The sequence below is a fragment of the Amphritea sp. 1_MG-2023 genome (assembly GCF_030547545.1).
Classification (GTDB): domain Bacteria; phylum Pseudomonadota; class Gammaproteobacteria; order Pseudomonadales; family Balneatricaceae; genus Amphritea.
In genome coordinates, this window is record NZ_JAUOQE010000010.1 from 56,595 (window position 1) to 111,235 (window position 54,641).

Annotated in this window: 49 protein-coding genes and 1 tRNA gene (1 of these 50 only partly in view); 43 read left to right on the top strand and 7 right to left on the bottom strand. The window is 48.5% G+C overall.

Going from position 1 to position 54,641, the window contains the following annotated elements:
- From thrC to rpsA, 13 genes are all read left to right on the top strand, one after another.
- Window positions 1-636, top strand: partial view of a threonine synthase gene (thrC, locus tag Q4488_RS07635; protein ID WP_303579881.1) — the 3' portion only. Its footprint begins 759 nt before the window's first position; the window shows 636 of its 1,395 coding nt (coding positions 760-1,395); its start codon lies beyond the left edge, outside the window; its stop codon occupies window positions 634-636.
- Between the two features lie 72 nt (window positions 637-708).
- Window positions 709-1,515, top strand: coding sequence for a YdcF family protein (locus tag Q4488_RS07640; protein WP_303579882.1), 807 nt, complete (start codon window positions 709-711; stop codon window positions 1,513-1,515).
- On the top strand, window positions 1,508-3,241 hold the full coding sequence (gene recJ / locus Q4488_RS07645) for a single-stranded-DNA-specific exonuclease RecJ (protein ID WP_303579883.1): 1,734 nt from the start codon (window positions 1,508-1,510) through the stop codon (window positions 3,239-3,241). Before Q4488_RS07640 ends, recJ begins: the two co-directional genes overlap by 8 nt.
- A 26-nt stretch (window positions 3,242-3,267) precedes the next feature.
- Window positions 3,268-3,453 carry a hypothetical protein gene (locus tag Q4488_RS07650; RefSeq protein ID WP_303579884.1) on the top strand — a complete coding sequence of 62 codons (186 nt, stop codon included), beginning with the start codon at window positions 3,268-3,270 and terminating at the stop codon, window positions 3,451-3,453.
- Window positions 3,454-3,561: 108 nt separating this feature from the next.
- Entirely contained in the window at window positions 3,562-4,410 is an 849-nt protein-coding gene (gene nfo, locus Q4488_RS07655; protein ID WP_303579885.1) for a deoxyribonuclease IV, read from the top strand.
- A 145-nt stretch (window positions 4,411-4,555) separates the two neighbouring features.
- Entirely contained in the window at window positions 4,556-6,322 is a 1,767-nt protein-coding gene (locus Q4488_RS07660; protein WP_303579886.1) for a bifunctional diguanylate cyclase/phosphodiesterase, read from the top strand.
- 419 nt (window positions 6,323-6,741) lie between these two features.
- Window positions 6,742-7,368, top strand: coding sequence for an NUDIX domain-containing protein (locus Q4488_RS07665; RefSeq protein WP_303579887.1), 627 nt, complete (start codon window positions 6,742-6,744; stop codon window positions 7,366-7,368).
- A gap of 86 nt (window positions 7,369-7,454) precedes the next feature.
- A complete protein-coding gene (locus Q4488_RS07670) occupies window positions 7,455-7,895 on the top strand; it encodes a DUF1249 domain-containing protein (RefSeq protein WP_303579888.1) in 441 nt (146 codons plus the stop codon).
- Window positions 7,892-8,656, top strand: coding sequence for a metallophosphoesterase (locus tag Q4488_RS07675; protein WP_303579889.1), 765 nt, complete (start codon window positions 7,892-7,894; stop codon window positions 8,654-8,656). Before Q4488_RS07670 ends, Q4488_RS07675 begins: the two co-directional genes overlap by 4 nt.
- Window positions 8,657-8,744: 88 nt before the next feature.
- Window positions 8,745-9,374 carry a YqiA/YcfP family alpha/beta fold hydrolase gene (locus Q4488_RS07680; protein WP_303579890.1) on the top strand — a complete coding sequence of 210 codons (630 nt, stop codon included), beginning with the start codon at window positions 8,745-8,747 and terminating at the stop codon, window positions 9,372-9,374.
- An 8-nt stretch (window positions 9,375-9,382) separates the two neighbouring features.
- Window positions 9,383-11,275, top strand: a complete 1,893-nt coding sequence (gene parE, locus Q4488_RS07685) for a DNA topoisomerase IV subunit B (RefSeq protein WP_303579891.1) — start codon at window positions 9,383-9,385, stop codon at window positions 11,273-11,275.
- 81 nt (window positions 11,276-11,356) lie between these two features.
- Window positions 11,357-13,630 carry a DNA topoisomerase IV subunit A gene (gene parC, locus Q4488_RS07690; RefSeq protein WP_303579892.1) on the top strand — a complete coding sequence of 758 codons (2,274 nt, stop codon included), beginning with the start codon at window positions 11,357-11,359 and terminating at the stop codon, window positions 13,628-13,630.
- Between the two features lie 310 nt (window positions 13,631-13,940).
- A complete protein-coding gene (gene rpsA, locus Q4488_RS07695; RefSeq protein ID WP_303579893.1) occupies window positions 13,941-15,620 on the top strand; it encodes a 30S ribosomal protein S1 in 1,680 nt (559 codons plus the stop codon).
- Between the two features lie 574 nt (window positions 15,621-16,194).
- On the opposite strand, the gene Q4488_RS07700 is transcribed toward rpsA, so the two are convergent.
- Entirely contained in the window at window positions 16,195-16,983 is a 789-nt protein-coding gene (locus tag Q4488_RS07700) for a sulfite exporter TauE/SafE family protein (RefSeq protein ID WP_303579894.1), read from the bottom strand.
- A gap of 133 nt (window positions 16,984-17,116) precedes the next feature.
- Entirely contained in the window at window positions 17,117-18,562 is a 1,446-nt protein-coding gene (locus tag Q4488_RS07705; RefSeq protein WP_303579895.1) for a hypothetical protein, read from the bottom strand.
- Between the two features lie 155 nt (window positions 18,563-18,717).
- On the opposite strand from Q4488_RS07705, the gene Q4488_RS07710 reads away from it, so the two are divergent.
- The 18 genes from Q4488_RS07710 to Q4488_RS07795 all read left to right on the top strand — a co-directional run bounded on the left by Q4488_RS07710 (window position 18,718) and on the right by Q4488_RS07795 (window position 35,858).
- Complete coding sequence (locus tag Q4488_RS07710; protein WP_303579896.1) at window positions 18,718-19,974, top strand: glutamate-5-semialdehyde dehydrogenase; 1,257 nt, start codon at window positions 18,718-18,720, stop codon at window positions 19,972-19,974.
- 3 nt (window positions 19,975-19,977) lie between these two features.
- A complete protein-coding gene (gene nadD / locus Q4488_RS07715) occupies window positions 19,978-20,643 on the top strand; it encodes a nicotinate-nucleotide adenylyltransferase (RefSeq protein WP_303579897.1) in 666 nt (221 codons plus the stop codon).
- Between the two features lie 6 nt (window positions 20,644-20,649).
- Window positions 20,650-21,000, top strand: coding sequence for a ribosome silencing factor (gene rsfS, locus Q4488_RS07720; protein WP_303579898.1), 351 nt, complete (start codon window positions 20,650-20,652; stop codon window positions 20,998-21,000).
- 94 nt (window positions 21,001-21,094) lie between these two features.
- Window positions 21,095-21,562, top strand: a complete 468-nt coding sequence (gene rlmH, locus Q4488_RS07725) for a 23S rRNA (pseudouridine(1915)-N(3))-methyltransferase RlmH (RefSeq protein WP_303579899.1) — start codon at window positions 21,095-21,097, stop codon at window positions 21,560-21,562.
- Between the two features lie 58 nt (window positions 21,563-21,620).
- Complete coding sequence (gene mrdA / locus Q4488_RS07730) at window positions 21,621-23,555, top strand: penicillin-binding protein 2 (RefSeq protein WP_303579900.1); 1,935 nt, start codon at window positions 21,621-21,623, stop codon at window positions 23,553-23,555.
- A gap of 13 nt (window positions 23,556-23,568) precedes the next feature.
- Window positions 23,569-24,684 (top strand): rod shape-determining protein RodA, encoded by a 1,116-nt coding sequence (gene rodA / locus Q4488_RS07735; RefSeq protein WP_303579928.1) that lies wholly within the window; start codon window positions 23,569-23,571, stop codon window positions 24,682-24,684.
- Between the two features lie 149 nt (window positions 24,685-24,833).
- Window positions 24,834-25,841: a lytic murein transglycosylase B gene (gene mltB, locus Q4488_RS07740; RefSeq protein WP_303579901.1), complete on the top strand. Its 1,008-nt coding sequence runs from the start codon at window positions 24,834-24,836 to the stop codon at window positions 25,839-25,841.
- Between the two features lie 5 nt (window positions 25,842-25,846).
- Window positions 25,847-26,680 (top strand): septal ring lytic transglycosylase RlpA family protein, encoded by an 834-nt coding sequence (locus tag Q4488_RS07745; protein WP_303579902.1) that lies wholly within the window; start codon window positions 25,847-25,849, stop codon window positions 26,678-26,680.
- A gap of 118 nt (window positions 26,681-26,798) precedes the next feature.
- Entirely contained in the window at window positions 26,799-27,968 is a 1,170-nt protein-coding gene (locus Q4488_RS07750; RefSeq protein WP_303579903.1) for a D-alanyl-D-alanine carboxypeptidase family protein, read from the top strand.
- Window positions 27,969-28,035: 67 nt separating this feature from the next.
- Window positions 28,036-28,887, top strand: a complete 852-nt coding sequence (locus Q4488_RS07755) for an aminotransferase class IV (RefSeq protein WP_303579904.1) — start codon at window positions 28,036-28,038, stop codon at window positions 28,885-28,887.
- A 17-nt stretch (window positions 28,888-28,904) separates the two neighbouring features.
- Window positions 28,905-29,186, top strand: a complete 282-nt coding sequence (locus Q4488_RS07760; protein ID WP_303579905.1) for a YbeD family protein — start codon at window positions 28,905-28,907, stop codon at window positions 29,184-29,186.
- Complete coding sequence (lipB, locus tag Q4488_RS07765) at window positions 29,186-29,848, top strand: lipoyl(octanoyl) transferase LipB (protein WP_303579929.1); 663 nt, start codon at window positions 29,186-29,188, stop codon at window positions 29,846-29,848. The genes Q4488_RS07760 and lipB overlap by 1 nt, the downstream gene beginning before the upstream one ends.
- Window positions 29,841-30,845, top strand: a complete 1,005-nt coding sequence (gene lipA, locus Q4488_RS07770) for a lipoyl synthase (RefSeq protein WP_303579906.1) — start codon at window positions 29,841-29,843, stop codon at window positions 30,843-30,845. The genes lipB and lipA overlap by 8 nt, the downstream gene beginning before the upstream one ends.
- A 14-nt stretch (window positions 30,846-30,859) precedes the next feature.
- On the top strand, window positions 30,860-31,780 hold the full coding sequence (locus Q4488_RS07775) for a lysylphosphatidylglycerol synthase domain-containing protein (RefSeq protein ID WP_303579907.1): 921 nt from the start codon (window positions 30,860-30,862) through the stop codon (window positions 31,778-31,780).
- A 93-nt stretch (window positions 31,781-31,873) separates the two neighbouring features.
- Window positions 31,874-32,905 carry a glycosyltransferase family 2 protein gene (locus Q4488_RS07780; RefSeq protein WP_303579908.1) on the top strand — a complete coding sequence of 344 codons (1,032 nt, stop codon included), beginning with the start codon at window positions 31,874-31,876 and terminating at the stop codon, window positions 32,903-32,905.
- Window positions 32,820-34,466, top strand: a complete 1,647-nt coding sequence (locus Q4488_RS07785; protein ID WP_303579909.1) for a glycosyltransferase family 39 protein — start codon at window positions 32,820-32,822, stop codon at window positions 34,464-34,466. The genes Q4488_RS07780 and Q4488_RS07785 overlap by 86 nt, the downstream gene beginning before the upstream one ends.
- A complete protein-coding gene (locus Q4488_RS07790; RefSeq protein ID WP_303579910.1) occupies window positions 34,441-35,304 on the top strand; it encodes a phosphatase PAP2 family protein in 864 nt (287 codons plus the stop codon). The genes Q4488_RS07785 and Q4488_RS07790 overlap by 26 nt, the downstream gene beginning before the upstream one ends.
- A 116-nt stretch (window positions 35,305-35,420) precedes the next feature.
- Entirely contained in the window at window positions 35,421-35,858 is a 438-nt protein-coding gene (locus Q4488_RS07795) for an OsmC family protein (protein WP_303579911.1), read from the top strand.
- Between the two features lie 99 nt (window positions 35,859-35,957).
- Here the strand turns inward: Q4488_RS07795 and Q4488_RS07800 are convergent, their stop codons facing one another.
- Complete coding sequence (locus tag Q4488_RS07800; RefSeq protein WP_303579912.1) at window positions 35,958-36,857, bottom strand: DMT family transporter; 900 nt, start codon at window positions 36,855-36,857, stop codon at window positions 35,958-35,960.
- A gap of 159 nt (window positions 36,858-37,016) precedes the next feature.
- Between Q4488_RS07800 and Q4488_RS07805 the strand changes: the two genes are divergently transcribed.
- Entirely contained in the window at window positions 37,017-37,910 is an 894-nt protein-coding gene (locus Q4488_RS07805) for a LysR family transcriptional regulator (protein WP_303579913.1), read from the top strand.
- A gap of 39 nt (window positions 37,911-37,949) precedes the next feature.
- On the opposite strand, the gene Q4488_RS07810 is transcribed toward Q4488_RS07805, so the two are convergent.
- Both Q4488_RS07810 and Q4488_RS07815 read right to left on the bottom strand, forming a co-directional pair.
- Window positions 37,950-40,865 (bottom strand): DEAD/DEAH box helicase family protein, encoded by a 2,916-nt coding sequence (locus Q4488_RS07810; protein WP_303579914.1) that lies wholly within the window; start codon window positions 40,863-40,865, stop codon window positions 37,950-37,952.
- The gene (locus Q4488_RS07815) at window positions 40,862-41,482 is read right to left on the bottom strand and encodes a bifunctional 2-polyprenyl-6-hydroxyphenol methylase/3-demethylubiquinol 3-O-methyltransferase UbiG (protein ID WP_303579915.1); all 621 of its coding nucleotides are present in this window, start codon (window positions 41,480-41,482) and stop codon (window positions 40,862-40,864) included. The genes Q4488_RS07810 and Q4488_RS07815 overlap by 4 nt, the downstream gene beginning before the upstream one ends.
- Before the next feature lie 209 nt (window positions 41,483-41,691).
- Between Q4488_RS07815 and Q4488_RS07820 the strand changes: the two genes are divergently transcribed.
- The 8 genes from Q4488_RS07820 (at window position 41,692) to Q4488_RS07855 (ending at window position 50,292) form a co-directional block, all read left to right on the top strand.
- Entirely contained in the window at window positions 41,692-42,690 is a 999-nt protein-coding gene (locus Q4488_RS07820) for a YecA family protein (RefSeq protein WP_303579916.1), read from the top strand.
- Between the two features lie 841 nt (window positions 42,691-43,531).
- Complete coding sequence (locus Q4488_RS07825) at window positions 43,532-43,837, top strand: helix-turn-helix domain-containing protein (protein WP_071178140.1); 306 nt, start codon at window positions 43,532-43,534, stop codon at window positions 43,835-43,837.
- Complete coding sequence (locus tag Q4488_RS07830; RefSeq protein ID WP_303579917.1) at window positions 43,834-45,084, top strand: type II toxin-antitoxin system HipA family toxin; 1,251 nt, start codon at window positions 43,834-43,836, stop codon at window positions 45,082-45,084. Before Q4488_RS07825 ends, Q4488_RS07830 begins: the two co-directional genes overlap by 4 nt.
- Window positions 45,085-45,366: 282 nt before the next feature.
- Entirely contained in the window at window positions 45,367-48,507 is a 3,141-nt protein-coding gene (locus Q4488_RS07835; protein ID WP_303579918.1) for a DUF3427 domain-containing protein, read from the top strand.
- 5 nt (window positions 48,508-48,512) lie between these two features.
- Complete coding sequence (locus Q4488_RS07840; protein ID WP_303579919.1) at window positions 48,513-48,818, top strand: hypothetical protein; 306 nt, start codon at window positions 48,513-48,515, stop codon at window positions 48,816-48,818.
- A 39-nt stretch (window positions 48,819-48,857) separates the two neighbouring features.
- Entirely contained in the window at window positions 48,858-49,301 is a 444-nt protein-coding gene (locus Q4488_RS07845) for a hypothetical protein (protein WP_303579920.1), read from the top strand.
- 9 nt (window positions 49,302-49,310) lie between these two features.
- Complete coding sequence (locus tag Q4488_RS07850; RefSeq protein ID WP_303579921.1) at window positions 49,311-49,838, top strand: type II toxin-antitoxin system MqsA family antitoxin; 528 nt, start codon at window positions 49,311-49,313, stop codon at window positions 49,836-49,838.
- Complete coding sequence (locus tag Q4488_RS07855; protein ID WP_303579922.1) at window positions 49,831-50,292, top strand: hypothetical protein; 462 nt, start codon at window positions 49,831-49,833, stop codon at window positions 50,290-50,292. The genes Q4488_RS07850 and Q4488_RS07855 overlap by 8 nt, the downstream gene beginning before the upstream one ends.
- A 399-nt stretch (window positions 50,293-50,691) precedes the next feature.
- Here the strand turns inward: Q4488_RS07855 and Q4488_RS07860 are convergent, their stop codons facing one another.
- The gene (locus Q4488_RS07860; RefSeq protein WP_303579923.1) at window positions 50,692-51,555 is read right to left on the bottom strand and encodes a YicC/YloC family endoribonuclease; all 864 of its coding nucleotides are present in this window, start codon (window positions 51,553-51,555) and stop codon (window positions 50,692-50,694) included.
- 138 nt (window positions 51,556-51,693) lie between these two features.
- On the opposite strand from Q4488_RS07860, the gene rph reads away from it, so the two are divergent.
- On the top strand, window positions 51,694-52,461 hold the full coding sequence (gene rph / locus Q4488_RS07865; protein WP_303579924.1) for a ribonuclease PH: 768 nt from the start codon (window positions 51,694-51,696) through the stop codon (window positions 52,459-52,461).
- Window positions 52,462-52,541: 80 nt separating this feature from the next.
- Here the strand turns inward: rph and Q4488_RS07870 are convergent, their stop codons facing one another.
- Window positions 52,542-53,309, bottom strand: coding sequence for an exodeoxyribonuclease III (locus tag Q4488_RS07870; RefSeq protein WP_303579925.1), 768 nt, complete (start codon window positions 53,307-53,309; stop codon window positions 52,542-52,544).
- Window positions 53,310-53,506: 197 nt separating this feature from the next.
- On the opposite strand from Q4488_RS07870, the gene pyrE reads away from it, so the two are divergent.
- Together pyrE and Q4488_RS07880 are read left to right on the top strand one after the other, a co-directional pair.
- Window positions 53,507-54,148 carry an orotate phosphoribosyltransferase gene (gene pyrE, locus Q4488_RS07875; RefSeq protein ID WP_303579926.1) on the top strand — a complete coding sequence of 214 codons (642 nt, stop codon included), beginning with the start codon at window positions 53,507-53,509 and terminating at the stop codon, window positions 54,146-54,148.
- Between the two features lie 98 nt (window positions 54,149-54,246).
- Window positions 54,247-54,322, top strand: a tRNA-Phe gene (locus Q4488_RS07880).
- The last annotated feature ends 319 nt before the right edge of the window (window positions 54,323-54,641 follow it).

Consider the following 54,641-nt stretch of genomic DNA (forward strand, 5'->3'; position numbering starts at 1 on the left):
ACCGGTAATTTCGGTGATATTTTCGCCGGTTACTTGGCGAAACAGATGGGCTTGCCGATCAGTCAGCTGGTGGTGGCAACCAACAAAAACGATATCCTGCATCGAGTGATTTCCGGTAATGATATGAGCAAGGGTGAGCTTGTGCATACCCTGTCGCCATCAATGGATATCATGGTGTCATCTAACTTCGAGCGCTTATTGTTTGATGTCTATGGTCGTGATGGTCAGGCGATTAGCGAGCTGATGGCTAAGTTTAAAACTCAGCCAGTACAGCTTGATCAAGCGCGTTGGGAAAGTGTTCGTGAGCTGTTTGATAGCTTTGCTTGTGACGATGAAACAACCTGCAACATGATCGCCACAGTAGCCGACGAAACCGGTTATCTGCTCGATCCACATACGGCTATCGGTGTGGTTGCCGCGCGTCAATGTAAGCGTGATGCGAGTGTGCCAATGATTGTGCTGGCAACCGCTCATCCGGTTAAATTCCCCGAAGCGGTGTTGAAGGCGGGGCTTGAATCACCTCAATTGCCAGCGCATATGGCCGATCTATTTGAACGCGAAGAACAGTTCACGGTGTTGAACAATCAGCTGTCAACTGTGCAGCAGTTTGTCGCCGAGCATGTTCATAGCGACTAATTGACTTGATGCTTTGATAATAGCCCGTTAGAGTCTCTGACCTTAACGGGCTTTTTATTGGGGATAACACGCATGGACCTGTTTTTTCTATTATCGAAAGGTTTTTGGGTGTTAGCGAATCCGGGAAATCTGCTGGTCATATTATTACTGATCGGGTTATTGAAAGGCTGGCGTACGCTCAGCTCTCTGGTGGCGGTGTGTTTGTTGCTGATTACCTTGTATCCGGTTGGCGATGTGCTATTGCAGCCACTGGAAAAACGTTTTTCTCCGGCGACAATGCCGCAAGAGATTGCCGGTATTGTGGTGTTGGGGGGCGCTGAAGAGGCCGAGTTGAGCCATCTTTGGCAACAGCCACAGTTCAATATGGCCGCCGAGCGGGATATGGCTATGTTATCGTTATTGCAGCGTTATCCCGAGGCTCCGGTTATTCTCACGGGGGGCTCGGGTACCGTGCTGAAGCCGGAGTTTCGTGGTGCTGATGTGCAGCGTACTTGGCTTAAGTCACTGCAGCTCGAACAGCGAGTCATATTTGAGCGAGACTCACGCAATACCTTTGAAAACGCGATCTATAGTCAAGATGCGATCCCTACGGGGATCGATGCGGCGGACCCGCGCGGCTGGTTGCTGGTGACATCAGCGTTTCATATGCCGCGCTCCGTCGGCGTCTTTAGGCAGCAGGGATGGCATATTACGCCTTATCCCGTGGACTATTATTCTCGCGCTATCGCTTTGAGCAGTTGGCGAGCGGATTTAGGCCGTAATCTTTACGAACTCTCAATCGGCGTGCGTGAATGGATTGGCCTAGCGGCATACTACATGACGGATAAAACCGATACATTATTTCCAGCAGCCAATTTGGATATGAGCCAACATGAGTGATATCACCATTCGGCGCCGTGAGTCAGGTTCTCAAGGCAAAATTTTCAGTCAGGTTACACCATTATTGGCGCGTATTTATGCCAGCCGCGGACTCGATGATCTTGATGCTTTAGGGCGAAGCCTACAGCAGCTACAAACGGGTCGGGATATGTTGGGGCTGGCAGAGGCGGTTAAGCGTTTAATCGTGGCATTAGAGCAAGATCAACAGATTTTGATTGTCGGTGATTTTGATTGCGATGGCGCCACCAGTACGGCGGTTGGTATGCTCGGGCTGGGAATGATGGGCGCAAGCCGCGTGACGTATTTGGTGCCGAACCGGTTTGAGTATGGTTATGGGCTAAGCCCTGAGATTGTCGATGTGGCCGCTGCCTTGCAGCCCGACCTGATTATCACGGTCGATAATGGCATCTCCAGTGTTGCCGGGGTGGCTAGGGCGAATAGTCTGGGTATCGATGTCGTTGTCACCGATCATCACCTGCCCGGTGAGGCGTTGCCGGCAGCTTGTGCCATCGTCAATCCCAATCAGCCGGATTGTCCCTTTAGTGAAAAATCGACCTGCGGTGTGGGCGTTATTTTTTATGTGATGACCGCCCTGCGTCGTTCGCTGGAGGAGCAGAACTGGTTTGAGGCGCGGGGACTACCGAGGCCTAATTTGGCCGCGCTGTTGGATCTCGTGGCTCTAGGCACGGTCGCCGATGTGGTGCCGTTAGAACAGAATAACCGCACCTTGGTGTATCAAGGATTACAGCGGATTCGTTCGGGTAAGGCGCGACCAGGTTTGATCGCTTTGATCGATATTAGCGGTCGGCAACGCCGTCGCCTAACGGCAACCGATCTAGGATTTGCATTGGGTCCGCGATTGAATGCCGCCGGACGTTTAGATGATATGTCGATCGGCATTGAGTGCCTGCTCACCAATAATCCTGAGCGGGCACAGCAATTGGCCTTACAGCTCGATAGCTTGAATCAGGAGCGTCGGGGGATAGAGCAAGAGATGCAGCAGCAGGCAAATGCGCTGCTTGATGAGTTGGAGCTGGATGCCGAAGGTGAGTTACCGTTTGGTTTATGTCTCTATGATGGTGATTGGCATCAGGGCGTGATCGGTATTCTCGCCTCGCGTATTAAAGAGAAACTTAATCGTCCGGTGGTCGCGTTTGCTACCGGCGATAAAGGCGAACTGAAAGGCTCGGCGCGCTCGGTGAATGGCTTTCATATTCGGGATGGTTTGGACGCGGTGGCGGCCAAGCACCCGAGCTTGTTGAAAAAGTTCGGCGGCCATGCGATGGCCGCAGGCATGACGATTGCGGCTGAAAATCTGGGTTTATTTCAGCAAGCTTTTGATGCTGAAGTGCGCCGTCATCTGAGTGCCGAGCAACTGCAGCATGCGGTGTTGACCGATGGTGGCTTATCCTCGGCTGAACTCACCATGGAGATGGCCGAACAGTTGCGGGAGGCAGGGCCCTGGGGGCATCAGTTCCCAGAGCCTTTGTTTGATGGTGAATTTTCCCTGTTGCAGCAACGTATCGTAGGGCAGCGTCATCTAAAATTAGTGCTGATGGAACCAGAAAGTGGTATGGCGATCGATGCTATTCACTTTAATGCGGATCTGGATGTCTGGCCGAATGATAGCGTGCAACGAGTACATGCCGTTTATCGGTTGGATGTTAATGAGTTTCGCGGGCAGCGTAGCCTGCAATTAATGATTGATCACCTGCTACCACTGTGAGGTAGCTATTTTTTAATGAGAGCTAAATGATGAATGATTTTACCTTAGACGAATTGAACACGTTGGTGGCGGTATTTGAGCAAGCGGGTATTAGCGATGATGCTTCTGCTGAAGCACTCATGTTCAAACGTATTAAAACGGCACAGGCGGAACGTGCCGAGCTTGAAAGTATGGATTTTGATGATTGTCTCGGTGGTGGCTGTAAGTTGTAAGCAGCGCCTCGTTTGACGCGCAATCCAAACGTCCGATTGCGCGCCGCTTAACCTCTTCTTCAGTGTCTCTACTTCAGCCGTTTCTCGGACTCGTTAAGGTATTCACATATGTACTATGTTGGAGCGCACGTCAGCGCCAGTGGTGGGGTGGAAAATGCCCCGTTAAACGCCGCTAAACTGGGCGCGAATGCGTTCGCGTTATTCACTAAAAATCAGCGTCGCTGGGAAGCTAAGCCATTAACCCGAGGCAGCATTACTCAGTTTCGGAATAACTGCGAGCGATTGGGCTTTAAGCCGGAACAGATTTTACCGCATGATAGTTATCTGATTAATTTGGGGCATCCTGAGGCGGAGCCGTTGGCCAAGTCTCGGGCCGCGTTTATCGATGAATTACAGCGCTGTGAGCAGCTGGGGTTGTGCTATTTAAATTTTCATCCCGGTAGTCATCTGCGTAAAGTAGGTGAAGAAACCTGTCTGAATACCATTGCCGAGTCGATTAATCTGGCATTGGATCAAACCGAGGGGATCACCGCGGTGATTGAAAATACCGCAGGTCAGGGCAGTAATCTTGGTTGCCGTTTTGAACAACTTGCGCATATTATCGATCGGGTTGAAGATAAAAGTCGGGTGGGCGTTTGCCTTGATACCTGTCATACCTTTGCATCGGGTTATGACTTGCGCGATCAAGACGACTGTCACAACACCTTTGCGGCGTTCGAGCGTCTAGTTGGTTTTGAGTACCTCAAGGGTATGCATTTGAATGACTCAAAAGCGAGTTTCGATAGTCATAAAGATCGTCATCATAGCTTAGGTATGGGAGAGATCGGCTTAGAAGTGTTTCGTTTTATTATGACCGATGAACGCTTTAAAGGGATTCCTTTGATACTGGAAACCATCGATGACACTATCTGGAGTGAAGAGATTCAGATGCTACGCGGTTTTGCGCGAGGGGAGTAGAGGCGCTCTACTGTTCGTAGCGTGGTGCTATGTAATGTTAAGAGACTCGATCACTCGAATGGTTATGTTGATGTTGGCTGTCATTTATCTGTCATCTGCGAGTAATAAACTGGGTTAATTAGCAGTAATCGTCAGCAGACTTAACATGACCATGCCACAAACTATCCCCGATCGTTATGCACTACTTCATCAACTGATTGAAACAGAGCAGCTTTATCCGCATTTTCAGCCCATTGTCGATCTTCGACGGGGTGAAATTTTGGGCCATGAAGCGCTGATTCGAGGACCACAAGAAAGTGAGCTTTACTCTCCGCTGGCGCTGTTTAACACCGCCATGGAATGTGGCTTGGAACATCGTTTGGAGTTGCTCTGTCGTCGCCTTTCCTTGGAAGCTTATGCGCGCCTCTCATTGGCGGGTAAATTGTTTTTAAATGTCAGTGCGTCTCTACTCGGTACCCCCGAGCACCGCAAAGGCTTGACTGCTGAATGGCTTAAAACGCTGGATATTCCTCTCGATTCAATTGTTATCGAAATCTCTGAAAAGCATCCGTTCGATAATTACGGTTTGACCTTTGAGGCGATTAATCACTATAAGCAGATGGGCTTTAAAGTGGCGGTTGATGATCTAGGGACAGGCTATTCAGGATTGAAATTGTGGTCAGAGTTACAGCCAGATTATGTCAAAATTGATCGTCATTTTATCCATAATGTCGATCGTGAACCGATTAAGCGTCAGTTTGTGAAATCTATCTTTAGTATCGCTAACGGTGTCGGTTCTAAAGTGATTGTTGAGGGGGTGGAGACTCGCTCAGAACTGATTACGCTGAAAGAGCTTGGTGCGACTATTGGTCAGGGCTTTTATTTAGGCCGCCCCACGTTACAGCCAGAAATGAGATGTGACAGTGAGGAATGGTTACCACGCAAGCGTCGCGCCGGTAGTGAAAAGGATATGGCCGAGACCGCCGCGGTATTGATACATCCTGCGCCAGCGCTTAACTTTGATGATCAAATGGGGCCGACGGCTAAGCTGTTCAGTGAGAATTCGCTGTACGATATTCTCGCCGTGCTCGAAGAAGGACGACCGATTGGTACGATTCACCGTTCAGATCTGCTGGAGCTGTTTTCAACACAGTATGGTCGTGCCTTATATGAGCATCGTCCGGTGACCTGTATTCTGGATACGAAGGCGATCATGATTGAAGCGGATACCAGTTTAGAGCAAGTATCGCGACTGATTACCGAGCAGGATGCAGTGTATTTGCATCAGGGGTTAGTGATCACTAAAGAGGGGCATTACCAAGGCATCGGCAATGTTCGAGATCTACTCAAGAGCATTACCGAGCTTAAAATTCGTAATGCTCGTTACGCTAATCCCTTAACGCTACTGCCGGGCAATGTACCCATCAATCGGGAGATCGATGGCCTGCTGAAGCAGACTGAAAATTTCCGCGTGGCTTACTTCGATATCAATTTCTTTAAACCCTTTAATGATAGTTATGGCTATGTGAAGGGCGATCGTTTGATTCAGTTGTTGGGTGAACTTTTGACTCAGCATGCTCACGGTGACAGCTTTACCGGCCATATCGGTGGCGATGATTTTGTCGTCGTGTTTCGTACTGATGATTGGCAGTCCCGTTGTGAGCTTATTTTGACTCAGTTTGATCAGGCTGTGCGTGAGTTTTATAGTCCAGCAGATCTTCAGCAGGGCGGTACTTGGGCGATGAGTCGTAACGGCGAAGCGGTGTTTTATTCGATGCTAAGTCTCTCTTGTGGTGTTGTGCATCCAGACCCCTATCGGTGCGCGAGTTATCATGAAGTCGCCGAGTTGGCTGCCGAGGCAAAGAAACAAGCGAAGCAAAGGGAGGGGAGTCATCTGTTTGTCTCAACTCGCCGCGATATGCGTGTTAGTTAAGCATCGTGCCTGTGTTGGCGGATGTTAATCGGAACGCTTAAACGGCCTCGGCTTTATCTGAGCGTACATGATGCTCACGCCATCGCTCGCGTGTAGCATCCTTACCTTTGCTATCATGTTGTGCATGGCGGCTGGTTCAGCGCTGTGTGTCTCTGATTGAGGCTCAGGCTAGTGCTTAGGTTAGTGCTTAGGTTAATGCTCAGGTTAGCTTTGGGTTAGCGCGATCTATATCTTTTAATAGCATAAGCATAAGCATAAGCATATTCTTTATAATTATAGATTCCAGTCTGAGAGACCCATCAGTCGTGCTATATTGACGCACGATTGGTTGGGCTATGTGCCGTGCATGAAAATCACCCATGAATACCTCAACTCTTTCATTGTAGACTTTAATCCTAGACTCAATTCGGAATAGCGTTATGGCTCACTGGCAACCTACCTTTACCGCAGGGGATGCGGCAATAATTGCGCAGCAACGGACGTGTGATGGTTTTTTTAAAATTCGCCGCTTAACGATCCGTCATGCGCTGTTCAATGGGGGAGAGATTGAGGTTGTGCGTGAGCAGTGTCAGCGAGGCGATGCGGTGTGTGTCTTGTTGTTTGATCCCGCTAAAGACGCGTTGGTGCTGGTTGAACAGTTTCGAGTGGGCGCGCTAGGTAAATCGGAAAATCCTTGGTTACTCGAATTAGTAGCGGGCATTGTTGAGCCTGGCGAAACGCCGCACGACGTTGCTCTGCGAGAATCGGTCGAGGAAGCGGGAGCACAGATTGATGCGATCGTTCCGATCACGCGTTATCTGCCGAGTGCCGGCGGTAGTGATGAATATGTCGATCTCCTCTGTGCGCGAGTGGATAGCACCGTTGTCGGTGGTGTGCATGGCCTAGCTGCAGAAGGCGAGGATATTTTGGTACATGTGCTACCCTTTGCTGAGGTATGTGAGTTGGTGGCCAACGGTGTGATTGATAATGCGGCCACTATCATTGCGGTGCAGTGGTTACAATTAAATCGACAAACCTTACTGCAACGCTGGGACGAGCAGAACTAAGCCGCCAATATCCGCGTTGAGTGTGATCGCGACACTTGATGATCAAACTTACCTGTTAACGCTATCGATGTAGAGCTGTAGATACAATGAAAAAACGTTATGTTCCTGATTTGGTTAAGCAGATGGCTGATTGTGAAGCTAATTATCTGCGCTTGATGCGATTGATGCCGGATATCGAGCAGCGCGATGAACGTGGCTTCGAGATTCACTATCATCAACAGCAGAGCATCGTCCGTCTTCAGGTTGAAGAACGTTTCACCTATACCACCACGGTACGCGTGTCTCAAAGTTTTGATCAACATTGGCTAGAAGCCCCGAGTCTGATTGTTAGGCTGTATCATGATGCTCGCGCGGCAGAGGTGATCTGCCGTAAAAGTCGTCATCAGTTCCGTGGTGTATATCATTATCCTAATGATCAGATGCATCAAAAAGATGAGAAAGCGCAATTGAATCAGTACTTAGGCGAATGGCTTAGTCACTGTCTGTCACATGGTCAGGCGACAGAATCGGTGTATAGCTTTACATGAGACCGCTGATAGTTGCGCAGATTACTGATTGTCATCTGCAAAATAATCCTGCTGATGATTACCGCGGCCGAGATGTTGAACAGCATCTGAATGCCGTGATCGAAGATCTGCGTTGTCAAACGCCCGCTGCCGATCTTGTGCTTTGGACGGGAGACTTGGTGCATCATGGTGCCGCGTCAGGCTATAACCGTTTGCGCGACCGTTTAACGGCGTTACCGCTGCAAAGTTATTGGCTTCCCGGTAACCATGATGCTGCTGATCTGATGCTAGCGTTAGGTGGGCCGCTGAATCAGCGTACTATTGTCGATCAGCATTGGGTTATCCTACTGCTCGATAGCACCTCGCAACCGGATGGTATGGGTGGGGGCTATTTGGCATCGCAGGAGCTGAATTTTCTGGCACAGCAACTGCAAACGTATCGGGATTATCACTGCCTGATCGTGCTGCATCATAATCCTCTGCCGGTGGGCAGTGCATGGCAAGATCGTATCATGCTGGGTAATGCGGCGGCATTTTGGCAGTTACTGGCTCAATATCCACAAGTGAAAGGGGTGCTCAATGGTCATGTGCATCAGGCCGTTGAGCAGCAGCATCAAGGTATTAACGTCTTCATGACACCGGCCACCTCGGTGCAATTTAAGGCGGGATGTCAGCAGATGACGCTCGAAGATGCGTCGGCGTTAGCCTTACCGGCATATCGGGTGTTACAGCTCTATCCGGATGGTCAAATCAGGAGCGTGATCAAAAGAGTCGCGTGTTAAGGTTGCATCACTTGACGCTCTCCGGTAATTTACCGAAAACATGTATATATATACAGATAACGATCCTCGCAAAGAATAAAGGTTATTGATGGCTCAGCCACTGTTTATTTATATTCACGGCTTTAATAGTTCGCCGGACTCTTATAAGGCCCGCTTTTTTGTCGATTGGATGACCACTGTCGGGCGTGGTGATCAAGTATTGGTGCCGGCGTTACCTCACTGGCCTGCGACGGCCATGGTCTTACTTGAGCAACTTATCGAGACTCATCGAGAGCGTCACATCGTGCTGGTGGGAAGTTCCTTAGGTGGCTATTACAGCACTTGGCTGAGTGAAAAATATGGACTGCCAGCGGTGTTGATTAATCCCGCCGTCCGCCCGTTTGAGTTACTTGCCGCCATGTTGGGGGAGCAGGGTAACTATTATAGTGATGAACAATATGAGTTGACGGCTGAACATCTTCAGCAGTTGCTGGCGCTTAACTGTCGTCACCTGCAAGACCCCTCTCGTTATCTACTGTTAACCCAAACCGGCGATGAGACACTGGATTATCGTGAGGCAGTAGAAAAATTTAAGGATTCGCCGATGCTCATACAGCAGGGTGGAAACCATGGTTTTGATCAATTTGAATCTGTTATTCCGACGATTTTGGCGTTTGCCGAAGGCCGGATTGAGTTGCCTGCTGTCACTGAACTGACAAGCCCGGCGGATAAGGACTGAAACTTCCGATGAGTAAAACGTATAACTCCGATGCAATTGAGGTACTGAGCGGGCTTGACCCGGTGCGTCGTCGTCCTGGCATGTATACCGAGACCGACCGGCCCAATCATCTAGCGCAAGAAGTTATCGATAACAGCGTCGATGAAGCGCTGGCGGGTCATGCGACTCAGTTAGATGTGACGTTGCATAAAGATGGCGCGATGAGTGTCAAAGATAATGGCCGGGGTATGCCGGTGGATATTCATCCAGAAGAGGGTGTCAGTGGGGTTGAACTGATCCTGACTCGCTTGCATGCGGGGGGGAAATTTTCCAATGAAAACTACAACTACTCCGGCGGTTTGCATGGCGTAGGGGTATCGGTGGTGAACGCGCTATCGAAACTATTGGAAGTCACCATTCGTCGAGATGGCAATGTCTATCGTATGACCTATGCCGATGGCGAAAAAGTCTCTGATTTAGAGATTATTGATCGTTGTGGTCAGCGTAATACCGGTACCGAAGTGCGTTTCTTAGCCGATCCTCAATACTTTGATACGCCGAAATATCATCTGACCAAACTGCGGCATATGTTGCGCGCTAAAGCGGTGCTCTGTTCTGGCTTACGCGTGACCTTCACCGATGCGTCCGGCAGCACCAAAGAGAAGTCTGAGTGGTATTACGAAGATGGGCTGGTGGATTATCTGCAAGGTGCCACTCAGGTATTTGAAACCCTGCCGGAAGATCCGTTTACGGTGTCGTTTCAGGGCGAACGCGATGGTTTGGATGTCGCCTTGCAATGGCTGCCAGAAGGCGGTGAGCTAACCGGTGAGAGTTACGTTAACCTAATTCCGACGGCGCAGGGCGGCACTCATGTAAACGGTTTACGTACCGGGCTGCTAGAGGCGATGCGGGAATTCTGTGAATTTCGTAATCTGCTGCCCCGCGGCGTTAAGATTTCCGCCGAAGATATTTGGGAACGTTGTTGTTACATCCTCTCGGTGAAAATGCAGGATCCTCAATTTTCCGGTCAGACCAAAGAACGACTCTCATCGCGAGAAATCGCGGGGGTGGTGTCTGGGGCCGTGAAAGATGCTTTTAGTCTGTGGCTTAACCGCCATGTTGAAGAGGGTGAGAAAATTGCTGAACTGGTGATCAGCAATGCTCAGAAACGCCTCCGTTCGAATAAAAAAGTGGTTCGGAAAAAGGTGACATCGGGGCCGGCGTTACCGGGCAAACTCGCCGACTGTACCGGTAATGATGCGATGCAGGGTGAGCTGTTTCTCGTGGAAGGGGATTCGGCGGGAGGCTCTGCCAAACAAGCGCGGGATCGCGAATATCAGGCGGTGATGCCGTTGCGGGGTAAAATCCTCAATACCTGGGAAGTCGATCATCATGATGTGTTGGCCTCTCAGGAAGTGAATCATATCTCCATTGCGGTTGGGGTTGAGCCGGGCTCGGATAATTTTGATGGCTTACGATATGGCAAGATCTGTATTCTTGCCGATGCGGACTCCGATGGTTTGCACATTGCCACGTTGTTATGTGCTCTGTTTGTGCGTCACTTTAAGCCGCTCGTGGCTGCGGGTCATGTCTATGTGGCGATGCCGCCGCTATACCGTATTGATGTCGCTAAAGATGTCTTCTATGCGTTGGATGATAATGAAAAAGACAGCATTGTTGAGCGTATTAAAGGTGAGCGCAAAAACGCCAAGATCGGCGTGCAGCGCTTCAAGGGGTTGGGTGAGATGAATCCGCTGCAACTCCGTGAAACCACCATGTCCCGAGATACCCGTCGTTTGGTGCAGTTGACCATCGAACCGGGTGATGGCACTCAGGAAGTGATGGACATGCTGCTGGCAAAAAAACGCTCCCCAGACCGCAAGCAGTGGTTGGAGAGTAAGGGTAATTTGGCCGACGTATAATCTAATAGGCTGCACGCCTCGCGATTATATTGATGAGTACGCTGAAGCAAGAATTGAGTTTGATGAGCGCCGGGATAAAAGATGAGCGGAACAGTACATATTGATGAAGGCATTGAGCGCCTATCACTGAAAGAGTATACCGAGAAGGCGTATCTGGATTATTCCATGTATGTCATTCTTGACCGAGCGCTACCGAATATCGGTGACGGCCTGAAGCCGGTGCAGCGCCGCATTGTCTATGCGATGTCCGAACTGGGATTGAAATCGACCGCCAAGTATAAAAAGTCTGCCCGTACCGTGGGTGATGTACTGGGTAAATTCCATCCGCACGGAGATAGTGCTTGCTATGAAGCGATGGTGTTGATGGCGCAGCCGTTTTCCTATCGTTATCCACTGATCGATGGTCAAGGTAACTGGGGCTCGCCGGATGATCCTAAGTCTTTTGCCGCGATGCGTTATACCGAATCTAAATTGGCAAAATATGCTGAGGTGTTGCTGAAAGAAGTGGCACAGGGAACGGTTGAATGGGGGCCTAACTTTGATGGCACCATTGAGGAGCCATTAACGTTACCGGCGCGCTTACCGAATATTTTGCTCAACGGCACGACGGGGATTGCGGTGGGTATGGCGACGGATATTCCGCCTCATAATCTACGCGAAGTCACACAAGCCTGTATTAAGTTGCTGTCTAAGCCGAGTCTTAGTATTGAGGAGCTATGTGAGATTGTTCCTGGCCCCGATATGCCGACCGATGCGGAGTTAATCACTCCGCGTAAAGAGCTGCAAAAAATGTATGAGACCGGCAAGGGGAGCCTAAGAGCCCGCGCCGTCTATAGCCGTGAGCAGGGTGATATTGTCATTACCGCGCTGCCTTATCAGGTATCTGGGGCGAAAGTGCTGGAGCAGATCGCGCAGCAGATGCAGCAGAAGAAACTACCGATGGTGTCTGATTTGCGCGATGAATCGGATCATGAAAATCCGACTCGCTTGGTGATTGTGCCACGCTCTAATCGTATCGATGTCGAACAGTTGATGGCTCATCTGTTCGCCAGTACCGATCTCGAGCGGACCTACCGAGTCAATATGAACATGATCGGTATTGATGGTCGTCCGAAGGTGAAAAACCTGAAGGAGATCCTGTGTGAATGGCTAGAATATCGCACCGAGACCGTGCGTCGTCGGCTGCAATTTCGGCTAGACAAGGTGCTGGCGCGGTTACATATTCTCGAAGGCTTGATGGTCGCGTACCTTAATATCGATGAAGTGATTGAGATTATTCGCACCGAAGAGAAGCCTAAGCTCGTGATGGTCGAGCGTTTTGGTATCACGGTGATTCAGGCTGAGGCGATTCTTGAGATTCGATTGCGTCAGTTGGCCAAGCTGGAAGAGATAAAGATTCGCGGCGAGATCGATGAGCTCAGCGTCGAACGTGATTACCTAGAAGAGATTCTCGGGTCTGAAAAACTGATGCGTAAGCTGATTCGTGATGAATTGAAAGCCGATGCGAAAGAGTATGGTGATGAGCGTCGTTCACCGATCGTGGCCCGTGAAGAAGCCAAGGTGATGGATGAAAAGGCGTTGTTATCGGCGGACCCGATTACGGCGGTGATCTCCAAACAGGGTTGGATTCGTTCAGCAAAGGGGCATGATATCGATCCGCAAGGGTTGAATTATAAATCTGGTGACGGCTTTAAATTGGCCTGTTTGGGGCGAATGAATCAGCCGATTATCCTACTCGATAGCACCGGACGAGCCTACTCGTTGGAAGCGCATACGCTGCCATCGGCACGTGGGCAGGGCGAGCCGGTCACCGGTAAGTTAACGTTGCCGAAAGGCGCGACGATTGATGGCGCCATTGCCGGTAAGGATGATGATGCGGTGCTGTTGGCATCGGATGCGGGCTATGGTTTCGTCACAAAAATAGCCGATATGACCAGTAAAACACGCACCGGTAAAGCAACGCTGACATTGCCGAAAGGCGCGAAAGGAATGCCGCCGATGGCGTTATCTAATAAAGATAGCGACCTGTTAGTGGCCATCACCAATGAGGGGCGGATGTTGGTGTTTCCGGTGAAAGATTTGCCTGAGCTTAGCCGCGGTAAGGGGAATAAAATTATCAATATTCCATCTGCCAGAGCCATTGCTGGGGAGGAGTTACTGATCGCCATGGTAACCTTGACCGCAGAAGACACGCTGCAGGTTAATTCCGGCCGTCAGCATCTGAAGATGAAGCCGGCTGATCTAGAGCATTATCGTGGTGAACGTGGTCGTCGGGGGAATAAACTACCACGCGGCTATCAGCGCGTGGATTCACTCGAAGTGATTGCCAAAAAATCGACGCCGACAACGGAATAGCCGAGCTTAACTCCGAGCTTAATTCAGTGCTGACTAAGGCGAAAAAGAGTGTTCATCGATCACTCTTTTTTTATCGACAGAGCACTCAGGGTTGAGAGCTACAGGGTAAAAATACGCCATTAAGCCTTAATTGACTTTCTTCTTGACCAACTTATCTGTAAAATGCTGCCCCTACCTCTCTTGTTTGGTTGTTTTTTAGTCAGTCTGTACGGCCTCACAAGATAATTAAACTGCCCTGTATCAGCTGACAATACAGGTATGACCCCCTGCGAATCCGACGTTTTGATGGATTTGCTGTATAGGAAAAAGCATGACCGAAAGCTTTGCTGACTTATTTGAAGAATCCCTTGAACTCGTTGCTATGGTGCCAGGCACCCTCGTTATGGGTGAAGTTATCGACATCGATAGTGACTGGGTTACCGTAAATGCTGGCCTGAAATCTGAAGCTGTTATTGCTCGTAGCCAGTTCCTGAATGATGCCCAAGAACTTGAAGTTCAAGTGGGTGACATGGTTAAGGTAACACTGGAAAGTGTTGAAGATGGTTCCGGTGAAACACGTCTGTCTCGTGAAAAAGCTAAACGCGCTGAGTCTTGGGGCGTTCTGGAAACTGCATTCGAAGCTGAAGAAACGGTTAAAGGTTTCATCAGTGGTACTGTTAAAGGTGGCTTCACCGTTACCGTTAACAAGATCAACGGCTTCCTGCCAGGTTCTCTGGTAGATGTTCGTCCAGTTAAAAACGTTGACCACCTGATGGGTCAAGAGCTGGAATTTAAACTGATCAAGCTGGATCAGAAGCGCGACAACATCGTTGTATCTCGTCGTGCCGTTCTTCAAGAAGCTAACAGCGCTCAACGTGATGAGTTGCTGGCGACTCTGGAAGAAGGTCAGCAAGTTAAGGGCTACGTTAAGAACCTGACCAACTACGGTGCCTTCGTAGACTTGGGCGGTGTTGACGGCCTGCTGCACATCACTGACATGGCTTGGAAACGTATTTCTCACCCTAGCGATATGCTGACTCCAGGTGATGAGATTACTGTTCAAATCATCAAGTTTGATAAAGAAACTAACCGTCTGTCTCTGGGTCTGAAACAGCTGAACGAAGATCCTTGGTCTTCTATCCTGGCGCGTTTCCCTGCTGGCACTAAAGTGCCTGCACGTGTAACTAACCTGACTGACTACGGTTGCTTCGCGTCTATCGAAGATGGCGTTGAAGGTTTGATCCACGTGTCTGAAATGTCTTGGACTAACAAAAACATCCACCCTTCTAAAGTTGTTCAAGTGAATGACGAAGTTGAAGTAATGGTTCTGGATGTTGATGAGAAGCGTCGTCGTATCTCTCTGGGTATGAAACAGTGTATCGCTAACCCATGGTCTACTTTTGCTGAGCAGTTCGCTGCTGGCGATAAAGTGACTGGTACTATCAAGACAATTACAGACTTCGGTATCTTCGTTGGTCTGGAAAATGATCTTGACGGTCTGGTTCACATGTCTGATATCTCTTGGGATGCTGACAGTGAAACTGCACTGCGCGAATACAAGAAAGGCGAAGAAGTTGAAGCGGTTATCCTGTCGATTGACGCTGAGAAAGAACGTATTTCTCTGGGTATCAAGCAACTGGAAAGCGATCCTTTCTCTGAATACGCGGCTGCTAACGACAAAAACACTATCGTTAAAGGTACTGTTAAGTCTGTAGATGCTAAAGGCGCTACTATCGAGCTGGCTGAAGGCATCGAAGGTTACCTGAAAGTGTCTGATATCAGCATCGATCGTATCGAAGATGCTTCTACCGTCCTTAAAGTAGGCGAAGAAGTTGAAGCGAAGATTGTTAATCTGGATCGTCGTAACCGTTCTATCTCTTTGTCTATCAAGGCGAAAGATCAGGCAGACGAAAAAGCAGCAATCAAGGCGGTTGCTGATGCCCCCGTTGAGACTGCTGGACCTACCACTATCGGTGACCTGATCAAGGCGCAGATGGCTGCTAAGAAGTAAGACTTCTAAGCTGATAAAAAAGGAGCGCTGAGGCGCTCCTTTTTTTGCAATTTTTTTGGATTTTCGCGTGCAGAGGCGTGATGGCTAATGGGTCTCGACGGTGGCTTGATGCTGCGCTTGGCGTTATCTCAATCTGAATAACGTTTCTTTTTTCCCTATCGATGGGTTGCAGTCAGTGAGTGACGACGCCTATTCCTTCTCTATTTCTTATCGATCAAAACATCCTGTAACGGCATCGATTGCTAATCTTTTCGTTTTGGGGTTGGGTCGCCGGCCTATGTCGGTGCAGGCGAGAGGGGCTGTCTGATGCATAAAACAGTGGCGTTACTGAGGTGTCAGGCGATCATTAATATCGATGTTAAGGTTGGTTGTTCATGGCTATCTTGATCGCTCCACAGTAAGCGTCGCAGGCTAAGGCTATCGCTGCGCGCTAGAAGCTTATCGCTTCGTTGGTGGAGCTCAAGTGGGTTGTTAGAGGAGGAGTGGACGCAACAGGCGGGAAGCGATACGCAGGGTGTTGTCAACGCCTCGCCGTCTGTTCTTTGTGGGCTTTATCGCTGCTGTCGTTGAGTGTTTAGTGAGGCAGTGATTGACTGAGGTAAACATCATAGAAAAAGTATAGGGTGATGCCCGTGCTGGCGATGATCACGAAGTTACGCACCTGTTGTTGGGGTAGCTTGCGGGATAGATGGGCGGCCATATAGCCTCCGAGTACGGTACCCGCGAGCACAATAGAACCTTCATACCAGGCGATGACGCCATCATAGGCGAACAGGGCGATAGCAATCAGTGAGACGAAGGTTGAGATGAGGAGCTTTAATCCATTCATGCGGTTGATATCGGTGTGCCCAGCGAGAGCGAGGTAGCTCAGTGAGATAATACCTAAGCCGGCATTAAAAAAGCCGCCATATAAGCAGACGCCGAACAGTAGCATCATCAGCAGTACGGCTCCGGCTGAGGATGCATGACGATGTTTAGTGCTGAGTTTTTTGAGGTTGCGATTGAGCTGACCACCAAAGATAAACAGTAACGTGGCAAACAGTAGTAGCCAAGGCACGGCCATTTCGAATGAGGCTTCCGGTGTTTGTAATAACAGCCAAGCGCCACTAATGCCGCCGCATAGGCTGAGTAGAACAAAGCGAGGTAGTTGCGCTTTAATCTCGGCTAAATCTTTTCGAAAGGCCCAGGTGCCACTCATATAGCCAGAGCATGAGGCGAATGTGTTGGTGGCGTTGGCACTGATCGGTGGCACGCCGACAAAGAGTAGTGCAGGAAAGGTGATAAAGCTGCCGCCGCCGGCAATCGAATTTAATACTCCGCCGAGGAAGCCTGCGATAAATAGAATGATCAGATCGGTCAACATGGTGTTCTCTCGTGTTAGCGCGGGGTATTGATGAAGTGGATGAGTATAGGCGAGTCGCGCAAGGCAATATAGATATACGATAACGCTAAGCGCAGCTTAAACTGTACCGTTTAAGCGCTAGTTGATGCAATTGCTATGGCGATAGCTTGTTCAGCAGGTGTTGCGCTTGTTTATCGAGGAGTTTTTGATAGTTTTCATTGACCGACTTGATGAGCACCTTGTCTTCCTCGGCGCGCATAATATTAGCCCCGGCGAGGAGGCTGACTTTGAGGTCGGGTGCTTCGCTGAGATTGGTGTGCGTAATGAGATCATTGCTGTCGGTGCTGTGCGTCAGGTAGCGGGCTTCTTCTTGCATACGGGTTAGCTTTTGATAATGCCCTCGGACGAGTGCCATATGCAGGTTTAATACGGGTTTGAAGCTGCGGATGCGCTGTTGATTGAAAAGTTTGTAGAGCCGATTAAATAGTTGGCTAGCGCAAATTGCGTTGATCCCGTGAGAGTCATCTTTGTGGGGCTTTAAAAATGCGAGCTGTAGGTCGCCGTTATCGATGCGGGTTGCTTCACCGTTATAGATAGTGATGACTCTATCGAGCATCTGATAATAGTATTCCTGTAATTCATGCCGTTCTTCGTCGCGCAGATTGTCCGAGTGACCTGATGCTAGATCGAGGTAGAGTAGGTAGCCTGCGGTGTCTGCTGAAACGATCAGTTCTAACTCCTGTTCGAAGGCGTATAGGTCTAGTTGAACTTCATCTTTACTGTCTTTGAATAAAGGATTCAGCGGTTTGTTGTGTGGCTGAGTTAAATCAACTTCTTCGGTCAGGGTGAATTCGATGGGTGTCGTTGTTGCCTCTGTCTTTGTATCGGTGTTGTCTTTGTGATCAGAGAAGGGGGCAAAATCAGGCATGTGAGGCGCGTCATTGGCGGGCCTTAAGAGATCGACCAATTGCTCGTTATTACGGCTGTTGCTGTCTGAATCGTCGTTATTATCGGGCGCGCTGATGACGACGGGCGTCTGCTCTTCGGGCGATGAAGGGCGAGCAGTAGCGCGTCTCTCGAGTGTGTTGGGTCGGTAAAGCAAAAACCAGCAGCCGAGTAGGGCTAGAATGACGGTGATCAGCGCCAGAATAGCGGCTTGTATGAGTATGGCGTTGAGATTGCTCTTGTTAGCGGTTGGATTGAGATGCAGTGACAGAATCGCGAGCGTCTCGTCCTGTTGCCGAATAAGCACTTCATGGTGTATTAAGTTGTCATGTTTGCTATCGCCAGCCCGTCCTAAGAGTCGATTTTTGGGGTCGGAGAGAATAATGGCATCGATACTGGGCTGTTGTACCTGTTGATTAAGGATGACATTGAGGCTGACGGCATCGCCCGCCAATAGCGCGGGTTTGATCATGGTAACGGTCTGTTGGCCTAGCAGTGTGCCTTGTTGCTGAGTTTGTTGCTGCGCTATTTTGCCGGCTACGATTGAAAGATAGATAGCCGATAGCAGTAAGCCGGAGAATAAAAGGCAGGCGAGCGCAAGCATCAGCTGTGTGCGCTGATGTGGCATGACGGCAAAGCGTTGCAATTTATCCATATTTCGATGGTTATTATTCCGGGGCACGAGAACCAGCAGATGATAGCAGTTAAGTTAGTCGGCAAAAACGGGTTTTTTTCTGTTTTGCTTTCTCTGTCGATGACCCCCGCGGTTGGGCAGGTTATAATGGCCGGTCTCGACGGAGTAGGAAAGTTATGAACGTTAAAGAGTACATGGCAGAGCTTGGGCAGCAGGCGCGCATCGCTTCACGGGCGATCGCGAAAGCGGATACCAGCATTAAGAACCGCGCTTTGTTGGCGATGGCGGATGCGATAGACGCCGCTCGTGAACAGTTGGTGGCGGCAAACGCTAAAGACTTAGCTCAGGGGCGTGTTAACGGCCTAGATGATGCGATGCTCGATCGCTTGGAGCTGAAACAGTCTCAGATGGACACCATGATCGAAGGTTTACGTCAGGTGGCTGCGCTGCCAGACCCGATTGGTGCGATTACCGATATGAACTACCTACCGAGCGGTATTCAGGTGGGTAAAATGCGCGTGCCTCTCGGCGTGGTCGGGATTATTTATGAATCTCGCCCTAATGTAACGGTTGAAGCGGCCAGTTTGTGCCTTAAATCGGGTAATGCGACGATTTTACGAGGCGGCTCTGAAGCGATTCACAGTAATACGGCGGTGGCTGAATGTATTCAAGCGGGGCTGAAGGTCGCCGGATTGCCCGCTAATACGGTACAGGTCGTGAAAACAACCGATCGCGAAGCGGTGGGTGAGCTTATCACTATGCCTGAGTATGTTGATGTCATCGTGCCGCGGGGCGGTAAAGGCTTGATCGAACGCGTTAGCCGTGATGCTAAGGTGATGGTGATTAAGCATCTGGATGGCGTTTGTCATGTATATATTGATGATGATGCGGATAAGTCCAAAGCGATTAATGTCGCCATCAACGCCAAAACCCATCGTTACGGCACCTGTAATACCATGGAAACGTTACTCGTTCATGAAGCGCGAGCCGGCGATATCCTCGAGGAATTAGCCGAGCAGTTTCAGGCGCTTGGGGTTGAACTACGGGGCTGTGAAAAAACTCGCGAATGGTTACCCAGCATTCAGGCCGCTACCGAGGCCGATTGGGAAACTGAATACCTCGGCCCCATCTTATCGATTAAATTGGTGAGTGATATGGATGAGGCGATTGAACATATCAATCGTTATGGTTCGCATCATACGGATTCGATTATCACCGAAAATTACAGCCTTGCTCGGCGTTTCTTGCGTGAAGTCGATTCCAGTTCGGTGATGGTGAATGCTTCAACGCGCTTTGCCGATGGTTTTGAGTATGGTTTGGGGGCCGAAATCGGTATCTCAACGGATAAAATACATGCGCGAGGCCCAGTGGGTTTAGAAGGTTTAACCTCACAGAAATATGTGGTGCTTGGTGATGGTCATGTCCGTCAGTAATACATGATGCCTCAATCCGTTAAGGTGTTTATGGGTGGGACGTTCGATCCGATCCATAATGGTCACCTGCGTACCGCATTAGAAATACAGCAGTGGTTGGGTGTCGAACAGGTTACGTTGATGCCTTCCAAAGCGCCGGTGCATCGACAGCAACCCTTGCGAAGTGGTCAGCAACGCCTAGATATGGTGCGTTTAGCAGTCGCTAACGAGCCAGCGTTGCTCGCCGATGATCGTGAAGTGATCTCGACAGACGCGTCTTATACGGTGCTAACGCTGGAGTCTTTGCGCCGAGAGCTCGGCGAAACGGCGCCTATTTGCATGCTACTGGGGATGGATGCCTATCTTTCTTTGCCTCATTGGGATCGCTGGCAAGAGCTGCTGACACTTTGTCATATCGTCGTGGTGAAGCGTCCCGGGTGGACCTATGAACCTTGCGAACAGATGGCGCAGCTAAGTGCACAGCATGCCACTGAGGAGATGGATCGACTGCTACAGTCTCCGGCGGGCTGCGTGATTTTTCGTGAGCTGACACCGCTAGGTATCTCTGCCACGCAGATTCGGGCGTTAATCAATGCAGGGCGTTCGCCTCGATATCTCATACCGGATGCGGTGTGGGATTATATACAACACAATCAGCTCTATAGTGAGCAAAAAACTGAAGGTAAATAATTACTAATGGAAATGGATCAGATGATCATCGCTGTACGTGAAGCCCTGGATGATATGAAAGCACGAGATATTGTCGAGATTGATGTCACTAATAAATCGACAGTGACTGACCGGATGGTGATTGCCAGCGGAACCTCTAAGCGACATGTGATGTCTATAGGACAGCATGTGCAGGAAGAGATGAAACGCCAAGGTGCGATGCCGTTGGGAATTGAAGGTGCGGATACCGGTGAGTGGGTGTTAGTTGACTTGGGTAACCTAGTGGTACACGTCATGATGCCGGATGCCCGTAGTTTCTACGACCTAGAAAAGTTATGGGGTTTTGATAGCGTTACTGAAGCGGAAGTAAGTCAGTAAACCGCCTTGTTAGCTCTAGCTAAGTACTGTGTTGTCAGACAGAGTACTTAGTCGAACCGTTATACCCTATCCGAGACAGGACACAGGTCTGAGTATGAAAATACGCCTTATCGCCGTAGGCACCAAGATGCCTAGCTGGGTCACCGAAGGGTTTAATGAATATCAAAAGCGTTTACCCCATGAGTTTTCCCTTGAATTGATAGAAATACCCTTAGGACATCGAGGTAAAGGTGCCGATTTAGCGCGGGCTAAACGTCAGGAGGGAGAACTGATGTTGGCGGCGATACCTAAAGGTGATCAGGTGGTTGCCCTTGAGGTGGGCGGACGTAACTGGAGTACCGAACAGTTGGCTGAGCAAGCCGAACAGTGGCAAATGTCCGGCCGTAATGTCAGTTTGTTGGTGGGTGGGCCCGAGGGATTAGCCCCCGAGTGTGTTGCCGTTGCGAATCAAAAATGGTCGCTATCGGGGCTGACATTGCCTCATCCGTTGGTGCGTATTCTCCTTTCTGAACAGCTCTATCGGGCTTGGAGTATTCTGCAGGGCCATCCATATCACAAATAAAGGGTGATACCTATCTGTGAATCACGCGGTGAAGATCAATCTGTGACGAGTTGCTTCCATGTCTGCTTTTGATAGCTTAAAAGATCATACCAAAGAGGGGCGAGTGTTCTTGGCTCGCTCGGTGGTTGCGTTTGTCATTGTGCTACTGTTGCTCGGTGTACTGATCGCTCGACTCTACTTTTTACAGGTTGTACAACACGATCAACTGGCGGCGGTCTCGGATGATAATCGCATTCAGTTGCAACCCGTCGCACCAACACGGGGTTTGATCTATGACCGCAACGGTACGTTGTTGGCTGATAATCGCCCGAGTTACAGTGTCACGCTGTTAAAAGAGAAAGTAGACGATCTTGATGCCACCTTGGCCGACCTACAAGCGTTGATTCCGATTACCGAGCGCGAGCTGGAGTCTTTTCGTAAGCGCTTAAAGCAGCGACGTCGACCTTATGAAACCGTGCCATTACGCTTTCGTTTAACCGATGATGAAATTGCGCGTATTGCGGTTAATTATCAGCGTTTGCCGGGGGTTCAGGTTGAAGCGGATCTGATTCGATATTACCCCTTTGGGGCGAGTCTCGTGCATGCATTGGGTTATGTGGGCCGTATCAACGAGAAGGAACTCAAACGAGTCGATAGCAAAAAATACAGTGGCACGCACTATATCGGTAAATTGGGTATCGAGCGATTTTATGAACCGCTGCTTCACGGTGAAGTGGGCTATCATAAAGTCGAGACGAATGCGCGAGGACGAGTGATGCGAGTGCTTGAGCAGGTCGATCCGGTGCCGGGTAAAGATATTGTGCTGCACCTCGATATTCGCCTGCAACAGGCGGCGGAAAAGCTGGTGGAGGGACGGCGAGCGGCGATTGTGGCGATCGATCCGAAAACCGGTGGCATTTTAGCGCTGGTGAGTAATCCTGGGTACGACCCCAACCTGTTTGTTACGGGTATTAGCACTAAAGCCTATAAAGCATTGCGGGAATCTCCAGATCTGCCCCTATTTAACCGCGCATTACGCGGGCAATATCCGCCGGGCTCAACGATTAAGCCCATGGTAGCGATGTCTGTGATCGATAGCGGCGCGGTCAGCCCAGCACATACGGTTTTTGATCCCGGTTTTTATACGCTAACCAATGGTGGCCGTCGCTATCGAGACTGGAAGCATGGCGGCCACGGGACGGTAGGATTGGAGATGGCGATCTATCAGTCTTGCGATGTCTGGTTTTATGATGTCGCGAATCGTACCGGTGTGGATATTATGTCGGATTACCTTGGGCGCTTTGGTTTTGGACAGGTCACCAGCCTCGATTTACCGGAAGCGCTGCCCGGTATTTTACCCTCGCGTGACTGGAAGAAACGCACAGGGCGGGGGTCTTGGTTTGCGGGTGATTCGTTGAACTTGAGTATCGGTCAGGGCTGGATGTTGACCACACCGTTACAGCTAGCCACCGCATCGGCGGTGATGGCAAATCGAGGCGTTTGGAAGCAGCCTCGCATGCTTAAAGGCGTGATGACACATAATATCAATCGCGATCACACCATTGTTGAAGGTAGCGTCGTGGATATCAGTGGATTGGAAGGGACGAGCGCAGTATTGCCGAATATTAAGCTGAAGAATGATCAATATTGGCAACGCATCATCGATGCGATGGTCGCCGTTGTGCATGGGCCTAGAGGGACGGCGCGCAAGGTAGGGCGTGGGCTGGATTTCCAAATAGCCGGCAAAACCGGTACGGCTCAGGTCGTCGGGATTAAACAGGATGAGGTTTATGATGCCGAAAGTCTGGCCGAGCGTCATCGAGATCATGCATTATTTCTGGCGTTCGCGCCGGCGGATAAGCCGGAGATTGCGGTATCTGTGATTGTTGAAAATGGTGGTGGGGGTTCGAGTACTGCCGCGCCTATTGCACGCGATGTGATTGATGCGTTTATGGCTCTGAAACAGCAAGATGCTGAAGCAGAAGCCGCGACAGGAGCGATAACGGGTGGCTGATTTTCAACGTACCATGCCGGATGCACAACCGCACTTGGCAAGGCGTAAGGGCTTTTGGGCGCATACGCGAATGGATGGCTTACTACTGTTATTGATTTTGATGCTCTGTAGTTATGGCTTGCTCGTGCTTTATAGTGCCTCTGGTGGCGATATGGGGTATGTGATTCGTCAAGCGATCCGTATGGGCGCTGGGCTGGTGGTAATGGCTTTGCTAGCACAGTTAAGGCCGTCATTCTTCGCTCGCTGGGCACCGGCCATGTATGTGCTGTGTATTGGGCTGTTATTAGCGGTGTTACTGGTGGGGGTTGGTGCGAAAGGCGCGCAGCGCTGGATAGCATTGCCCGGCTTTCGCTTTCAGCCTGCCGAGATCGTTAAGCTGGTGCTGCCATTGATGGTGGCTTGTTATCTGGCGAATCGACCGTTACCTCCGAGTTTTCGTCATATCGCTATCTCCTTGGTACTGATTTTTGTACCGGTGGTGATGATCATGAAGCAACCGGATCTGGGGACATCATTGCTGATTGCGGCGTCCGGTGTTTTTGTGTTGTTGCTATCGGGTATCTATTGGCGCTATATATTCGGCGCGTTGTTGGCGGCGTCGGCAGGGCTGCCGGGGCTGTGGATGGTGATGAAAGATTATCAGAAGCAGCGTGTACTGACGTTTCTTGATCCTGAGAGTGATCCACTGGGGGCCGGTTGGAATATTATTCAGTCGAAGGCGGCGATTGGTTCAGGCGGTATTGAAGGCAAGGGTTGGATGCTGGGGACGCAATCACAGCTCGACTTTCTGCCCGAAAGCCATACGGATTTCATTATCGCGGTGTTAGGTGAAGAGTTCGGGATGATCGGTATCTTGATGCTGTTACTGATCTATCTGTTAATTATTAGTCGTGGACTGGTGATTGCGGTTAAGGCTCAGGATAGTTTCGGGCGTTTGGTGGCTGGCAGTGTAACGCTCACCTTTTTTGTCTATGTGTTCGTTAATATTGGCATGGTGAGTGGTATTTTACCGGTGGTGGGTGTGCCGCTGCCGCTAGTGAGCTACGGTGGTACATCTATTGTGACGTTGATGGCGGGCTTCGGTCTGTTAATGTCGGTACAGGCGCATCGACAGATGATTAGTCATTAATCTGTGAGAATGAATAAACATCCTCACTCAGCGATTTTGTTATTGTGACTCTGTGATAAAGTCAGGATACTGTTGAAAATGTTTTTTAGCGTGCGGTAATGGTTAACAGATGCCAGCGGCATTGTCGTGGTCAGTTAGGGTGAGGTTAAATGTTTAGAACTAAATTTTCAGATTGGTTAGCGGGTGTGGTGCTGTGTATCGGCTTGGTATCGAGCGCTCAGGTGGCAGCGCATGGCTATGGTGATCATCCTGCTGCGCAATCATTCATTTCAGAGATGGCAAGTCAAGGCTTCGATGAAGATGAGATTAGAACCGTTCTCCAGTCGGCTGAGCGTCAAGACAGTATCCTTAAGGCAATCTCCCGTCCAGCAGAAAAGCGTCTTAACTGGGGCGAGTACCGTAATATCTTTTTACGTGATAAGCGGATTCAACAGGGCGTCGAATTTTGGCATCAATATAGCGATACGCTGCAGCGAGCAGAGCAAGAATATGGCGTACCCGCGCATATTATTGTTGCCATTATCGGCGTTGAAACGCGTTATGGCCGCAATATGGGCAGCTATCGAGTCATCGATGCTTTAGCCACACTCGGTTTTGATTACCCCCCGCGCGGCAAGTTTTTTCAGGGACAGTTGAAAGCGTATTTTCAGTTAGTGCGTGAAGAACAAGCGGATCCTTTTAGTTTGAAAGGCTCGTATGCCGGCGCGATGGGCTATGGTCAGTTTATCCCGAGTAGCTTCAGAAGCTTTGCGGTTGACTTTGATGGCGATGGCAAGAAAGATATATGGAATAATCCGGTTGATGCGATTGGCAGTGTGGCCCATTATTTTAGTGCGCATGGCTGGAAAAAAGATGAACCGGTTCGTTCGAATGTGGTGATGCAGCAATTAGCCGATGAGGCGTGGATCAACGGAAGCCTGAAACCTAAAGTGACCTTGGGCGAATGGTCAACTCGGGGGGTACGTACGCGTAAGGATCTAAGCCTTGATGATAAAGCGACGCTGATACGCCTCGAAAAGGACGGCGAATTTCACTATTGGTTTGGTTTGCATAACTTTTATGTGATTACCCGCTACAATCATAGTCGTTTATATGCCATGGCCGTTTATGAATTAGGGCAGGCGGTGGCCGAACAACATAGAGTCGCAGAAGGTTAATCAATATGAGCCGAGTTATCCATAATCTGATAGCACTGTCATTGATAGTGCTCTTGGCTGGCTGTTCCTCTTCAGGAGGGCGCTATGCTGTGGACAAAGATTATGGACCTGCGGCTGAGGTTGATGTGTCGCATGTGCCGAATGCCGTGCCTCGAGTTGAAGCTAAAAGTCGCGGCGGCAATAAAAGTCCGTATACGGTATTGGGTAAAACCTATTATGTCATGGCATCCGGCATGGGTTATAAAGAGCGCGGCGTTGCCTCCTGGTACGGAAAAAAGTTTCACGGGCATAAGACCTCTAATGGTGAAATATATAATATGTATGCCATGAGTGCCGCACACAAATCGTTGCCGTTACCGAGCTATGTACAGGTGACGAATCTTAATAATGGGCGCAAGGTTATCGTGCGGGTGAATGATCGTGGGCCATTTCACGGCGGGCGGATTATCGATCTCTCTTATGCCGCGGCTTCTAAGCTCGATATGTTGGGCCACGGTACGGCGAACGTTGAGGTTGAAGCGATTGACCCACAGCGTTGGAATACCTCAACCGCCGCCGCTATTAGTACGCCTCTAGCACCGCCGCCGGAGGCGACAGCCTCTAATGGAGCTCGTTATCTACAGGTGGGGGCTTTTAGCTTAGCAACTACCGCGACAGAGGCTCAGCAGGAACTAGAGACGATGCTGCCCGGTTATCAGGTCCGTATTGTGCCACTACAACGCCCGAATAAAACCTTATATCGTGTTCAGGTTGGCCCCGTCTTGCTGAATGCGAACCTGGCTGAACTGATTTCTCGTATCGAAGCGGCAGGCTATCTGCGGCCACATTTGGTAGACTAAGCGCACTTAAATGTAGCGATGATGGGAAACCGCTGAATTGTTCGCGAACCTTTAGTCTATTTTCAGGTCTCAGCTGTATCTAGACCCTCTGTAACCGTAAAAAAGTATCTATAACACTATGATTAGAAAATTTGTTTTTCGCTCTGCTTTGATTCGTTTTGTTCTGTTATCCCTGTGTATTTTTGCGCTGCCAGTACAGGCGGCGAAAATTACCCCCGCACCGCCTCAAGTGGCGGCCCGAGCGTATATTGTTATGGATGCGGATACTGGCAAAGTCATCATGGCTAGTCGGGAAAACGAACGTTTCCCACCTGCTAGCCTAACCAAAATGATGACCAGCTATATTCTTGAAGCCGAGCTGACTAAAGGCAATGTTGGTAAGAATGATTTGGTGCCGATCTCTGTAAAAGCATGGCGGGCACCGGGATCACGGATGTTTATTCAGGAAGGTACTCAAGTGTTGTTGAGTGATCTACTGAAAGGCATCATCATTCAGTCGGGTAATGATGCCAGTGTCGCGGTTGCCGAATATATCGCCGGTAGTGAGGCGGCCTTTGCCGATATGATGAATCAGCATGCGGCTCAGTTGGGGATGCAGAATACGCATTTCATGAATGCCACTGGCCTGCCAGCGGATGATCATTATGCATCGGCATTCGATCTGGCATTATTAGCGCGCGCCATCATTCAAGATTATCCTGAACAGTATGGCGTGTACTCAGAAAAGTATTTCACTTATAACCAGATTCGTCAGCCCAACCGTAATAAGTTGTTATGGCGCGATGATTCAGTGGACGGCTTGAAAACGGGGCATACCGATGCTGCGGGTTATTGCTTAGTCGCTTCAGCCAAGCGCGAAGGCATGCGTTTGATTACCGTTGTGATGGGCACCAGTAGTGAAGAAGCTCGCGCTCAGGAAAGTCAGAAATTGTTGGCTTATTCGTTCCGTTACTTTAGAACCCATAAGCTCTATGATGCTGGGCAGGTACTAGAAACCACTAAGGTATGGGCAGGACAGCAAAGTCAGCTTAAAGTTGGCCTGACGAATGCCATGGCGATCACGATTCCACGGGGTGAAGGTGAGCAGTTACAAGCGGTTTTAGATCTGGATAAAGTGATTAAAGCGCCGGTGGCTAAAGGTCAGAGCTTTGGTACGCTGAAAGTTATGTTGGAAGATAAAATTGTCGCTGAAGCGCCGGTTGTCGCTTTAGAGAGCATTGCAGAGGCAGGTTTGTTACAACGTATATGGGATGCCATCGCGTTGTTCTTTTATAACCTGATCAACTAATCGGTCGATCGCGAGGCATGGATGCCCGGGCTTAGTGGATGAGTCCGGGCATCTGTCGTTAATAAAGATGAAAACAGTATTTCTGAACGGCGAGTATATCGCAGAAGATCAAGCTCAAGTGTCAGTATTTGATCGAGGTTTTCTGTTTGGTGATAGTGTTTACGAGGTTATCCCGTTTTATCAAGGGGTGGGCTTTCGTTTAGATGAGCATCTACAACGTTTGGCATACAGCTTAGAAGCGATACAGATTGTGGCCGATTATGATTGGAGCGCGATTCTGACTCGCCTAGTGGATTTGAATGGCGGTGGTAATCTGTCGGTTTATCTACAGATAAGTCGAGGTAGCGCGGGTCGCCGCAGTCATATTTATGATGCCAACATGATACCGACGGTGTTTGCCTGTTGTAATCCGATTAAAGACATTTATGATGCAGGACCGGATTCGATTGCTGGTGTGCGAGCGATGGTGACCGACGATCTGCGTTGGGGACGATGCGATATTAAGAGTACCGGCTTGCTGCCGAATATATTGGTGATGCAGCAGGCTAAGCAAGCCGGCGTGCAAGAAGGGCTGATGATGCGTGATGGCCTGCTCACGGAAGGCGCGTCCTGTAATGTCATGCTGGTGGAAAAAGGCGTGATCTACACTCCCAGAGGCGGGGCGGAGATTCTCGGCGGCACTACGCGAGAATTGATCCGCGAGTTGGCGGCCAACAATGGTATTGTCATGCAGGAAGCCGATATCGATTATGCTCGCTTACTAGCCGCCGATGAAGTCTGGCTGAGTAGCTCTACGCGTGCCGTGGTGCCGGTGATCGAGATAGACGGTCAGCCCGTCGCGGATGGTAAAAAGGGCCCCTTATGGGCGCAAATGTTCGAGCTGTTTACCCGTTATCAAAATGACCTGATGAACGGCTAAGAGATTGAGAGATAGTTATGGCACAAGAGACAAAGCAACAAGCGCCTAAAATTGAGTTTCCTTGTCCGGATTACCCGATTAAAGTCATTGGCCGTGATGGACCTGATTTTCAGGAGGTCGTGATCGATGTCGTGCGTATTCATGTACCTGATTTAGATATCACCACGATCGATTTACAGGGCAGCCGTAAAGGCACCTTTACATCGATTCGGATGAAAATTACGGCGACAGGGCATGAACAACTGAAGGCCCTGCACGAGGACCTGCTGGAGACTGGCCGTGTCACGATGGTGATATGATGGCGTTATCTGAACAGCTTGTTGTACGTGATTTGGGATTGGTTGAATATCAGCCAACATGGCAGGCGATGCAAGCTTTCACCGCCACCCGTGAGGCCGACACCGTTGATGAGATCTGGATCTTGGAACATCAACCGGTGTTCACGCAAGGGCATGCGGGTAAAGCAGAACATCTGCTAGGCACCGGAGATATTCCGGTGGTACAGGTCGATCGTGGCGGTCAAGTGACCTATCATGGCCCTGGACAGCTGGTGGTTTATCTATTACTCAATATCCGCCGTAAAAAATTTGGCGTTAAAGAGCTCGTCGCCCGAATGGAGGCCAGCATCGTTGAGTTGCTGCAGCAGTACGGTGTTGAGGCGTATGCGAAAGCTGACGCCCCTGGTGTGTATGTTCATGAAGCTAAAATTTGCTCGCTAGGATTGCGAGTACGTAGAGGCTGTTCGTTTCATGGACTCGCTTTTAATCTAGATATGGATCTCGAACCTTTTAACCGGATTAACCCTTGTGGTTATGCCGGTTTATCAGTTACCCGGCTGAAAAACCTGGTCGAGAACCTCGACAGGGAATCCGTTAAGGATTCACTCATAGAAATACTGGTGAAAAGACTCGAATATAACGAGCGCACCAATGCTAACTCGTTGGAAGGTATAGATGTCTGAAGATAACGTAAATGTGCAAAGTGCTGGCGCAGTGAATCATAAGCCCAAGCGCGCGGAAGCGGGTGTGAAGCTACGGGGGGCTGAAAAAGTATCCCGGATCCCAGTGAAAGTGATTCCCACCGAACGGGATCAAATACTCCGTAAACCGGAATGGTTACGTGTGTCTTTAGGAACGACGCCTAAAGTGCAAGGTATCAAGAATAAGCTGCGTAAACATAAGCTAGCGTCGGTATGTGAAGAAGCCAGTTGTCCAAACTTAGGCGAATGTTTCAGCCATGGTACCGCGACTTTTATGATTATGGGCGATATCTGCACACGGCGTTGTCCGTTCTGCGATGTGGCGCATGGACGACCTAAAGCGTTGCCGGAAAATGAACCGCAAGAATTAGCGGAAGCGATCGCTGATATGGGGCTACGTTATGTCGTCATCACCTCGGTAGACCGTGATGACTTACGTGATGGTGGTGCCGAGCACTTTGCTCGCTGTATCACTGAAACGCGTAAGGCCGTGCCCTCGATTCAGGTTGAAACCCTCGTACCTGATTTTCGTGGACGGATGGATATCGCCTTAGATATCTTGCAACAGACTCCTCCGGATGTGTTTAATCACAATATGGAAACCGTGCCTCGCTTGTATCGTCAAGTACGTCCGGGGGCGGATTATCAGTGGTCATTAGAACTGCTGCAAAAATATAAGCAGCGTTGCCCAGATGTCCGTACTAAATCGGGCTTGATGGTGGGCGTGGGTGAAACTAAAGAGGAGATCTTTGAGGTATTGAAAGATCTACGTGCTCATGATGTGGATATGTTGACGATTGGTCAATATCTGCAACCTAGCCGTGATCATCTTCCTATTGATCGCTATGTCACGCCGGCTGAATTTGATGAGTATGCTGAGGTCGCTAAAGAACTCGGTTTCTCACAAGTGGCGAGCGGCCCCTTGGTAAGATCTTCTTATCATGCCGATCTGCAAGCGAAAGGTGAAACAATTAGCTAATGCGGCGGGCTCAGTTGCTTAAACTACTGCTGTCAGTGGTGATTCTGTTTATCACCCTGGCCGTGGTGGAGTATCAGATTGGATGGTACAGCTTATTAACTTCCTGGCAAGGCTTTAGCGGCGCGACCTTAGCGATGCTGATGCTGCTCTCATTGAGTAGTAATGCCTTGCGGGCATTACGCATTAAAATTAGTTTTGAGTTACCCGCTGTGCGTTATCCACAGATGTTTTATCTCAGTACTAACCATAATTTACTCAATAATTTATTACCGATGCGCACCGGCGAAGTGGCTTTTCCGGTGTTAATCAAACGCTATTTTGGTATCGGGGTAGTCAACTCCACTTCGCATCTCTTACTCTATCGCTTGCTTGATCTTGTCGCCTTGCTCTCGGTGGCAGGGGTTTTGGCGTTATGGCAGTTTAGCCCTTGGGCCGCCTTAGGCGTGGCGCTGATGACGCTATTAGGTTTGTTACTGTTTAATCAAGGTAAGCGGCTGATGGTGTGGTTACTGGGACGTTGGCGGAATGCCAAACTGACGCAGCTGGCACAAGTACTTAACGATCTTCCTACCCGTGGCGGCCATTTTGGTGCCATTGTCATCACTACCTATGCGGTCTGGCTAACCAAGCTGCTGGCGTTTCTTGGTGTGGTGTTACAGCTATCAGAGCTAACGTTAGCGCAAGCGGTAACCAGTGTGGCGATTGCCGATCTGTCTTCTATTTTACCGATTCATGGGGTGGCAGGGTCGGGTACATTTGAAGCGGCCTTTGTTTTAGCGGGGCAGTTTTATGCTATCGATACCACGGCGTTATTAACAGTCGCGGTGCAGTTGCATCTGTTTCTGTTGCTAATGTCATTTGTTGCCTTTGCACTGGGGTGGTTGGTGGCCAAAATCTTCCATCGTGAAGAGCTGTTACAGGTTGAAACCGATTGAGCTGTCATGCACGTGGCACGGGCTTTACCTTCATATCAAAAGGGCTTTGTGATAGAGTCCAAACAATTTTAATGTCCTGAAAACGGGTTGTTTATGAAATCATTATCGATCGTCGTACCGATGTATAAAGAAGAGGACTGCGTGTTTCCGCTGGTTGAGCGGGTGCATGAATGCCTCAGTGATTATTCCGGTAAGTGGGAATTGATCTGTGTCGATGATGGCAGTCCTGATAATACGGTTGGACGCTTAAGCGAAGCTCAACAGCAGTGGGGCGATCACCTGCGGATCGTTGAGCTGCAACGCAATTTTGGACAGACGGCGGCGATGCAAGCGGGTATTGATGCGGCGCGTGGTGAGATTATTGTTACCATGGATGGCGATCTGCAAAATGATCCGGCTGATATTCAACGCATGATTATCGAGATGGAAGAGCGTGATCTGGATATGTTGCAGGGCTGGCGAAAGCAGCGGGAAGATGAATCAACCCGTAAGTTCTTTTCGCGGCAAGCCAACCGCCTGATCGCTAAGGTCACCAGTGTTAATCTGCATGATTATGGTTGCAGCTTAAAAGTCTATCGTGCCAGCGTGATTAAACAGGTACGTCTGTTCGGTGAGATGCACCGTTTTATCCCCGTGTGGGTTGCTTCGGTGACTAAGCCGTCACGCATTGGTGAGACGGTGGTTGATCATCATGCGCGTCAGTTTGGCGAATCTAAATACGGTTTATCACGGACATTTCGGGTGATTCTTGATCTGCTAGTGGTGTTCTTCTTCCTCAAATTTAAAGCCCGTCCAGGCCACTTCTTCGGTTATCTCGGTCTCGGTATGGGCGTGATTGGGTCACTCATCATGACTTGGTTGATGGGCGTAAAACTGTTTCTCGGCGAAGATATCGGTAGCCGGCCACTCTTTATGATCGGTATTTTCTTGCTCGTGGTGTCGTTGCAGTTTATTACTACGGGTGTGTTGGCCGAAATGATGTCACGTATCTTCTTCGAGACCTCGAAAACCCGTGGCTACACGTTGCGTGAAACGTTAAATGATGATGAAGACGGTCGCTGGTGTGATCCGCAGCCCAACCCAATGGATGAGACCACAGCGCATGACGCCAACGCGGCAAAATAACCTTCTGCACTATGGGCTGCTATTTGCTGCCCTCTTTTTGGCTTTTTTTTGGAATATCTGGGGCTTCCCGTTATTCGATCTCGATGAGGGCGCTTTTTCTGAAGCAACCCGAGAGATGTTGGCCAACAACAACTTTGCCGCCACCTATCTCGATGGCGAACCCCGCTATGATAAGCCGATATTAAGCTATTGGTTTCAGGCACTCAGTGTCTCGTTATTTAATCTGAGCGAGTTTTCCTTGCGATTACCTTCAGCGATAGCTTCCTGCTGCTGGCTGTTAGTCTGTTATCGCTTTGCGCTGACACAATGGAATAAAACCACCGCCTTGTATGCCGTGTTGATCATGGCGAACACCCTCTGGATCAGCATCATCGGTAAGGCGGCTATTGCGGATGCTTGGCTTAATCTGTTTTTAACCCTCACGTTGCTCGATATGTGGCGGCACTGGCAGCAACCGCAGCGATCTATTTTATTGCGTGTGTATCTGTGGATGGCGCTGGGGTTATTGGCCAAGGGGCCGGTCGCGGTTTTGGTACCTTTGTTAGTCAGCGGGATCTTTTATACTCTTCAAGGTGAATGGCGTCGTTGGTTAGCGGCTATCTTTTATCTGCCGGGTTGGGTGCTATTGTTGGCTATTCTAACCCCTTGGCTGTGGCTAGTGTATCAAGATCAAGGTATCGGCTTTTTTCAAGGTTTTCTACTCGATCATAACTTGAAACGTTTTAGTGATACTCGCGAAGGGCATGGCGGTAAGCTTTGGTATTACCTGTTTGCTTTACCGTTAGTGTTGCTGCCTTTTAGTGCAGCATTGTTTACGCTATTGCGTCAACTCCGTGATGTATGTAAGGATTTACTTACGCTCTACCTCATGATCTGGTTGGCGGTGGTGTTTGTCCTCGTGTCGGTTTCTGGTACACAGTTACCGCATTATGTGGTCTACGGTATCAGCGGTTTACTGCTGTTATTTGCTCATTATCGCGATCGAGTCTTTCGCCGTTGGGGGCTAATCTTCCCCTTGATGTTTTTTGTCTTGATGGTGGCTTTACCTTGGCTCTTGGTGTCTGCGGCGAGTCAAAGCCATAAGCTGTATGAACAAGAGATGTTAGCCCGCGTTTGGGAGGTGGTCGGCACTCCGTATATTGTCGCGAGTATCATTGCCTTGCTGCTGACGTTGGTTGTGATGTGGTTACCAAAACTGACATTGGCGGCTAAGTTTGTTGCTATCGGCTTTGTGCAGACGTTATTTGTCTTTAACTTTTTTATTCAGGTGATGGCTGGCTTACAGCAGCAACCGGTTCAGGAAGCTGCCGCCGTTGCACGGCAGCAGAGTAACAAGTCGGTGGTGGCTTATGGCTTACATATGCCCAGTTTCAGTGTTTATCGTGATGCGATTACGCCGAAGCAAAAGTTTCCTCAGCCGGGTGATGTGATTTTTACTGACGCCGATAATCTTATTAAGTTACAGCGACGCAACCCCGATGCTGAGCTCGAGCTGCTGTTTGATAAAGGCGGCATCAAACTGGTGGAATGGCATAATGCAAAACCTATGGTCACAAATTAAAGGCTGTTTCATCGTCGCGGGTCTACCCGCACAGTTGAACCACTCTCAACAGCAGTTTAATCAGCAGCTCGATAGGCAGGCATTAACTCGTTTAATTCAGCTGGCGCTGCTGTTATTTGTCGCCGCCTTGTTGTTGTGGATTAGCGCCGATTATCACGCGGGTTTCCATTTCTTTAATCAATTGACGCCGCTCCTGCCTAGTCAGTTCTGGCAGATTGCCACGTTTATGGGTGATACCACGTTTGTACTCACGCTAGCACTGTTGGTGGCGCGGCGTAAGCCCGAACTGCTGTGGGTGCTGTTTATCGCCGCGATTTACGGCACCTTGGTGACGCATGGCTTGAAAATGCTGTTCGATATGCAGCGTCCGCCTGTCGCGCTCATGAGTGATGAGTATCATTTAGTCGGTAAGGCGCTGAGAAATGGTAGTTTTCCTTCGGGTCATTCATTCACCGCCTTCGCTTTCGCCTCCGTGGCGTATTACTTCTTCAATCATCGATCATTACGTTGGGCATTACTGCTACTCGGCGGATTTGTCGGCTTTAGTCGCATCATGGTCGCCGCGCATTGGCCGATTGATGTGCTTGTTGGGGGTGGCCTTGGCATGTTGGTGACAGTTGCGGCGATTCAAACGGCTCGCTGGTCTCATGTCGGCTTTCGGCGTCCGATGCATTTCTTCATTGTATTTTTGTTATTAGTGGCGGCGTTGATGATTATGTTTGGACATACCGGCGGTTATCCACAAGCTCAGCTGTTCGCTAAGGCTATCGCTTTTACTGCTTTGCTGGTGTTTATATGGGAATACTTTCTACCTGTGCGAGCCTCCCGAGCTAATTAATCACGCCGATCAAACAGCGGCATCGATCACAATTGTCTTTACCTGTTAACGCCTCATCTGTGATAAGCTATATTAGATTTTTCTTATATAGCTATCATTAATTGAGGGGCGTCGTTATGTCTGCAACTAAAGTTATCTCTGTATCCGCTTCGATGAAAGCCGGTTGTCAAATTCATGCGGATATCCGCGGCCATAAAGTGACGATTGATCAGCCGGTTCAGGCGGGGGGAACCGATGCTGGCCCAACCCCCTTGGAGTATTTTCTGTTTTCATTAGGGGGCTGTATTGCCAGCATCGCGCGCCTTGCGGCAAATCAACAGCGAATTGAACTACGCGCTATGGATATCGAGATTGATGGCGCGATGAATCCAGCCGGCTTACTCGGTAAGCCAACCGAAGACCGCAATGGTTTTCAAACGATTACGGTTAAAGCCAGTATTGATGCGGATTTGAGTGATGAGGAGAAAGCGACATTTTTCGAGGCGGTCTGCCTTCGCTGTCCTTTACATGACAATATTATGCTGCAAACCGATGTTATCCACCGCTTAAATTAAATGTTTACGCGCTCACCTATTGCTAGGTGATTAAATAGGCCTGCTCATCATCGCTGTTGATTGGCTTATCACGGCTAGCGATCCATCGATGCAATGACTTTATGGGGCAGGTCTAGCGGGCAATGCTTTAATGTCAGGGCCGCTTTTCACCTGTTTTATAAATAGCGCTAATACAATTAATAGCATCGCGGTTATTTCCAGCCTATCCAAGTTATCGCCTAATAAAAGCGCACCGCTGAGTAAGGCGACAACTAACTCTAAAGCGCCGGTGAGTGCATTTTTATCAGCGCATGATCGTGGTGCTCCTAACATAAACAGCAGCTGCGGAAGGGCGGCTGCCAAGAGCGCGATGCCGATCACGGAGAAACAGCCGAGCGTCGTCACCGGCACGATGTGCGTGGGCGCCGCCCAAGCGGCGATCGGTAGAAGAATCAGAACATGGCCGATGGTGATCCAAGCCATTCGATTACCGGTGGGCAGGTGGCATCGAGGATTGGATAGATATTGAACCTGAGTGGCCACGGTGAGTGGGGCTAAAAAGCAGGTAGCAACGGCGAATAGTGAGTCGGCCGGCAGCGATTCAGGCTGAATCGATAGGGACGCGGCAATCGCGATCAAGGCGGCTGAAATCAGGGCGTTTTGAGACGGTGACCGATTAAATACCAGCCAGCCAATGAGGACACTAAAAACGGGGTAGCTGTAATAAATTAGAATAGCCGTCGCCGCCGGAATGGTTTCCAGTGCGTGAAAATAAGCAAATATAGAAACGCCACTGACGATACCTAAGACTAATGATCTCGCCGCTTCCGGCCAGTTAGCTTTGGCCGTGCGTAAGAAAAACGCAAAAAATAGTGCGGGTAATATAAACCGATAGAGGCTAACCATTTCTGCCCCTAAACCATCATCGTATAAGAGTTGAGCAAAGAGTGGGTTGAGCCCGTAAAGAACGGCAGCGGCTAAAACCAACGCTTGACCCTGATGGTTTGATTTTCTGTGCACAGCGATCTCTCTTAGTCTGTAGGCGGCTTAATTTCTTCAGTGCACAATAACGCTACATAGATGAATAAAAAAATGAATAATTTGCCTTGTTGATTAATTTTGTGCATATATAAGTCTATTTTGATATGCCAATACGCTAAATAGAGGTGAGGTGTACGCATGCGGTTAGATATTAAGCATTGGGAGATGCTGAAAGCGATTGATGATACTGGTACGGTAAGGCAGGCCGCCTATCTATTAGGGATCACTCAGTCAGCGCTAAGCCATCGGCTCGCCGAAGCGGAAAGGCGTTTGGGTGGGTTATTATTCGAAAGAGAAGGGCGAAGGCTGAGACAGACCACCGCTGGCCGTGCCATGACACAGACCGCCAATCAGGTTATCCCTGCGTTACAACGGGCTGAAGTCGATTTTCAGCAGATGGCCATACAGCAAAAACGGGTGGTTCGTTTTGGCGTTGCCGCCTATAGCTGTTATCACTGGTTACCCGCATTTTTACAGCTTATGTCACGACAAGAGCCCGATATTCAACTGGAGTTGGTGGCTTCAGCCACGCAAAGCCCGCTGCAAAACTTGCAAGATAGTACCGTTGATGTTGTTTTAGCCCCAGGCCATCTCGCGATTCCAGGCATCGATTCCATCGCTGTATTTCAGGATGAATTGGTATTATTGACACATTCACAGCATAAATTGGCGGGTAAAGCCGCTATTGAGGCCGCTGATTTAGAAGGCGAAGTCTATCTTACCTATAGTCAATCGGCGCAGCCGGGCTTCGAATATGAACGGTTTATCCGTCCTTCTGGTGTGGTACCTCACTTGGTGACTGTAGTTGAAGTTACCGAGGCGATTATCGAACTGATTGCGGCAGGGTTTGGCGTGAGTATTTTGTCGAAATGGGCGGCGCAATCAGCTATTAGCAGTGGCAGTATCGTACCTGTCCGCGTCAGTGAAGCGGGGCTTGATTTAGCCTGGTCGGCATTGATGCGTGAAGCAGAACCGGCATCCTCTGAGGTTCGTATTGTATCGCAGCGGTTGGCTGAGTGGTTTCAGCGTTAATAGTACAGACTGCTGCTTGTTGATCTATGTAATGCATCGTTATCGAGATGATGGCTCGGCGAATAGGGTTGATGGATCGAGTATGCCTTTGAGACGAGCGAAGCTTGTCATGCTGTCATCGGCACTGAGATCTGCATAGTCCGGGTTGTTGGCCCTCAGCGTATAACCGCCTTGCGCGTTTTTGATTACTTTACGTAACAGGTATTGATTATCGCCGGCACTGTCTTGACGCTCGATAGCAACGGTTTGGTTGCTGATGCTGCCCGCGCTTTGCGGAGTTATCTGCTCGAGTAGTAGGTAATCACCATCCTGAATGGGATGTTTACCACCATTCATTGAATCTCCCGAGGCTTGAGCGATGAAATGACGATCGGGCGATAAGCGGCCAAAGCCGCTGGGGGCCGGAAGCGCATCTTCGATATCGGCATAGCCTGTTTTGAAGTGGCCACAGGCTATTTTGATGTTAGGAAAGAAGGGTAGTTGGGTGTTGGTTGACGCTGCTTCAGTTAACGCCGGTGTATCGGTTTCAATCAGTCCCTGTTTGCTTTGTGCATATTGGGCCAGACGCCAAGTGAGAATTTCGTCAGTCATGGCGCTAAAGGTAGGCAGCTCTGCTGCACTTAAGCTGGGTTGATAACGAAACAGCATATCGTCTTGAGCAAACCATTTGATTTTTGAGGTTTGCTCGGCGGTGCACCAGTGATGAATGGGCATCTTGCGCCAATGGTTAAGCCATACTTTATTGCTCACACCGTCTAATGGTTGCAGGCTTGAGGGTAGATCCTTCAGCCACTCGGGGTGTTGGAGAAACCACTGTTTAGCCCATGCGGCTAATTGTGACAGCACTGTGGGTTGAGTCAGTGCTTGATGTTCAAGCAGCGTTTGCAGCAAGATTAACTTGTATGATTTTGAGGTTTTGGTCAGGGTCAGATCGCGATACCACTGAACATACTGTTCGAGCAGTTGAAGCTCATCGTTAGAGGCGTCACCTTGCGCATCAATAAACTCCCACCAACAGCCATAGTTACGTCGTAACTGCGTTAGGTTAGCACCGCTGAGCCAAAATTCTTTTAAGGTTGGTCGACGCTTGAGGCTGAGCTTTAGATCGGCATACTGCTTGTCCAGCTTGCTCATCACCAAGCTATCGAGAAATTCGATAAAGGCGAGATCATAATTGGCATAGCAACCATCAGGCAATAAATCGTTGGCCTGCTTGGCAGCGTTAGCAAGTTGCTGACGCGTCGGTTTATCTGGAAACAGCGAGCCGAATAACATCTCGGGTCGGTTAAGGAAGCTGTGATGGTTACCGACAAAATCCAGTACGGCCAATGAGTCTTTACCAGGGCTTAGACGTAAGCCACGACCCAGCTGTTGCAGAAACAGAATGTTGGACTCGGTAGGTCGCAACATCATCACGGTATCGATTTGTGGTAAATCAACGCCCTCATTGAATAGATCAACGGCGAATAATACCTGTAGTTGGCCACGCTCGAGTGATTCCAGTGCTGCCGAGCGGGTCAGGCTTGATTCAGAATGTACACTGGCGGCACGGATACCCTGCTGTTTGAAATAACCGGCCATATAATCGGCATGACGACGCGAGGCACAGAAAGCGAGGGTGCGGCTCTGAGATTTATCGCGCCACTCTTTTAAGATATGACGGCAGCGGCCTCGGGTGGCGAGCTGAGTGGATAGCTTGGTCGGATCAAATCGACCATTACGCCAAGGAATATGTTCATAATTAACCGCGCTATCAAAAATACCATAGTAGCTAAAAGGGCAGAGCTGTTGAGCGTTGATAGCATCAAATAGATCGCGACGATAGATAAGCTTATGGTCACACAGGCGCAGTATATCGGCACCATCGGTGCGATCGGGGGTTGCGGTAAGGCCCAGCATAAACTGAGGCTTAAAGTAGGTTAATAGCCGTTGATAGCTACCGGCGGCGGCATGGTGAAACTCATCAATCACGATGTAATCAAAGCTATCTGACGTGAATCGCTCAAGATTCGCCATTCGGCCTAAGGTTTGCACTGAGGCAAACAATAAATCGCAGCGTTCATCTTTTTGTTTGCCGCTAAAACGGCCAACACGCTTATGAGGCAGAACGGCGAGAAAGGTCGCTTCGGCTTGTAGCAAAATTTCTTCACGATGAGCGACGAACAGCACGCGCTCGGCGCTTAACTGTGCGGCATCAAAAGCGGCAAGGTAGGTTTTGCCCATCCCTGTCGCGAGCACCACAAGCCCTTTTTGCCAGCCCTGTTGTCGGGCCGTGAGTAAGGCGTGTAACGCTTCGGCTTGATGCGCGGTAGGCGTAGGCGCTGCTGGCTCAGGCTCTTGCTGATCAATCATGGCGGACTGTAAAGGTACAACCTTTCGAGCCTGTTCATAGCGGCGCTGGTAATTTTCTATCCAGTCAAAATTCAAGGCGCGAATTTGTGGCCGAAGTAATAGTTGCTGGAATTGTTGCCGTACTTCATTGAGTCGTTGTGCGGCCAACGAATCCGCGGCATTGGGATAATCGAGGTGATAGTTCCATTCTAGCCCGTCGGTTAATGCTTTAGCGCTGATATTACTCGAGCCGATAAATGCATCGGCGTTAATTAGTTCGCCCTGTTTTGAACGAGCAAAAATATAAGCTTTCAGGTGAAAGCTGTCTGTTGAGCCGGTTTCAAAAATGCGAATATCTGCGCCCCGTTCAACGAGTAACATTAACATCTTCAACGCACTGGGATCGGTAATGCAGAGATAATCGCTAGTTAATAGGGTTAAGCGCACATCACGCGTGGTTGACTGTAAGGCGGCTTCAAGATCGCCAAAAATGAGTTTTAAACCGCTGGCGCGGATAAACGAAACGGCGATCTCTATCTCCGTGGCATGGGTTAAAGCACACCGTAGCGCCGGCAAGAGTTGCTGACCATCAGCGCCAGTGAGTAAGTATGATGGTGAACTCATATATGAGGCTCGTTTATCGGCCTGAGACAGAGGGTTTTCCAACGGATGTCATGACGCTGTAGGCAGTCATTAGTAGAGGTTTCACTGAGTGTTTGTGTTTCTAAATTGATTTGCTGAGCTAGTGCTTCTAATTCAGCAACGCTCACAGGATACATAGGGCGGTTGGGATCTGACGGGCCAAAGCGTAGGGTAATAATCATGCTGCCTTGAGGGGATAAGTATTCACGTAAACGTTGCATCGCGGCGGCACGTTGGGTTGGTATGAGATGCATCCAAACGGCGGATAATAAAATCAGATCATAGCCTTGTGGCGGACATTGCAGATCATTTAAGTCGGGCAGTTGGGCACTAACCCATGTAACGCGATGGCCGGTTTTATGCTGGCCTAACTGACGTAGATTAGTGGCGGGTTCAACGGCGGTTACCTGCCAGCCTTGCTGTTCGAGCCAGAGTGCATCACGGCCACTACCGGCGCCAATATCTAAGGCTAAGCCGGGCGTTAATGTTTTTAATAGGGGAGCCCAAGCGGCATGTACGTCTTGGGCGGCCACCGAATCATACTGTGTTTGATAGCGGCTGGCATGCTGGTGGTAGTGTGAAATTGTTGGATCTGTCATGCCCATTCCCTGTTAAAAATCATCCTTTGAAGCATCCTCAGAGTATACACAAAAAGATGTTTTTTCTATTGTGGGGATCAGCCTATCTATCACTAGTCTTTGGCTTTTTTGCAGATGTTAGCGATTAACACAGCAATAGTTTGGTCGTGTTTGTTGTGTAGGTATAATGATACAACAGCAAAAAATAAAATAGCGTAGAGTGATTCAACATGAAGCTTGGTCGAAACGATCTTTGTTCTTGTGGTAGCGGTAAAAAATACAAACGTTGTTGTATGGATAACGTATCAAAACAGCATGCAGAGATGTCTGATGATTTTGAGCAAATTGCCGCGATGAATCCTCACTTGACGTTAGATGAACTCAATGTGGTTGCGCAGCATAGAGTGCATGAGCGCAATAATCAGCCTAATGTTGATTTTTGTGGCCTTTCACCAAGCCAAATATCAAACTGGTTATATGCGCCGTTCAATGAATTGGAGCGGGTTAATATCAGTACGCCAGAAGACCTCTCTAGTAGCCCTGTGATGCGATATTTAGCGATTATTCTGGATGAAGCCATGCAGAATGAAGGGGCGTTTAAGGCAACGAGCAAAGGCAACTTACCCACAAAGTTGGTGACGCAGGCCAGTGAGCTTATGCCTGAGTTTGCCATTTCTCAATATCAAATTCATGCCAGCGTCAGTGAATACTCTGGCAGCAATGAAGATAAGTTTAACGCGCTACATTACACCCGTGTTTTGGCTGAAATTAGCGGCGTTATTTATCGTAGAAGTGGCCGTTATCATATGAAAAAAACGGTTCAAAAACAGTATCAAACTCAAGGTCTTAAAGCCTTTTTTCTGCCCATGCTCGAAGCTGCAACCACTCAGTACAATTGGGGCTATTTTGATCATTGGGAAAATGATGTCGATCTACGCACCTTCTGGTTGTTCATGCTATGGAGACTGCAAAGTCATGGTATTGTTGATCAATTGATAGAAGAGGTTGTCTCGGCATTTCCTGATTTACTTCTTCAGTATTCATCCGAAGAGTATTTCCCGCCAGACCAATTATTCAGCATACAGGTTGAATCTCGTTTTATTGAACGATTCTTACAGTTTTGGGGATTTGTAACGCTTGATCCGAAGCTACGCTTCTCTGAAGATCCATCGTTTAGAAAGGTTGATATTCAACCGTTGCTGACGGACACGTTTCAGTTCACAATTTAACAGGTGAATGAATTGGATTTAAAAGCCCGAGAAAGGGCTTTTTTAGCATTGTGAGATGAATGTGAACGTTACTCAATATTCTGAATCTGCTCATTGAGTAGCGGCCTAGACCTTAATAAACTCAATAGCTTACCGAAAAGAAACCGTTCAAAAATGGCTGTTTGCCCACCAAACTGCCCACCACTTACCTATGGCTTTTACTAAATCTTAGTGGTTAGCAATGGAAAAACAGTGCCGTTTTTACGCTGCTGTTAGGGTCTAAAAATAGCAGTTTTGAAAGGCTTTATCGAGCACGATTTCCGTCAACATAGCTTTGCCATTTTTTTACTGGTTCTATGCGATAGTGGTTAGTCAGTAGGAAACTCACCTAGCCTGAAATGGACATTATGGTGTCCATTTTAATAGAAATAAGCTCAATATGGATACTATGGTATCCAAGATTGATAAATCAGAGTATCGAATATCAAGTATCAAGGTCTACAGATTATTACCTTTGAAGTCACCTTGTGTAGACCTCTAACCGCTGCATTTTCCCGTTCAGTAAAATACACAGATGATTACTTACCTTGCATCCCACACTTTTACGCGCAGAAAAGTGTGTAATTTTACATTTTTATGCGCATAAAAGTGTAATTTGATGGTCTTTGGCATTCAGGGATTCACATCATCGCCTTGGCCAACGCGCAAACCAAATCTAAAAGCGGGATATTAATCCAATAATATTGAGTAAAGTGGGAATATAGTCCCTTATCTCACGTGTTAGAGTTGCTTGGACTTTAATGTTGGACTATATTCCCAGTAATTATTGAATAATGGGAATATAGTCCCTTTGGTTGGTGATATGGCTAAGCGTGACTTACACAATGTACTGTTTCCAAAGCAGCGCAAAATCCTGACGCAGTTTGGTGAAGACTTGCTGTTGGCGATGAAAAGACGTGGTTTTACCAAAAAGCTGCTGTGTGAACGTACTGGTTTTGACCATAAAACCGTGAACAAAGTCTTCGCAGGTGATCCGGGCGTTGCCATAGGCACTTACTTAAAGGTGATGGCCGTTCTTGGCATGGAAAGCAACTTTGCAGAAATGGCCGCTCATGATGAAGTTGGCATCAAGCTGCAAAACATAAAATTGCTGGAAGGTTCAAGATGAGCCGTGAAATCGTCGAGGTCTATGCCGACTGGCAGCCAATTGAAACGCCTTTGCTAATAGGGCGGCTTTCTTACAGCGATTCAAGCCGAGGTGGCGTGTTTAGTTTTGCCTACGATAAAGCATTTTTAACTTCAGCCTATCGTTTGCAAATTGATCCCATCCTGACCCTCCACTCCGGTGAACTCTACAACGATGAAGCCGATAAAAACTTTCGTGCATTTCTTGATTCATCGCCTGATAGATGGGGGCGTATTTTAATGCAGCGGCGTGCGGCCATTGAAGCGCGCAAAGGCATTCGAACAACAAGTCGATTAAACGAGCTAGATTACCTGCTGGGCGTACACGACTCTTACCGGATGGGTGGTATTCGATTTAAGCGAACAGGCTCGGCTGCGTTCTTAGATGACAACGCTGAGTTTGCTGCGCCGCCAATGGCTTCTTTGCGAGAGCTAGAGCACGCAGCCATGCAAATTGAAAAAGACGACAACATCGACAGTGACGAATATTATCGCTGGTTGAAAATGCTGATTTCTCCAGGCTCATCATTAGGCGGTGCAAGGCCCAAGGCTTGTGTGACAGATGAACAAGGCCACTTGTGGATTGCCAAGTTTCCCAATTTAAATGATACCCATGACGTGGGCGCATGGGAGATGGTCTGTTATGAACTGGCTCAGGCGGCAGGTGTTAACATGTTTCCAAGTGAAATTAGGCAGTTTTCGTCACAGCATCATACCTTTTTAACCAAACGGTTTGATCGCGACGGTGAAAAGCGGCTGCATTTTTCATCGGCCATGACACAGCTTCAATACTATGATGGTGAACAATCTCAAGGTGCCAGCTACTTAGAGATTGCTGAATTTATTTCCAATTCTGGTGCACAAACCGAAGCTGATTTAGCACAGTTATGGCGACGTATCGTGTTTAATATTGCAGTGTCCAACACAGATGATCACCTGCGTAACCATGGATTTTTATTAACAAAGAATGGTTGGAAGTTATCACCCGCTTATGATTTAAACCCGATAGTGGGTCAGCATGGCCTGCATCTGAATATTACCGATGCAGACAACGCTTTAGACTACCAGCTAGCCTTTGATGTGAAAGACTTCTTCCGACTTTCGCAAACCCAAGCCACGCAAATTTACGATGAAGTATTAATTGCGGTTAAGCAATGGCAAACCGTTGCTAAGCGCCTAGGGATCAGCCGAGCAGAGCAGGCCATGAAAGAATCGGCGTTTAACGTTTAACGTTTAATGAGTCAGTGAAACTATATTTTCATTTTTCAGCAGATAAAGAAGTTATAGTTTCACTTTTATGCTTTGCCTCATACTCCATGTGTTTTAACACTCCACTTACCCCTTGGGCTTTTGGGGCAGTTTGGGCAAGGGCTTAATTAGCTGCCATGCTTCTCTTTACTCATTGTTCCGAAAATTTTATACAGGAAGTAATAAGTATGTTCAATGACCCTATACTAGGTGTATTTTTCAACAATGCTTAAGTAGCGGTTAAATCAGAATCAAAGGGAAGTTATGCAACAGATTGGAATCTACGAGCAGCTGATAACACAGTTAATTACTAGTAAAATAGACCGTGAACGCTTTTATGTTGGCGAACGTGAGCTTAATAGCAATGAAGCCTCAATCTGGTTATCACGTTTCTTATCGCATATTCTTGAGTACGCTATTGAGAGCGTGCCTTCGAGCGATGATCGCCTACAGCAGCAAATCACTCTGTCTAATCAGTTATTACTTTGGTTAAAAAAGCACATCAAAGATAACGGCTTTATCGAAGAGAATTTAATCATCAGTCAAGGTAAAATTCTGACCGCGTTGTATGAGTTAGAAAATCCTGTTTCTACCGACTTAAAAAACTACATTAATGATATTTTTCCTTTAACGGGCTTAACTCAAAGTGAGTTGTTTTGTGGTAGTAACGCTGGTTTATCACTGGAATCTGAATTAAAGCGTGAAATATTATCCGCCGATAAAATCTACTGGTTAGTGTCGTTTATTAAGTGGGCAGGTATACGTATTTTTCGCAAAGAGCTTGAAGAATTTACTGCAAGTGGTCGGGAGCTAAAAATAATTACCACGTCATACATGGGGGCGACTGATGCTAAAGCCGTCGAGTATTTGGCGAATTTACCGAATACCGAAGTCAAACTGAGCTACAACACTGAGCGTGAGCGTTTACATGCTAAGAGCTATCTGTTTCTGCGTAATACCGGCTTTCATACTGGTTATATAGGTTCTTCTAACCTATCGCATTCTGCGCTAACCAACGGATTAGAGTGGAATTTGAAAATCACCTCGCAAGAAATACCGCATATCATCAATAAATCTTTGAGTACCTTTGAAACTTATTGGGAATCTCAAGATTTTGAACACTTTAGTGGCGATGTATTAAGTAGTGAAAGGCTCAAAAAAGCCTTGAGTCAGCAGCGAGGCGATTATGAAACCAGCTCAACGCATTTCTTTGATATCTCGCCTTTCCCTCATCAAAGTGGCATTTTAGAGAAGCTTGCCGTGGAGCGCAGTGTTCATCAGCGCTTTCGTAATTTAGTTGTCGCGGCAACAGGCACAGGGAAAACGCTGATTTCAGCCTTTGATTTTGCGCGTTTTATCAAAGAGAAACCAAAAGCAAATTTCTTATTTGTGGCACACCGCGAAGAAATCTTAAAACAAGCGAGAGCGGCTTACCGTGGTGTATTACGTAATAGTGCATTTGGTGAGTTATGGGTCGGCGGGTATACGCCCGAGCACTACCGACAATTGTTTGTATCCGTTCAAACGCTCAATAATCAGCTTGGTCAGCTTAACCTAACAGCCGAGTTTTATGATTACATTGTAATTGATGAGGTGCATCACATTGCAGCATCAAGTTATCGTGGGTTGTTGGAGTATTTTTCGCCTTCAATCTTGCTAGGGCTTACTGCAACACCAGAACGCCATGACGGTGGTGATATTTTAGTCGATTTTGGCGGTGTGATTGCCGCTGAAATTCGCCTACCAGAAGCGATTAATCGTCACCACCTTTGCCCATTTCAGTACTTTGGGATTGATGACGATACTGATTTACGAACGATTCCGTGGAGTCGTGGGCGTTATGATATTGCTCAGCTGACTAAGCTTTACACCCACAATCAAGTGCGTTTTGGCAAAATCTTACTCAGTATGCAGGAGATACTGACTGACATTAGCAAAATGAAAGCGTTAGCTTTCTGCGTGAGCAAAGAACATGCGCAGTACATGGCAAAGCAATTGCTACTGAAAGGGGTTAATGCTGATGTGCTGACCAGTGATAATAGTCACGAGCGGCAACAAAAGCAGCAAGCCATTCGTTCTGGCAGTATTAATGTGCTCTGTGTGGTCGATATTTTCAATGAAGGTGTCGATATTCCCGAAGTCGATACCTTGTTATTTTTAAGACCGACAGAAAGTCTAACGATTTTCTTGCAACAGCTTGGGCGAGGCTTGCGCTTGGCGGAGGGCAAAGAGTGCTGCACGGTTTTAGACTTTGTTGGTAACTCTCGACCAGAGTATGATTTTGCCAATAAGTTTAGAGCCTTGGTAGGTAAAAGTAATCGGGCCATCAGTGATGAGATAAAACAAGGTTTTCCTCACGCGCCTCTTGGTTGTCGAATTGAGCTGAGTAAGCGTACTCAAGAAATGGTGCTCAGCAATATTCGCCAAGCTTCGTTAACACTGAAGCGTCTCGTCGCGATGATCCGCCAGTATCCACAGCATTCGTCACTTTCATTAACACTGTCGAACTTCTTAATCATAAATCCTTATATCGACTTAAATGAACTTTATAAGCGAGGGAGTTGGTCGCAGCTGGTTCAGCAAGCCAAAGATGAAATCAACGAAAATTCAGCCGATGAAGAGCTGCTGAAAATGCTTAGAAAGGCAATTCATAACCGAATTTTAACCTGCGATGACCATGTCTATTTGAGTTTCTTAAAACAGCTTTGCCAAAATAACTTTGTTGTTGAAAATGCAGGTCATCGTCATTTCCTTATGTGTCATTACGATTTTTGGCAGAAAACGGGGCCTGAATGTGGATTCGATTCTATCGAACAGAGCTTAGAGAAGCTAAATTCTTGCGAGTTAAAAGCTGAACTATTGGACGTTGTTAGCTGGCAACTAGCACAAACCAAGCATGAGCAACCAACAATGCAGGCATTGCCTGAGGTTTCACTAAGGCTGCATGCACGCTATGCGCGAGAACAAATATTGGTTGCATTTGGTGCAACCACGTTTGAACGCCAACCGCCAGCACGAGAAGGTGTATTTGTGCTGAAAGATCAGAATATTGAACTGATGTTTGTCTCCTTAGACAAAAACGAAAAGCAATTTTCGCCAACCACCATGTATCACGATTACGCGATTAACGAACACCTGTTTCACTGGCAGTCGCAAAATAGCGCTCGGCCCGATAAGGGGCGTGGTTTGGAGTACATTCAGCATCAAAAAATTGGTAAGCGTCTGTTTTTATTTGTGCGTGAACAAACCAAAGATGAATACGGCCGCACCATGGGTTTTGTTAATTATGGTGAAGTTGATTATGTATCTCATACAGGTTCACAGCCGATGAGTATTACTTGGCAGCTAAAAGAGCCAATGCCGCACTTTATGTGGCAACAAGCAGCTAAGTTAGCTGTGGGGTAGTAAAAATGGCGTTAGCGTCTACCTCAGACACCCAAAGTTCAACCAAGCAAATGGATAAACTTTGGCCGGTTAAACGAGTCACAGTGCTACCACGCTACACCATTACCGAAGATCAAGCGGGTAAGAAATCAGACTCAGCTGATTTGTATTATTTATTTGAGCTAGGCAAACCGCTCTTGCTGCAAACGCCAGTGACCAACGTGCCACATCGCCCCATGAAAAACTCGATGAAACTCACAACCTTAACTCGGTTAGAGAGCGTCACTATGTTTGCTGATGTTGAAAAAGTCTACGAAGAGGCAATGGTGTGAAGGCTAAATGTTCAACTTTAACTGGATTAAATTACCATTATGGTAAATAATGCGATAAATTTAAGCGCCTACACTGACGAACAGCCTCCTTGTAAAGCAGGGAGTGACAGAATCTATATCGCAGACGGGCCTCTTTATTCATCAGAGTTGGTTAGGGCATTGCTCGCAACCGCTGGTGACAACACTAAGCTATTGACTGAACGTTGTAGAAAAGATGTTCAGACAATGGGATACGATATTGATGATGTTAAACAGCTAGTTTGTACCGCTCTGAGTTCAGGAAGTTACCTAAAATCAGAATGGTGCATAGTTGGTCAAACTGATAAGGCTATGTCTTGGGCAGCATGCGATGGTTACCGCTTGTTTCGGGATGAATGGGTAGAGTATGCGCATAAAGAAATGCGCTTCGAATACTATGTGAAATTTGCGATAGGCAAGACAGGTAAGTTGTTATTACTGGTTTCTTGTCATTTATCGCGCTGAGGATATGTGGTGAATAGTCAAACTTGTCCAATTTGTGAGATGGGCCAATTAACTCTCCATACTGAGAGGGTTACAGTTGAGCATTTAGGTCAACAAGGTCAAATTGAAAGTCAGTATGCCGTGTGTGATTGCTGTGGCAGTGAACAGGCAGGCGCTGCTGAGGCGCGCTTTAACAAGCGTGCAATGATTGCGTTTAAAAAGCAGGTGCAAGGTTTGTTAACGGGTACTGAACTCCAAGTGTTGCGTAAACGCTGGGGCTTAAAACAGGCTGACGCTGCAAAAGTGTTTGGTGGTGGTCCTGTTGCGTTCTCCAAGTACGAATCAGACGATGTAATGCAATCAGACGCAATGGATAAACTACTCCGTTTAGCGGCGGAAGTGCCAGCTGCTTTAGATAAGTTGATGTCGGATGCAGGTGTTGAGCGTAATATCCAGACAAGCTGGAAAAATGTAGCTGTAGTGGATTTCTCATCGACCGCTAGAAAAACGAGAATTGTTGCATCGCACGAACTCGAACCAGAGGCGTGTTATGGCTAAAAAAGTATCAAAATCGTTACAACAGGCTATTGATGCTTTAGTGATACAGGATGTATACGTTAAATCGTGCCAAGCTAAGTGTGCTGATGACTTTGACCCCAAATCGACAGAACTAGATACACTGTTAGTGCAACAAATGCATGTTGTTCACCGCAGTGAATTGATCGATATGGATGGCGATGGCCATTTGGTACGCATTTATATCCGTTTGGGGACACGTTGGATTAATCCTAAGGAAAATAGCGATCCTGATATTAAAGCCTTTGTTGAAGCAGACTTTATTGCAGAATACCAAGTCACCGCAGAACTAGAGCAGGCAGCGATTGATGAATTTGCACTGAAAAATGTTAGCTACCATGTTTGGCCCTATTGGCGCGAGTTCTTGAGTACTCAATGCGAACGACTGCGTTTGCCAAGAGTCGTTTTACCAACTGTGCAATTTAGCAAACAGTAACTAAGGACTGCCCGCTAGTCCTGCTTATCGACAATAAAGAACAAGCTCATTAGGGCTCTGGCCGTCAATTTGCAGTTGTGCGGTTATTCCGAACAACTGCCAAGCAAAAAGCGACATCAAGCACTATCGAGCTATTTGGCGCTTTTGATATTAAGACCGCGCTAACACCCCTCCCGCTGCCCGTTAGATCAGTGCCCTGTGAGGGTTGCTCGTTTTCTGTAGTCCTTGCTTAAACCGTTGTGTTGTAATCTGTACAGGGTTTGCCTATCCGTTCTGGTGCGCTTGGTAGGCAGAGAACCCAGATGAAAGCCGGTTTGGACGGGTGGAACTATTGTTCGTATCATCCCTGATACTTACCCTTCGGGCTCTCTTTGTTCGCGATAAATTGTTCCCAACAATTTATTCGATATTCTGAATCTGCTCTCTCATCTGCTCAATTAAAACCTTAAGCTCTACCGCGCTTTGAGTGGTGTCGGTGACGATGGATTTGGATGAAAGGGTGTTGGCTTCACGATTGAGTTCCTGCATTAGGAAGTCTAAGCGGCGGCCTATCGGGCCTTTGGATTTCAGTACGCGTTTTACTTCCTGTACATGGGTGTTGAGGCGATCCATCTCTTCATCGACATCGGCTTTTTGTGCGAGGATGACCATCTCTTGTTCGATACGGTTTGGATCGAGCTCTGCTTTAAACTCGGCTAAGCGCGCTTTAAGGTTATCGCGTTGGGCCTGCAGGATACCGGGCAGTTTGCTGCGGACATCGGTGACGATCTCGCTGATGGTATCGAGTCGTTGATCGATCAGTGCGGCTAATTCTACACCTTCACGATGGCGGCTTTCGATCAATTCATCGAGGGCGGAGTGGAAGAGGGTGAGAGCCGCTTTTTTGACCGCGTCCATATCGAGGCTGGTGTCTTGTAATACGCCGGGCCAACGGAGAAGATCCATGGTATCGATAGGCTTTGATACCGGTAGTAGGTTTTCCATCTGTTGCGCCGCGTCTAGTAACTCGCGGGCAAAGGTTTCGTTGACGGTTAAGGTTTGCGATTTTGCTTCAGCAACGAAACGGAGAGTGCATTCGACTTTGCCACGACTGAGTTTTTTACGCAGGGATTCCCGTAGTGGGCCTTCAATATCGCGTAAGCTGTCTGGCAGGCGTAGGTGCGGTTCGAGGTAGCGGTGATTGACTGAGCGGACTTCCCAAATCAAGCTGCCCCATTGATGTTGTGCTTCTTGGCGGGCAAAAGCGGTCATGCTACGTGTCATATGGTCTGTTCTCGTTTAGAATGCGGGTTTCGTTGTCGGCACTGAAGCGGTGTCGGCGAGTTTACGCTTTATTCTAACAGCCCTTGATCGCTTCCTCTATGCGGCCGATCTGGGGTTTAGAACAGGATTCTTAAGTTCATGAGTTCAACAATTTCAGATCAGTTGCAAAACCTGGGTGTCACGACTTTCCGTCCGAGTAATCGCGAGGCGGATCAGATGCGTGAGGTTCGTATTACCCGTCACTTTACTAAGCATGCTGAGGGTTCCGTGCTGGTGGAGTTTGGTGATACCAAAGTGATCTGCACCGCATCTGTTGAGCGAGGCGTACCGCGTTTTCTGCGCGGCTCTGGTTCCGGTTGGGTGACGGCTGAATACGGTATGTTGCCACGTGCGACGGGGAGTCGTAATGGTCGAGAAGCGGCTCGAGGTCAGCAGGGCGGTCGTACCGTTGAGATTCAGCGTTTGATTGGTCGTTCTTTACGCGCGTGTATGGATCTGAAGAAGCTGGGTGAGAATACCATTACCATCGATTGCGATGTGATTCAGGCCGATGGCGGTACTCGCACCGCGTCTATTACCGGTGCCTACGTGGCGCTGCGCGATGCGATTAGCTTTCTCAAGAAAGATAAGCATGGGGCGATGAAGGGTGATCCGATTAAGTGTGGCTTGGCGGCTATCTCTGTGGGTATCTTTAAAGGTAAGCCGGTGCTGGATCTGGATTACGCCGAAGATTCATCGGCCGAAACCGATATGAATGTGATCATGACTAACAAAGGTGGCTTTGTTGAGGTACAGGGCACGGCGGAAGGCGAGCCTTATTCACAGGAAGAGTTAAATGCGATGCTCGAGTTGGCGAAAAAGGGTATCTCTGAATTATGCGAGTTGCAGGAAAAAGCGTTAGCCTGAGCGGAGATCGCTAAAGCGTAAAAAGGGAGCCTTGGCTCCCTTTTTTAATGTACTGCTTTGACGATTGAGCGTCAGCGATTTCAAAGATCGTAATCAATAATCAGCGGTGCGTGAGCGGAAAATACCTGATCGCGGTAGATTGATGCTGATTTGATTGTTTTGCGCAGGTTAGCGGTGGTGATCTGATAATCTAAACGCGCACCTTCATTGAGTTGGCGGGCCTTGTTGTAATCCGGCCACCATGTGTGCTGTTGATCAACACGATTGACTTGACGGAATGCATCGACATAACCCATATCGCCAAACAGCTCTTCGACCCATTCGCGCTCTTGTGGTAAAAAGCCAGAGACTTTCTGATTGACATACCAGTTGCTGAGATCTTGCGGCTTATGGGCAATGAGTAACGGGCCGCAGAAAATGAATTCTCGGCGTTTACGTAGGGTTTTCGTAAAGTGCCCTTTAAGCAACTGCAGGTATTCCTCTTTGGCCTGCTGTGCATCGGCACTTTTAAGCCCAGAGGGGACGCTAAAAGAGGCAACGCTGACATTATCGAAGTCGGCCTGAATAAAGCGTCCATGAAAGTCGCATTGCTCAAAGCCTAAACCGGTCATGATGGCCTTGGGCATCACGCGGGTATAGATGGCAACGCCGCTGTAGCCGTCTTCAAATGCATCGAAGAAGTAAGCTTCATATCCATCCGGATGATAACGCTTATCATCCAGTTGATAATCTTTGGCACGCAGATCCTGAAGGCATACTACATCAGCGTTCTGTTTTACCATCCACTGGAAGAATCCTTTATCTGTAGCCTGTTCAATACCCTGAGTATTGAATGTAATGACGCGCATAGCTTATAAACCTGTGAAAAACGCAATTTGTAGCGAAAGGCGCATTGTACTGGGTGTTTAAGGAAATTTAAATCTAAAGCGCGGACTATTAATCACAAGATGGGTAAATCAGAGTTTAACTATTGTTCACAATGGAGGGGCAGGAAGAAACCCTGTATCATACGGCCACTTTTTAAACAGTGTTGCGGAGAACCCACATGCAGGATTATCAGAGAGAGTTTATCGAGTTCGCGATAGATAAAGAGGTGTTGCGATTCGGCGAGTTCACCCTGAAGTCGGGCCGTACTAGCCCTTATTTCTTTAATGCGGGTTTGTTCAATAGCGGTGCTGCCTTAGCGCGTCTGGGTAAATGTTATGCGGCGGCTATTCAGCAGTCGGGTATTGAGTATGATGTGATGCTTGGGCCCGCTTACAAAGGGATTCCGTTAGCGGCAGCCACATGTGTGGCGTTGGCGACTGAGTTTGGTCAGGATGTGCCCTATGTGTTTAATCGTAAAGAGGCTAAGACTCACGGTGAAGGTGGCAATTTGGTTGGTGCGCCATTAGAAGGGCGGGTATTGATCATTGATGATGTGATTACCGCAGGTACGGCGATTCGTGAAGTCATGGATATTATTGCACAGGCTGGGGCAACGCCCGCAGGTACCGTCATCGCGCTCAACCGGCAGGAAAAAGGTAAAGGAGAGCTGTCTGCGATTCAGGAAGTAGAACGTGATTATAATATGCCGGTTGCCAGTATTGTGTCGCTAAACGATCTGTTGACCTATCTCGCAGAGAAGGGTGGTATGGATGCACAAATAGAAGCCATTTCTAAGTATCGTGCGCAATATGGCATCTGAATGGTTACTGTTTGATCAATAACGAAATATTTTTTAAATAGCGAATTAATTTAGTTGATTTTTTTTGCTAGGCCGTGTTTAATACGCCCCTCTTAAGTGCCCGGATAGCTCAGTCGGTAGAGCAGAGGATTGAAAATCCTCGTGTCCTTGGTTCGATTCCGAGTCCGGGCACCACTTATTTAGTTGAAAAAGCCTCACTTTTATCGTTTTGATAGGTGGGGTTTTTTACGTCTGGACTACCGCAGCTCGGAACACGAACCTGGTTCGATTATTCGTCGCTACGCTCCTCTCCCTTCGGGCCATCGCCCAAAAGCGGCGATGTTGTTATGGCCTGCGGCCATCGCTCCGAGTCCGGGCACCACTTATTTAGTTGAAAAAGCCTCACTTTTATCGTTTAGATAGGTGGGGCTTTTTTGCGTCTGGACTACCGCAGCTCGGAACACGAACCTGGTTCGATTATTCGTCGCTACGCTCCTCTCCCTTCGGGCCATCG

Excerpts from the sequence above, each read along its gene's own strand:
- Q4488_RS07640 (WP_303579882.1), top strand. The coding sequence starts at position 709 with ATGGACCTGTTTTTTCTATTATCGAAAGGTTTTTGGGTGTTAGCGAAT.
- recJ (WP_303579883.1), top strand. The coding sequence starts at position 1,508 with ATGAGTGATATCACCATTCGGCGCCGTGAGTCAGGTTCTCAAGGCAAA.
- Q4488_RS07650 (WP_303579884.1), top strand. The coding sequence starts at position 3,268 with ATGATGAATGATTTTACCTTAGACGAATTGAACACGTTGGTGGCGGTA.
- nfo (WP_303579885.1), top strand. The coding sequence starts at position 3,562 with ATGTACTATGTTGGAGCGCACGTCAGCGCCAGTGGTGGGGTGGAAAAT.
- Q4488_RS07660 (WP_303579886.1), top strand. The coding sequence starts at position 4,556 with ATGACCATGCCACAAACTATCCCCGATCGTTATGCACTACTTCATCAA.
- Q4488_RS07665 (WP_303579887.1), top strand. The coding sequence starts at position 6,742 with ATGGCTCACTGGCAACCTACCTTTACCGCAGGGGATGCGGCAATAATT.
- Q4488_RS07670 (WP_303579888.1), top strand. The coding sequence starts at position 7,455 with ATGAAAAAACGTTATGTTCCTGATTTGGTTAAGCAGATGGCTGATTGT.
- Q4488_RS07675 (WP_303579889.1), top strand. The coding sequence starts at position 7,892 with ATGAGACCGCTGATAGTTGCGCAGATTACTGATTGTCATCTGCAAAAT.
- Q4488_RS07680 (WP_303579890.1), top strand. The coding sequence starts at position 8,745 with ATGGCTCAGCCACTGTTTATTTATATTCACGGCTTTAATAGTTCGCCG.
- parE (WP_303579891.1), top strand. The coding sequence starts at position 9,383 with ATGAGTAAAACGTATAACTCCGATGCAATTGAGGTACTGAGCGGGCTT.
- parC (WP_303579892.1), top strand. The coding sequence starts at position 11,357 with ATGAGCGGAACAGTACATATTGATGAAGGCATTGAGCGCCTATCACTG.
- rpsA (WP_303579893.1), top strand. The coding sequence starts at position 13,941 with ATGACCGAAAGCTTTGCTGACTTATTTGAAGAATCCCTTGAACTCGTT.
- Q4488_RS07700 (WP_303579894.1), bottom strand. The coding sequence starts at position 16,983 with ATGTTGACCGATCTGATCATTCTATTTATCGCAGGCTTCCTCGGCGGA.
- Q4488_RS07705 (WP_303579895.1), bottom strand. The coding sequence starts at position 18,562 with ATGGATAAATTGCAACGCTTTGCCGTCATGCCACATCAGCGCACACAG.
- Q4488_RS07710 (WP_303579896.1), top strand. The coding sequence starts at position 18,718 with ATGAACGTTAAAGAGTACATGGCAGAGCTTGGGCAGCAGGCGCGCATC.
- nadD (WP_303579897.1), top strand. The coding sequence starts at position 19,978 with ATGATGCCTCAATCCGTTAAGGTGTTTATGGGTGGGACGTTCGATCCG.
- rsfS (WP_303579898.1), top strand. The coding sequence starts at position 20,650 with ATGGAAATGGATCAGATGATCATCGCTGTACGTGAAGCCCTGGATGAT.
- rlmH (WP_303579899.1), top strand. The coding sequence starts at position 21,095 with ATGAAAATACGCCTTATCGCCGTAGGCACCAAGATGCCTAGCTGGGTC.
- mrdA (WP_303579900.1), top strand. The coding sequence starts at position 21,621 with ATGTCTGCTTTTGATAGCTTAAAAGATCATACCAAAGAGGGGCGAGTG.
- rodA (WP_303579928.1), top strand. The coding sequence starts at position 23,569 with ATGCCGGATGCACAACCGCACTTGGCAAGGCGTAAGGGCTTTTGGGCG.
- mltB (WP_303579901.1), top strand. The coding sequence starts at position 24,834 with ATGTTTAGAACTAAATTTTCAGATTGGTTAGCGGGTGTGGTGCTGTGT.
- Q4488_RS07745 (WP_303579902.1), top strand. The coding sequence starts at position 25,847 with ATGAGCCGAGTTATCCATAATCTGATAGCACTGTCATTGATAGTGCTC.
- Q4488_RS07750 (WP_303579903.1), top strand. The coding sequence starts at position 26,799 with ATGATTAGAAAATTTGTTTTTCGCTCTGCTTTGATTCGTTTTGTTCTG.
- Q4488_RS07755 (WP_303579904.1), top strand. The coding sequence starts at position 28,036 with ATGAAAACAGTATTTCTGAACGGCGAGTATATCGCAGAAGATCAAGCT.
- Q4488_RS07760 (WP_303579905.1), top strand. The coding sequence starts at position 28,905 with ATGGCACAAGAGACAAAGCAACAAGCGCCTAAAATTGAGTTTCCTTGT.
- lipB (WP_303579929.1), top strand. The coding sequence starts at position 29,186 with ATGGCGTTATCTGAACAGCTTGTTGTACGTGATTTGGGATTGGTTGAA.
- lipA (WP_303579906.1), top strand. The coding sequence starts at position 29,841 with ATGTCTGAAGATAACGTAAATGTGCAAAGTGCTGGCGCAGTGAATCAT.
- Q4488_RS07780 (WP_303579908.1), top strand. The coding sequence starts at position 31,874 with ATGAAATCATTATCGATCGTCGTACCGATGTATAAAGAAGAGGACTGC.
- Q4488_RS07785 (WP_303579909.1), top strand. The coding sequence starts at position 32,820 with ATGATGATGAAGACGGTCGCTGGTGTGATCCGCAGCCCAACCCAATGG.
- Q4488_RS07790 (WP_303579910.1), top strand. The coding sequence starts at position 34,441 with ATGCAAAACCTATGGTCACAAATTAAAGGCTGTTTCATCGTCGCGGGT.
- Q4488_RS07795 (WP_303579911.1), top strand. The coding sequence starts at position 35,421 with ATGTCTGCAACTAAAGTTATCTCTGTATCCGCTTCGATGAAAGCCGGT.
- Q4488_RS07805 (WP_303579913.1), top strand. The coding sequence starts at position 37,017 with ATGCGGTTAGATATTAAGCATTGGGAGATGCTGAAAGCGATTGATGAT.
- Q4488_RS07810 (WP_303579914.1), bottom strand. The coding sequence starts at position 40,865 with ATGAGTTCACCATCATACTTACTCACTGGCGCTGATGGTCAGCAACTC.
- Q4488_RS07815 (WP_303579915.1), bottom strand. The coding sequence starts at position 41,482 with ATGACAGATCCAACAATTTCACACTACCACCAGCATGCCAGCCGCTAT.
- Q4488_RS07820 (WP_303579916.1), top strand. The coding sequence starts at position 41,692 with ATGAAGCTTGGTCGAAACGATCTTTGTTCTTGTGGTAGCGGTAAAAAA.
- Q4488_RS07825 (WP_071178140.1), top strand. The coding sequence starts at position 43,532 with ATGGCTAAGCGTGACTTACACAATGTACTGTTTCCAAAGCAGCGCAAA.
- Q4488_RS07830 (WP_303579917.1), top strand. The coding sequence starts at position 43,834 with ATGAGCCGTGAAATCGTCGAGGTCTATGCCGACTGGCAGCCAATTGAA.
- Q4488_RS07835 (WP_303579918.1), top strand. The coding sequence starts at position 45,367 with ATGCAACAGATTGGAATCTACGAGCAGCTGATAACACAGTTAATTACT.
- Q4488_RS07840 (WP_303579919.1), top strand. The coding sequence starts at position 48,513 with ATGGCGTTAGCGTCTACCTCAGACACCCAAAGTTCAACCAAGCAAATG.
- Q4488_RS07845 (WP_303579920.1), top strand. The coding sequence starts at position 48,858 with ATGGTAAATAATGCGATAAATTTAAGCGCCTACACTGACGAACAGCCT.
- Q4488_RS07855 (WP_303579922.1), top strand. The coding sequence starts at position 49,831 with ATGGCTAAAAAAGTATCAAAATCGTTACAACAGGCTATTGATGCTTTA.
- Q4488_RS07860 (WP_303579923.1), bottom strand. The coding sequence starts at position 51,555 with ATGACACGTAGCATGACCGCTTTTGCCCGCCAAGAAGCACAACATCAA.
- rph (WP_303579924.1), top strand. The coding sequence starts at position 51,694 with ATGAGTTCAACAATTTCAGATCAGTTGCAAAACCTGGGTGTCACGACT.
- Q4488_RS07870 (WP_303579925.1), bottom strand. The coding sequence starts at position 53,309 with ATGCGCGTCATTACATTCAATACTCAGGGTATTGAACAGGCTACAGAT.
- pyrE (WP_303579926.1), top strand. The coding sequence starts at position 53,507 with ATGCAGGATTATCAGAGAGAGTTTATCGAGTTCGCGATAGATAAAGAG.